Source organism: Massilia putida (assembly GCF_001941825.1).
Classification (GTDB): Bacteria; Pseudomonadota; Gammaproteobacteria; order Burkholderiales; family Burkholderiaceae_D; genus Telluria; species Telluria putida.
Genome location: NZ_CP019038.1, coordinates 1,951,815 through 2,009,485 on the forward strand (window position 1 = coordinate 1,951,815; position 57,671 = coordinate 2,009,485).

Below are 57,671 nucleotides of genomic sequence, written 5' to 3' on the forward strand. Positions count from 1 at the left end.
ACCTGCTGGAACCAAGGGGCAAGCAGATGCGTCAGCTGGCCGTTGCCGCAGCCGACGTCGACCGCGAGCCTGTCGTCCGGTGCCGCGGATGCGAGGAACGCGGCCAGCTCGCGCGGATACTCGGGCCGGAAGCGGGCATAGGCCCGCCCCCCCTGGTCGAACCAGTTGCGCGCCGGGTGCGAGTCAGTCGCCATGCGGATTCTCCTGTCGTTCCTGTCGTAATGCGGCTTGCGCCGCCGTGATCCGGGCCGAAAATCCCTCCCGCTCGAGGGCGGCGGCCGCGGCTTCCAGCACGCGTCGGAACGGGTAGCCGATGTCGGCCTCGAGCCTGTCGATCGCGGCGAAGGTGGCCGCCCAATGCCGTTCCAGCTTGCCCACCAGCGCGCGTCCGGCGGCGGTGAGTTCGATCGCGCTCTTGCGGCCGTCGCCGAGGGCGTGGCGCGCGATCAGCCCGTCGCTCTCCAGCAACGCGACGGTCTGGCTGATCGCGCCCTGGGTCAGACGGGTACGCTCGGTAATGTCGGTCACCGTCAGCGCGCCGGCGTGCAGGGCGCGCAACACCGGGGTGTAGCGCGGCCGGTAGCTCAGGCTCATGGCGCGGTAATGGTCTTCCGCGCCCTGTTCGACGAGTTCGTTGACATAGCGAAGCAATTCGCCGAGCCCTGGATTCTGCCTGGTGTTCATGCACCGCATGATACATTAGCGCTAATGCATATTCAAGCCGCACAATCGCGCGTCGGATGCGAAATGCGCTCAGTATAATGAAGCCTCACAGCAACTTTCACCCGCCAGCATGTCTGCACAACCCAGCGTCCTCGTCGTCGAAGATGACGTCCACATCGCCCACGTCCTGAGCTTCATGCTCGAACGCCAGGGCTATCGCGTGATCCACATGGCCGACGGCCGGGCCGCCGTACAGCACGTCCTGTCGCAGCCGGCGCCGGACCTGGTGCTGCTGGACGTGATGCTGCCCTTCGTCGACGGGTTCGAGATCGTCGGCCTGATCCGCGCGCAGGCCGGTTGGGAAGGCGTCCCCGTGCTGATGCTGACCGCCAAGAACACGGAGCGCGACACCGTGCGCGCCCTGGACGCCGGCGCCAACGATTTCATCATCAAGCCGTTCCAGCCGCAGGAATTGCTGGCGCGCCTGCGCCGCTTCCTCGCAGTTTCCTGACCTCGCGGCATGGCCCTGCCCACGGGTGCCCTTCCCGCCCACGCGCTGGCCGCCGCCTTCAGGGCGCCGGACGACCCGATCCTGGCCGCCGCGTACTGGACGGGCATCGGCGCCCTTCTCCTGACCCTGCTCCTCGCCGCGCAAATCATCCGCCTGCGCATGGCCCTGCGCCGGCACGAACGGCGCGAGGCGCGCGCGCTGGCCCGCTGGCGTCCCGTGCTGAACGCCGCGATCGTCGGCGAGACGCCGGACTTCCTGCCGCGCCTGCCCAAGTCCGAACGCCTGCACTTCATCAAGCTGTGGGTGCACCTGCAGGCGTCGCTGCGCGGCGAAGCGGGCCTCGCGCTGAACGCCGTCGCGCGCCGCCTCGGTGTCGACCACGACGCCCGCGCCATGCTCGCACGCGGCGCGCGCACGGAACGCCTGCTGGCCACGCTGCTGCTGGGCCACCTGGGCGACCGCGCCTCCTGGGACACGTTGCGCACGCTGGCCGGCAGCCCCGACGTGACCCTGTCGCTCTCCGCCTTGTGGGCACTCGTGCGCATCGATCCGCACGCGGCCGCCGGCTACCTCACGCCGCTGTTCGTCGAGCGCGACGACTGGGCCATGTCGCACGTGGCCGGCATCCTCAAGGAAGCGAGCGCGCCCGTCGCCGGCGTGCTGGCGGACCTGCTGCCGTCGCTCGCGCCGGAGCGCCTGCCGCGCGCCATGCGTATCGCCGAAGCCCTGCGCATCGACCTGCCGCCCGCGCTGCTGGAACAGGCGCTGGCCAGTGCCGACATCGGCCTCGTGACGGGCGCGCTGCGCGTCGTCGCCACGCCCGGCCTGCGCGACCGGGTGCGCGGCCTGCTCGCGCACGGCGACTGGCAGGTGCGCGTGCTGGCCGCCAAGGCGCTGGGCCGCATCGGCGACGCGTCCGACGTCGACCGCCTGGCTGGTCTGCTGGGCGACCGCGAGTGGTGGGTGCGCTACCGCGCCGCGCAGGCCCTCGTCGACCTGCCCTGGCTGGGACGCGCCGACCTCGACGCTCTCCACGCGTCGCTCTCCGACCGCTTCGCCGCCGACATCCTCGCGCAGGTGATCGCCGAAACCCGCTCCACGGAAGCCCCATGAACGCGCACCACCATGTCGTCGGATTCATCACATGGTTCGTCCTGTGCTACTTCGTCCTGCTCAACGGCGGCTACCTCGTGCTGAACATGCTGTCGCTGCGCACCCTGCACCGCAAGGGCCAGGAAGCGATGCTGGACGACCTGCCGCGCGTCTACTCGGGCCTGGAGCCGCCCGTCAGCATCCTCGTACCCGCATATAACGAGGAAGCGACGATCGCGGCGTCGGTGCGCTCCATGCTGCAGCTGACGTATTCCGAGTACGAGGTGCTGGTCGTGAACGACGGCTCGAAGGACGGCACGCTGGACGTGCTGAAACGCGAATTCGGCCTGCTGCCGTTCCCGGAAGCCTACCGCCGCCAGATCAAGACGAAGGACATCCGCCAGCTCTACCGCTCCACGCGCTTTCCGAACCTGCGCGTGATCGACAAGGAGAACGGCGGCAAGGCCGACTCGCTGAACGCGGGCATCAACGCGTCGCGCTACCCGCTCGTGTGCGGCGTGGACGCCGACTCGATCCTGCAGCGCGACAGCCTGGAGAAGGTCACGGAACCGTTCCTGCGCGATCCGACCGTCGTCGCGACGGGCGGTACGATCCGCGTCGCCAACGGCTGCGAGGTGACGGGCGGCTTCCTGACCAAGGTGGGCCTGCCGCGCAATATCTGGGCCCTGTTCCAGGTGGTGGAGTATCTGCGCGCCTTCCTGTTCGGACGCCTCGGCTGGTCGTCCGTGAACGGCATGCTGATCGTCTCCGGCGCGTTCGGCGTGTTCCGCAAGGACACCGTGATTCAAACCGGCGGCTACCGCCCCGACACCATCGGCGAGGACATGGAACTGATCGTCCGCATGCACCGCCTGCTGCGTGCGAAACGCCAGCCGTACAAGGTGGAATTCGTGCCCGACCCGGTGTGCTGGACGGAGGCGCCGGAAGACTACAAGACCCTCAAGAACCAGCGCATCCGCTGGCAGCGCGGCCTGGCCGAGAGCCTCTCCGCCAACTGGGGCCTGATGTTTTCGCGGAACGGCGGCGTGCCGGGCTGGCTCGCGTTTCCCTTCATGCTGCTGTTCGAATGGCTCGGTCCCGTCGTCGAACTGGGCGGCTACGTGTTCATGGTCTGGGCTTCCCTGGCGGGCGAGATCTCGTGGCAGGCCTTCAGCACGTTCATGTTCGTCGCGATCGGCCTCGGCATCCTGCTGTCCGCGTCCGGCCTGCTGCTGGAAGAGATGTCCTTCCACATCTACCCGCGCGGCAAGCAGTTGCTCGCGCTGGGCGCCGTCGTGCTGCTGGAAAACGTCGGCTACCGCCAGCTGAACACGGTCTGGCGCCTGATCGGCCTGTGGCGCTGGGCCACCCGGAAAGAATCGACCTGGGGTACGATGAAGCGCAAAGGCGACTGGCAGGCCGGTTCGCCCGGAGACTCCTGACCCATGCGCACACTCCTGCTCCCCCTGCTCGCGATGACGCTCCCCGCTCATGCCGCCTGGCTGCACCAATGCCCCGCCGGCGCGGACGCAGCGCCGCGCTACGTCGCCAACGACCAGGCCCGCATGCCCGGCTGTACGAGCGTGCCGCTGCCGGCCGGCGCGCAGGTCGACGCGGTGTATCCGCTCGCGCCCGGCGAGACGCCTGACGACGTGATCCTCCTGCACGGCAACGTGGCGGACGGCCGCTTCGCCGCCAGCGAGCACGAACTGCCGTCGTCGAAGCCGGGGCCGGAACGTCCGGCCCCGATGCCCCTGCACGCGAACCTGCTCGCGCGGATGCGCGCACGCACGTTCGGCGTCGAGGAACGCGTGCAGGCGACGTTGACGGACGACCGCCTGCGCGTGACGTGCCGCCCCGGCCGGCACGCGGCGGGCGTCATCCTCACGGGTCCGTGGTTCATGACGCGGGCGAACGTGGTGCTGGCCGCGGCCTATGCGGCGCAAGGCGGACCGTTCACGTGGCAGGTGGCCGACGCGGCGCGCCAGGCGCGCGACGACGCGTTCGACCTGGGAGCGCTCGTCCCCGGCGCCAAGGACGCGCGGCTCGCGCTGCCGCCCCGGCTGGACCGCGGCAACTGGCGCCAGTTCGTGCTGCTGTGCCCCGCGACGCAGGCCGCCATCGACGTCGCCTCGCTCGCGCTCGAACCGGCAGCAACGCCGACGGCCGCGCCGCGCGCCACGTGGGTCTGGCGTCCGGGCGACTGGATCGACGGCGGCCCCGTTCTGCTCGACTGGGCGGCCAGCCTGGGCATCCGCGAACTGTTCGTCACCGTGCCGCTGAAGGACGGCACCGCCGTGCGCGCCCCCGACCAGCTGGCCGCCTTCGTGCGCCAGGCGGGCGACAAGGGCATCGCCGTGCTCAGCGTCGACGGCGATCCGCACATGGTCCTGGCCGGCGAGGTGCCGGCCGCCGTCAAGCGTGTGCAGGCCTATGCCGCCTACAACGCGTCGCAGCCTCCGGCAGCCCGCCTGCGTGGCGTGCAGTTCGACGTCGAACCGTATCTGTTGCCGGACCATGTGCTGCCTGTGGACCGGCGCGACGCGGCCTACGTCGACATGGCGCGCGCCTTGAAGGCGGCCGCCGGCGATGGCCTGCGCGTGGAATTCGTCGTCCCGTTCTGGTGGGGCCGGAACCCGGCGCTGCTGGATGCGCTGGCGCCGCACGCGGACGCCCTCGCCGTGATGGATTACCGCACCGACCGCGACCAGATCGTCGACTTCGCCGTGCCGTTCCTCGACTGGGCCGCGGTCCACGGCCGCCAGGTGCGCATCTCCCTCGAAGCGGGCAGCATCGAGCCCGACGTCCAGCGCCGCTACGTGAAGGCGGCCGGCGCGCCCGGCGACCTGCAGGTCGTCGACGTCGACGGCCGGCAGGTGCTGGTCCTGCTGCGCCATCCGCTCGCGGCAAAGGATGCCCGGCTGTACCGCCTGCAGTCCACGCGCGCCATCGACGGCAGCGCGACCACCTTCCACAACGACAAGGCCGCCCTGCTGCGCCTGCTGCCCGGCCTGGAAGCGGATTTCGGCGCGTGGGAAGCGTTTCGCGGCATCGCCATCCACGAGCTGCGCTGACGCCGCCCTCCTTGTTAGTGAAATCGTTTTCATATATTCTTGGAAACCGCGATCACGCACGCATCGGAGAGCCGCTTGACCAACCCATCCCGCCGCACGGCATTCAAGACCCTGCTAGCCGGCGCCGGCGCCGCCGCGCTTCCCGCCCTGCCCGCGCAAGCCGCCACGGCGAAAACGTCCATCGCCCCGCGCTGGGGCCGCGGCATCGAAGGCCAGCGCAAGGCCGACCGCGGCGACGGCACGTACGTCAACCCGATCGTCGCCGGCGACCATCCGGACCCGACCATCCTCAAGGACGGCAAGGACTATTACATGACCTTCTCGTCCTTCTTTTCCTATCCCGGCATCGTGATCTGGCATTCGACCGATCTCGTGAACTGGGCGCCGGTCGGTCCCGCTTTGACAAAACCGCTGGGCACGATCTGGGCGCTCGACCTGTGCAAGCATGACGGCCGCTACTTCATCTACATCCCTGCCGCGCCGGACGGCAACAACTGGTCGATCTACGCCATCTGGGCCGACCATATTGAGGGGCCGTGGAGCGACCCGGTCGACCTCAAGATCGCCGGCTGCATCGATCCCGGCCACGTCGTCGGCGAGGACGGCAAGCGCTATCTGTTCGTGAACGGCATCCGGCGCGTGCGCCTCGCCGACGACGGCCTCGCGGCGACCGGGCCCGTCGAACCGGCGTATCAACCGTGGCGCTATCCGGCAGACTGGGTCGTCGAGAACTTCGCGCCGGAAGGCCCCAAGCTGCTGCGCCACGGCGCGTACTTCTACCTGATCACGGCGGTGGGCGGCACGGCCGGTCCGGTGACGGGCCATATGGTGATCGCGGCCCGTTCGACATCCATTAACGGCCCGTGGGAACACTGCCCGCACAACCCGCTCGTGCGCACGACCGGTACGTCGGAGCCGTGGTGGTCGCGCGGCCACGCATCGCTCGTCGAAGGTCCGGCCGGCGACTGGTGGATGGTCTACCACGGCTACGAGAACGGCTTCCGCACGCTCGGCCGCCAGACGCTGCTCGAGCCGATGGAATGGACGGCCGACGGCTGGTTCCGCGCCAAGGGCGGCGACCTGTCGCAACCCTTGCCGAAGCCGCGCGGCGGCAAGGCGGGACCAAGCGGCTTCGCCCTGTCCGACGATTTCACCAAGGACCGCTTCGGCGTCCAGTGGGCCTTCCACGACCCGGCGCCGGACGACATGAAGCGCATCGCGTTCGCCAACGGCGGCCTGGAAATCAAGGGCAAAGGCACGTCGCCCGCCGACGGCGCCCCGCTGACGTGCGGCGTCGGCGACCGCTCGTACGAGGCCGAGATCACCCTCGATCTGGTCGGCCCAGCCGAAGGCGGCCTGCTGCTTTTTTACAACCAGAAAGCGTTCGTGGGCCTGGGCTTCACGCCCGCGTTCGTGAAGACCTGGCAGTACGCGGAAGAGCAACCGTGGGCGCGCCACCCGCAAGCCATCTCCAGCGTGCGCGTGCGCCTGACGAATGTGGAGAACGTCGTCACGTTTCACTACTCGTTCGACGGCGGCAGGACGTGGACGCTGCACGGCACGCGCATGGAAGTGTCGGGGATACACCACAACGTGTTCGGCGCCTTCCTGAGCCTGAAGCTCGGCGTGTATGCGGCGGGCGGCGGTACCGTGCGGCTGCGCGATTTCCGCTACCGCGCGCTGGCGCAGGCATGACGGCTCGAACGCGCGCCACGGCGGTGCGGGACCTGCTAGCATGCGCCAAGATCGTAACCAAAAGTCTACATGCACGAGAACCCGCCATGCATTGAAGCCGCTGACGGCGTCCCGGACGACGCCCAACGGCGCTTCGACGAGCTGCTCGCCCACCTGCCGGCCGGGGTCGTGATGCACGACGCCACCGGGCGGATCGTGGCGGCCAATTGCCAGGCGCTGGCAATGCTCGGACGCAGCGCCCCCCAGGTCCTGAATGCGCGGGCCGACGACGCGCTCTGGCACTTCGTGCGGGCGGACGGCACCCGCATGCCGGCCTCCGAGTATCCCGTGAACGCCGTGCTGCGCACGGGAACCAGGGTCTCCGACCTCGTCGTCGGCGTGGTCCACCCTGCCGAAGACAGCGTGCGCTGGGCGATCTGCAATGCCTATCCGGAGCGCGACGAGCATGGCGCGCTGCATCGCGTGGTCGTCTGCTTCACGGACTGCACGGCCCTCAAGGCCGCCGAACAGTCGCTGCATAAATCCGAGGAACGCATGCGCCTCGCGCTGCAGGGGTCGACCGATGCGCCGTGGGACTGGGACCTCGTCACCGGTGAAATCTATTATTCCGCGCGCTATTGGGAAATGCTCGGCTATGTCGCGGACCACATGGATGCCGATCCGCAGGCCTGGATCCGCATGATGCACCCGGAGGACCGCGCGCGCGTCGTCGCCTTCATCGACGAGCTGCTGCCGGGCCCTCGCCAGGCCTACAGCGTCGAATTCCGGCTGCGCCACCACGACGGCCATTACGTCCCGGTCCTGAGCCGCGGTTTCATCCTGCGCGACGGCACCGGCAAGGCGGTACGGCTGTCCGGCACGAATACCGACCTCACGGAGCGCAAGCAATCCGAGCACCGCATCCACGAGCTGGCATATTTCGACCAGTTGACGGGCCTGCCGAACCGGCGCTTCCTGATCGACGAACTGGGGCAGATCCTCGCGCGCAACGGCCGCGCGGGCCGCCACGGCGCCCTGCTGTTCCTCGACCTCGACAACTTCAAGCTGCTGAACGACACGATGGGCCACGACGTGGGCGACCTGCTGCTGCGCGAAGTGGCGCGGCGGCTGCGCCGGGTGCTGCGCGAAGGCGACCACCTGGCGCGCCTGGGCGGCGACGAATTCGTGATCGTGCTGGAAAACCTGGGCCTCACGGCGGCCGAGGCGACGGCCGAAGTCCACGCCGTGGGCCGCAAGATCCTCGAGGTGCTGGGCGAACCGGTCGAGCTGGCCGGCCGGCAGTGCGCCAGCAGCCCGAGCATCGGCGCCACGCTGTTCGACGGCCACCCCACCGACATCGACACCCTGCTGCGCCAGGCCGACCTCGCGATGTACCGCGCCAAGGAAGAAGGCCGCAACACGCTGCGCTTCTTCGATCCCGGCATGCAGGCGGCGGTGGACCGCCAGGCCGCGCTGTCGGCCGCGCTGCGCGCGGGCATCGCGCGGCGCCAGTTCGTGCTGTATTGCCAGCCGCAGTTCGGGCACGACGGCAGTCTCGTGGGCGCGGAAGCGCTCGTGCGCTGGCAGCGCAGCGCGGACGACCTGGTCGCGCCCGGAGAATTCATCGGCGTGGCCGAATCCGGCGGCCTGATCGCGGCGCTCGGCCTGGACGTGCTGGAGCAAGGCTGCCACGCGCTCGCGCGCTGGGCGCGCGAACCCAGCCTCGCCATGCTCAAGCTGGCCGTGAACGTCAGCGTGCACCAGCTGCGCGATCCGGAATTCCCGCGCGCCGTCGCCACCCTGCTGGCCGCGACGGGCGCGCCGGCCGACCGCCTCACGCTGGAGCTGACGGAGAGCGTCTTCGCGCGCAACCCGGCCGATCTCGTCGAGCGCATGCAGCAGCTGCGCGCGCTCGGCATCCACTTCGCGCTGGACGATTTCGGCACGGGATATTCGTCGCTGGCCTATCTGGCCCGCTTTCCGCTCGCGGCGCTCAAGATCGACCGCTCGTTCGTGCAGGACGTCGACCGCGACCCGAACGCGTCGTCGATCGTGGAAGCCATCATCGCGCTGGCGCGCAAGCTGCACCTGGCGACGATCGCCGAGGGCGTGGAACTGGTTGGGCAGCAGGCCTTCCTGACAGCGCACGGCTGCGACGTCATGCAGGGCTACCTGCTGGGACGGCCGGTGGCGCTGGACGAATTCGAACGGCACTACGGCCGCCCGGACGCGACGGCGTTGTCAGGTCAGGCCCTGGGGCGTTCGGAATAAATCGCGTCGATGAAAATCCGTCGTTCCCGCCATGCAGACGAACCGAAGTCTGTCCTTTCGAAACTCACAGTATCGTTGGCATATCGAATTCCGTGGTTCAGCATGGATTCCCGCTTTCGCGGGAATGACGTTGCCGTTCGGGCGCATCGACGTAAATAAGGGATGAAAATCGAGGGATGAAAATCGCCTGTCAAGCCGCCGGCGGCAGCGACTATCAAGCCGCCAGCGGCAGCTCGACGTAGAACGTGGTGCCGATGCCCTCGGCACTGTCGAACCAGATATTCCCGCCCAGCTCCTCGACGATCGTCTTGCAGATCGACAGACCGAGGCCGGTGCCGCCCTGGCGGCGCGAATCGGCGCCGTCGGCCTGGGCGAAGCGCTGGAACACGCGCTCGCGGAACGCTTCCGGAATGCCCGCGCCCTCGTCGGCCACGGCCAGCCGCGCGGCATCGCCGCGCGCCTCGACCTGCGCGCGCACCTTCGACCCCGGCCCGGAAAACTTGATCGCGTTCGACAGCAGATTGGTCAGCACCTGGGCCAGGCGGTCGCGGTCGACGTCCACGCGGGCCGCTTCCGCGCCGGGCGCGGCCACGCACGACAGCTCGATGCCGCAGCGGCTCGCGAAGCTTTGCATCGCCGCCACGGCATCTTCCGCCAGCGGCAGCAGCGGCTGCACCTCGCGTTCGAATGCCATGCCGCCGGCGTCCATCTTCTGGATGTCGAGCACGTCGCCGATCAGGCGCACGAGCCGTCCCGAGCTGGCGTTGGCCACGTCGACGAGGCCTTGCGCGTCGGGCGGCAGCGCGCCGGCCATGCCGTCGGCCAGCAGCGCCAGCGACGCGGAAATCGCCGTCAGCGGCGTGCGCAGTTCGTGCGACACGGTCGCCACGAATTCATCCTTCATGCGCTCGACTTCCTTGCGCGCCGAGATGTCGTGCACGAAGGCGGAAAAGAACAGGCCGTCGCCGGTGCCGGCCAGGCCCAAGGTCATCTCGACGGGAATCTCGACGCCGTCGCGCGTCACCAGGATGCGTTCGACGCGCCGGCCCAGGATCTCCAGCTCGCCCGTCTCGCGGAAGTGGGTCAGCAGATCGCGCGAGCGGGCGCGGAAGCGTTCCGGCATCACGAGGTCCGACACGATGCAGCCCAACGCTTCGTCGCGCGACCAGCCGAGCATCTTCTCGGCCGCCGAGTTCCAGTCGCAGATGCGGCCGCGCATGTCGATGCCGACGAAGGCATCCTGCGCCGTCTCGATGATGGTGGCGATGCGCTGCTCGTTGGCGCGCACGCTGGCCAGCGCCTGTTCCAGCTCGCGCGTGCGGCGGGCGACGCGTTCTTCGAGATTCGCGTTCAGGTCTTCCAGCGCGCGCCGACGGCGCACGAGGTTCGCCACGAGCGCGTTGAGGGTCGTCGCCAGCGCGCGCACCTCGGCATAGCCGCCCCGCTTGACTTCGATCCGGGCCGTCTCCCCCGCGCGGATCCGCTGCGCGGCATCGGCCAGGTCGCCCAGCGGCCGCGTGATGCGGCGCGCCAGCGCCACGCCGGCCAGCGAGAACAGCACGGCCAGCAGCACGCCGCTGGCCAGGCCGTATTCGCGCAGGCGGCGCACGGGCGCGAACGCGTCGTCGGCGTTCTGGCGCACGAGGACGGTCCAGCCCAGGCCCGGGTACTCGCCGTAGCCGTGGCCAAGCTGGTAGCCGACGAGGTAGGCGCGGCCGTCCGGCCACGTCTCGACGACGTAGCCGCCATGGCGCTGCGCGTGTGCGGCCTTCAGGCTCGGCAGGGTCAGGCGCTTGCCGACCACGTCCGCCGGCCCGAGCAGGACGTTGCCGTCCGTGTCGACGATCAGGGCCTCGACCTGGCGCCGCGCGGCGATGCCGGCCATCACGGACCGCTCGACGTCGCGCGCCCATTGCCAGGACAGGTGCGCGCCCAGCACGCCGCGCGTGACGCCCTGCTCGTCGACGTACGGGAAGGCGACGTCGACGAAGCGCCAGGGTTCCGTCTGCCTGGGCAGGTAGCGCGCCAGCAGCATGGCCTCGTGCACGTCGCCCGCATGGATGCCGCGCAGGGCGTTGCGGAACCAGGGGCGCTTCGACACGTCCGCCCCTTCCAGCAAGCCCTGGGCCGAGACCTGCACCGTGCCGTCCAGGCCCGCCAGGCCGATCCAGCTGTAGTAGCCGAGGGTGTTCTGGATGCCGTCCAAGGTCGCGCGGCGGCGCGCATGCGGCTGGCCCTCGGCCAGCACGGGACGCCGGGCCAGCAGGCTCACTTCGCGGTAACGTTCGAACATGCCGCGCTCCAGCTTGTCCGACGTCTGCATCGCCAGCTCGGCCAGGCCGTGGCCGATGTTCGTCTGGACCTGTTCCGACGACTTGCGTTCGATGACGGACGTGAGGACCAGCGTGAGGACGATCGACAGCGCGATGAACGCCAGCGCCAGCCAGGCGCCGAGGGCGCGCGGCATCAGGCGGCGCAACAATTTCAGGGGATTCAACATGGCAAACGGACAAGGACACGGCGCCGTATGACGCTGGTGTCCAGCCTAGCACAGCCGGGATTCTGCGCGGGAATACTGTTGCTTCACGTGAACACCCGCGTCACCTTTCGTGCAGGCTGTTGTATTTCTGGCCAGCAGCACCCATATCGGATGGAACAGCGCCGAGTGCTAAATTCACGGCCATGTCCGATTTCCGGTAAACTCGCCTGTTACTTGATCAGTTTTCACGCTATCGCACCAGGAAAAGCCATGCAAGACAATGCCCCCGCGCCTTCCAACCTCGTCGACTACGTCACGTCGTGCACCCTGCCGACGCCGTGGGCGCAGTTCACCCTGCATGCGTTCATCGAGCATGCGACCGGCAAGGAGCATCTGGCGATGACGCTGGGCGACCTGTCGACGGGCGACGCCCCGTTGGCGCGCATCCACTCGGAATGCCTGACGGGCGACGTGATGTTCTCGCAGCGCTGCGACTGCGGCGCCCAGCTGGAATCGGCCCTGCGCCGCATCGCCGACGAAGGCCGCGGCATCCTGCTGTACCTGCGCCAGGAAGGCCGCGGCATCGGCCTCGTGAATAAAATCCGCGCCTACCGCCTGCAGGAAGCGGGCGCCGACACGGTCGAGGCCAACCTGCAGCTGGGCTTCCACGCCGATGCGCGCAACTATGAACTGGTGCTGCCGATGCTGGAACAGTTCGGCATCGAGGCCGTGCGCCTGATGACGAACAACCCGCGCAAGATCGACGCCCTGGGCAAATTGGGCATCAAGGTCGCCGAGCGCGTGCCGCTGCTCGTCAACCGCAACGCCTACAACGACAACTACCTCAACACCAAGCAGGCCAAGCTGGGGCACATGATGACCCCGGCCACCGAAGCCGCGCTCGACAGCGAAGCATAATCCCACCCCCAAGCGGCGGTTCTGGCAAGATGGTAACAACCGTCTTGCCAGTATGAGGATGCCATGCGCTTCCCGCCCGCCACCCTTGCCGTCATCATCCTCGGCGCCGCCGCGTCGATCGCCGTTGCCGCCGCAGGCAGGGGAAATGCGTCCGGCACGGCGGGCCAGCGGGCCAAACCGCCGCAGCCGCCCCTCGTGATCCCGCCGGCCACGCCGCCCGCCACGACGCCGCCCGCCCCCGGCCCCGGCGAGACGGACGAGACGACCGCCCTCCCCCCGCCCTCCAGCGCCGCGCAAAACCTGTACTCCGCCGCGAAGGCCGACCTGCTGCAGATCCGCATGCTGCTGAGAAATGGCCGCAGCCAGTCCAGCGTGGGTTCCGGCTTCCTCGTCGGGACCGGCAACCTCGTGCTGACCAATTACCACGTCGTGTCGCAGATGGCGCTCGATCCCGAGGTCTATGTCGGCGAATACGTCGACACGGACGGCAAGAGCGGGCCCGTCGAACTGCTCGCCGTCGACGTGCTGCACGACCTGGCCGTCGTGCGCGTGAACCGCAACGGCACGGGCTTTTTTCAGGTGCCCGATAAACCCGTGAAACTCGTGCAGGGCCAGTACCTGTATTCGCTCGGCAACCCGCTCGACCTCGGCTTCGCCATCTCGGAGGGTTCGTACAACGGCGTCGTCACGCGCAGCTTTTACGAGCAACTGATTTTTACGGGCCCCATCAACTCGGGGATGAGCGGCGGCCCCAGCGTGACGGCGGCCGGCGTCGTCGCGGGCGTGAACGTGTCCAAGCGCCTCGACGGCGAACTGGTCAGCTTCCTCGTGCCCGTCAGATACGCGCAGGAATTGCTCGCCAAGGCGGCCGCGCAGCCGCATCCGCCCAACAACTTCAATCCGCTGATCGGCCAGCAGCTGCTCGCGCACCAGCGCGCGCTGATCGACCGCCTGCTGGCCGAACCGCTGTCGATGCGGACGATGGGACCGTACCAGGTGCCCGTGCGCGAATCGCAGCAGCTGCGCTGCTGGGGGCGCTCGAACTTCCGCGCGGAGGCCGAGTACACGCTTGACGCCGTCAGCTGCGCGATGGAGGCAGCGGTCTATGTGTCGGACACGCAGCAGACCGGCCACGTGTCGATGACGCACCAGGTCCTGCGCACGAGCTCCCTCCATCCGCTGCAGTTCGCCGTGCTGGCCACGAGCCGCTTCAGCGTCGACCGCATCGGCAGCGGCCGCGACACGCGCCTCACGCGCCCCGCCTGCGCCGAGATGTTCGTGCACACGGCGAGCCTGCCCGTGCGCGCCGTGACGTGCGTGCGCGCCTACCGCAAGTTCGCCGGCCTGTACAACTTCACGCTGCTGGCCGCCAGCACGGACGATCCGCACGCCAGCCTGCAGAGCCGCCTGGACCTGGCGGGCGTCTCGTACGACAACGGACTGCGCGCCACCCGCGCGTTCCTCGCGGCGCTCGGGCGCAGCCACGTGAAATGAACGGGCCCTGGTTCGTCGAACTGCTGGCCCGCAACGGCGACGTGCTGCAGCGCCAGTGCGTCGACACGCTCCCCATCCGCATCGGACGCGGCTACGACAACGACGTGATCCTCGACGACGACTACGCGGCCGCCGCGCATGCCGTCGTCGAACCCGATGCGACCGGGCAACTGCTGCTGCGCGATCTCGGCACCCGCAACGGCATCGTCGTGGCCGGCCGCCGGCAACAGCATGCCGTCCTGTCGGGCGACACCGTCGTGCGCATCGGCCACACGCCGCTGCGCGTGCGGGCGGCCGATTTCCCCGTCGCGCCGGAACTCGTCGACCGCACGTTCCACCGCTGGGAAGGCGTGCCGCCGGGCGCGGTGGGCCTGCTGCTTGCAGGCGCCGTCGCGCTGCTGGCGCGCTGGCTCGGCGACGCGGAATATTTCCAATGGGCGCGCTACGCCGAGGCCCTTGCCTGCGGGCTCGCGGCGGCCCTGCTGTGGGGCGGCGCGTGGGCGTTCGCGAACCGGCTGTTCGGCCGCCACGCGCGCCTGGGCCGCCACCTGTTCGTGTTCGGCTGCGGCGCGCTGGCCGTCGCCAGCTATGCCCTGCTGGGCAGCACGCTCGCGTATGCGTTCTCGGCCGAGGGCTTTACCCACTACGCGTCGCCGGTGGCGGCGCTGCTGCTGGCCGGCGTGGTCTATTTTCACTTGACCACGATCCGGCCGCAGAACCGGGTGCGCTACCGCTGGGTGTGCGCCGGCCTCGCCGTGCTCTGCTCCAGCCTGATCCTGGCCGGCAACGTGCAGCGCACGGGGCGCTTGTCGGACGAGTTGTACATGTCCGTGCTGCTGCCGCCCGCCGTGAGGCTGAGTCCCGACCACGGCGTGGACGAGTTCATGCGCGACGTGGAGGCGATGAAGGGCCCGCTCGACCGCAGCCGGGGGCGCAAGCCGGGCGACGACGAGATCAACAAGTGATTGTAGCGAAAGTGAATGTGGCAAAAGTGAATGTGGCAATATTGTCGAAATCAGCCTTCCCCGTTCGTCGTACAAGACACGCTGATCAACCAGGAGACCACATGTCCAAACTGAAAGTCCGGAGCTTTTCCATTTCCCTCGACGGCTACGGCGCCGGCCCGAACCAGAGCCTGCAGAATCCGATGGGCGAAGGCGGCGGCGGATTGCACCAATGGTTCCGCGGCACGCGCACGTTCCAGCGCATGCTGGGCGACGAAACGAAGGGGACCGACGGCCCGGACGAGGACTTCGCCGCGCGCGGCTTCGAGAATATCGGCGCCTGGATCCTGGGCCGCAATATGTTCGGCCCGGTGCGCGGTGCGTGGCCCGACGACGAGTGGAAAGGCTGGTGGGGCGACGAACCGCCCTACCACGTCCCCGTGTTCGTGCTGACGCACCACGCCCGGGCCCCGCTCGCGATGAAGGGCGGCACGACGTTTTACTTCGTCACCGACGGCATCGAGGCGGCGCTCGAGCGCGCGCGCGAGGCGGCGGCCGGCAAGGACGTGCGCCTGGGCGGCGGCGTGTCGACCGTCCGCCAGTACCTGCAGGCCGGACTCGTCGACGAGATGCACCTGGCCATCTCGCCTGTGCTGCTGGGCTCAGGCGAGGCGCTGTTCGCCGGGATCGACCTGCCCGAACTCGGCTTCACCTGCACCGAGCACGTGCCAACCAAGGCGGCCACGCACGTGGTGCTGAGCCGGGGCTGACGCCTGCGGGCACGTCGAAAAACCTGCTGCGCGTTGCACTGTGGGCCGGGCCGTGCAGGCTGCGATGCGCCGCGACGGCGGACCGGCCGTACCGCTCGTACTGCTGCGCTTCTCGAACGGCATTGCGGCCGCTCGCGACGGTGTCTCGAGGCGCCCTACGTCAGCGGCATCGTCAGCCTGGCGATCTCGACCGATCCATCCTCGTCGAAGATGGGACAGCGTTCGCCGATCTCGACGGCCTCGTTGAAATCCGCCGCCTCGACGATGGAATAGCCGCACAGCGAGCTGGCGGATTCCTTCGGCCCCAGCAGCCGGCGCGGCACCTCGACGGCGCTGTGCGTGAGGCTGCCGCGGTCGATGACGCGCGAGCCCATGCCGTCGAACCAGGCGGCCCAGCGCGACCGGTCGTGGCGGGTGGCCGCATCGGGGCCGGGCGTGCCGTGGTACACGAACAGGAAACGTTCCATTTGCTTCCTCCTGTGATGGGTTGGTCCGGCTCGACGTTAGCAGAAGCGCGGCGCCGGTGCCGCACCCGTGCCTTTTGACAACCGCACAAGGATGGCCGATCATCCCCGCATGAGCTTCCTGCGCCGCAACGCCGTCTTCGTCTCCGCCTGGATCCTGTTCTGGATCCTGATGATGCTCGTCGCCGTGCAGGATTTCATGCGCAACGACCACAGCCATGCGATCTGGAAGCCGGTCCTGTGGGAAGGCTCGTCGGCGCTGGTCATCAGCGTGCTCGCCCTCGTGCAGTTGCGCTGGTCGCACGCGGACGACGGCCTGCTCGGCACGCCGCCGCGCTGGTTCGCGCGCCAGGCGCGCTGGCTGCTCATGTACTGGATCGCCTTCGTCCCCCTCGCCTTCGGCTTCCGCCATGCCGTGTATGCGCTGGTCGGCGAGACGTATCGCCACGATCCCGTGCCGCAGCTGTTCCTGTACGAATCGATGAAGATCACGATCTTCTTCGGCCTGTTCATGGCGATCCGCTTCGGCGTCCAGTCGTACCGCGCCCTGCTCGACGCGCGGCTGCGCGCGGAGCGCTCGAACACCCTGCTGCGCCAGGCCCAACTGCAGCGCCTGGGCCAGCAGATGCAGCCGCACTTCCTGTTCAACGCGCTGAACACGGTGTCGGCGCTGATCTGGACCGATCCGGCCCGCGCCGACGCCACGCTGGCGCAGCTCGCGGACGTCTTGCGCGAAACGCTGGCCCTGGGCGACCGCCACGCCGCGCCCCTCGCGACCGAACTGCGCCTCGCGCGCGGCTACGCGGACGTGATGGCCGAGCGTTTCGCCGACCGCGTCGCCATCGCCTGGCAGGTGGACGACACGCTGCTCGACCGCGACGTGCCCGTGATGAGCCTGCAGCCGCTGCTGGAAAACGTGTTCAAGCACACGGTCGAACGCCGGCGCGCGCCCACCCGCATCGACGTGTACGCCCGCCGCGACGGCAACGCGCTCGTGCTGGGCGTCGAGGACGATGCGGGCAGGCTGGCGGCGTCGGAGCGCCCCGGCGGCATCGGTTTGACGAACCTGCGTGCGCGCATCCAGGCGCTGTACGGCGACGCGGGCCGGCTGGACATCACGGCGCGGCCGCAGGGCGGCGTGCGCGCGGAACTGCGGCTGCCATGCTGAGCTTGCCATGCGTCTGCTGATCGTCGACGACGAGCGCCCCGCGCGCGCCAAGCTGCGCCACCTGCTCGCGCGGCAGGACGGCATCGCGGCCGTCGAGGAAGCGGCCGACGGCATCGAAGCGTTGGAACGCATCGCCAGCTTCCGGCCGGACGCGCTGCTGCTCGACATCGAGATGCCCGAGCTGTCCGGCATCGAACTGGCCGCGTCGCTGCCGGAACCGGCGCCGCTGGTCGTCTTCGTCACCGCCTATGAACGCTATGCGTGCCAGGCATTCGATGCCGACGCCATCGACTACCTGCTGAAACCCTACGATGGCGAACGCCTGGGTCGCGCGCTGGCTCGATTGCGGAAAAAGCTGGCGGCACGCCCCGACGGCCACGCCGCCGCCCTGCCGCCCGCGCCGCTGGAGCAATTGCTGGTGAGCGAACGCGGCGTCACGCGCGTCGTGCGCGTCGCGGACATCCAGTGGATCGAGACGGCCGACAACTATGTCGTGCTGCACACGGCCGAAGGCAACCCGCTGCTGCGCCAGACGCTCGCCGGCCTCGTCGGCCGGCTCGGTCCCGGCTTCGTGCGCTGCCACCGGCGCGCGGCCGTGGCGGTGCGCTGGATCGAAAAAATCGTCGCCCTGGACAAGGGCGACGGCGAGTTGCTGCTGCGCGGCGGCGCACGGGTGCCGTGCAGCCGCCAGTACCGCGCCGACGTGATGGCGCGCTTGTAGATCGGGGTGGGCACCCTGTGCCCACGCGTGACGTATGCGCTGTGTTGGCGTTACGCGTGGGCTGCGGCTCAGGTTTCCAGCGCGGCCAGCAGTTTCGATCCGACCGGCGCGCCCCAGCCCGTGCACGCATCCCAGCCGGCCTTGGCCGGATAGCCGCCGTTGTCGCCGCTCGTGATGTCGCGCATGGCGCCGCTGCCCGCCAGCGGACCGTACAGCAGCGGATTGAGCCAGCCGACGGGCTGCGGCAGCTTCTGGTTCAACAGCGCCACGAGACCCGCCCACAGCGGCGACACGGCGCTCGTGCCGCCGATGGTGTACGTCATGAAGTCGACGCGCACCCGGTAGCCCGTCGCGGGCGACGCATTGCCGGCCACGTCGGGCACGCCCCGTCCGACCCGTCCGCCCGGATTGACCGACTTCGGCACGCCCGCATTCGCCTGCCAGGCCGGCAGGTCGAACACGTCGCTGACGCCGCCGCCCGTGGCGCTGCTGGTCGGGTCGTCGTTCCACACGGTCTCGCTCGTGATCGTGTTGCCGCTGACGGTCATGCGCGTGCCGCCGCAGCCCAGCACGTACGGGCTGGATGCGGGGAAGTCGGCATGCGCGCGACCGTCCGGCGTGCCGTTTTGCGGATTCTGGTCGCCGCTGCCGGCATCGCCCGCCGCGCAGCACACCGTCACGCCCAGCGCGGCCGCCGCTTCGAACGCCTGGTTCATCGCCGCCAGGCCCTGTTCCGTCCACTCCGATTCCGGCGCGCCCCAGCTGATCGAAATCACGGACGGCTTGTGCACGTCGTCGTGGACGGCGGCGGCGATCGCATCGACGAAGCCCTGCTCGCTGTTCGGCGCGAAGTACACGGCGATGCGGGCCTTGGGCGCGACGGCGCCGGCGACCTCGATGTCGAGCATCACCTCGGCATCCGCGCTCCACGGCAGCGACGGGCTGTTCTTGCCGCCGTCGACGGAGACGGCCGTGACGCTGGGGGGCGCCAGGTTCAGGCTCTTGAAATAGGCCTTGAGGTCGCGGCTGCGATAGCCGCCGCCCAGCTCGATGATGGCGATGCACTGGCCGCTGCCGTCCAGGCCGGCCGGGAAATCGTACAGCGTCGCCATGTCGACGCCGGTGAAGCCGGACGTGGCCTGCGCATCGGATGGGGCCGCGCCCGCCAAGGTGGGAGAACTGAACGACCCCAGCAGCGCCGCCTCGGCGGATTCTTTGGAGAATTTGAAATGCGGCCGCGCGATGGGCACGTCCTCGATGCCGAACACGCCTTCGACGATGCCGTCCAGTTCCGGCGGCAGGTGCACGGGCGCCGTGCGGCGGCGCGAGATGCCGGCCGCGTGCTCGACGTGCTCGATGGCCGTGCCGAACGCGGCAGCCACCTGGCCGGCCGTGCCGGACAGGACGATGCTCCTCGCCGCTGGCCGGCGCTCGACGACGACAAGCCCCGCCTGCTGCGCGAACGCGGCGACCGCGTCGAAGTCGGCATCGCTGGCGCCGTGCTGCGCGGCGAACTCGGCGCGCGTGAGGTAGTTGCGGTGGCCGGGCTTGGTGTCCAGCGGATGCGCCGCGATCGGCGCGCGCCGGCGCACGAGGACGGTGATCTCGAAGCGTTCGTTGGCCGGTGCCGGTCCGAGGGACTGCATATCGGCGATGGTTGCGGGCACGCTGCCCTGAAGTTTGACCATGATTCACCTCGTTGAGAGACGGCCCGGCGGGTCCGGGCACCATCTGCCAGTGTGCGCGCGGGGTGAATCTGTTTATTGATTAGCGATAATTTTTGGCTGCGCGGGCGCGGCGACATCACGCATCGCATGGCATTCGTATTAAAATGATGACGCGACTGTGAGCGCTAACATTTCATACGAGGAGACATGATGATCGACAAGAATCGGCGTGGTCTGGTCCTTGCCGCCGGCGGTGCGCTGGCGGCGGGTGCGATGGGCGACATGGCATGGGCGGCCCCGCCCGATCGCAAGCTGGGTTATGCGATCGTTGGCCTCGGTTCGTACGGCTTGGGCATCATCATTCCGCAATTTGCGAACTGCAGGAACAGCCGCCTCGTCGCCCTCGTCAGCGGCGACCCGGCCAAGGCGAAGCGCGTGGCGCAGGAATACGGCGTCCCGGAAAAAAACATCTACAACTATCAGAACTACGACGACATCCGCAACAACCCGGACATCGACGTCGTCTACGTCTGCCTGCCCGTCTCGATGCATGCCGAGTACACGATCCGCGCGGCCAAGGCCGGCAAGCATGTGCTGTGCGAAAAGCCGATGGCCGTGTCGTCGGCCGAGTGCGAATCCATGATCGCGGCCTGCCGCCAAGCCGGCAAGAAGCTGATGATCGGCTACCGCTGCCACTTCGAGCCGTACAACCTGGAAGCGGTCCGCCGCGCGCGCGCGGGCGAGATCGGCAAGCTGCGCTATTTCCGCTCCGAGCACGGCTTCACGTTCCGCGACCCGAACGCCTGGCGTCTGAAAAAGGCGCTGGCGGGCGGCGGCTCGATGATGGACATCGGCATCTACGCCCTCAACGCGGCGCGCTACATGACGGGCGAGGAACCGATCGCCGTCTATGCGCAGGAAACGACGGACCGCAAGGACCCGCGCTTCCGCGAAGTGGAAGACATGATCGGCTTCCAGCTGGAATTCCCGTCGGGCGTCATCGGCTCGTGCATGTCGATGTACAGCGCCAACCAGAACCATATCCTGCTGATGGGCGACAAAGGGCGCATCGACATGGAACCGGCGACCGCGTACCACGGCAACCGGATGTGGGTGGGCAACGGCCGCGAGAACGAGATCACCCCGCCGCCGGGCCCGGGCGCGACGCAATGGGCCGGCCAGCTGGACCACATGTCGCAATGCGTGCTGCAGAACCGCGAGCCGATCGTCGCGGGCGAGGAAGGCTTGCGCGACCTGCGCATCATCGAAGCCATCTACCGCTCGGCGCGCGAGCAGAAGCGCGTGGTCCTGAAGACCTGAGGCCGGTCAGTACGGCGATCCGGTGACGTCCAGCCGGATCCGCCAGATCGCCCCGGCGCCCGTCAGGAACAGCGTCTTGCCGTCGGCGCCGCCGAACGCGGCGTTCGTGACATTGGCGTCCGTGCGGATCGTCGCCAGCGCTTTCCCTTGCGGCGAGAACACGCGCACCCGCTTGGCCGGGTGCTCGGTCACGTAGATGTTGCCGTGGCAATCGACGGCCATGCCGTCCGGGGTATCGAGGCCCTTCACGATATCCCGCCCCGGCCCCGGCACGCCGTTCACGATGGGGTAGGCGCGCAGCAAGCCGTCGCCCGCGTTCACGTACAACACGTCGCCGGCCGGCGACAGCGATACGCCGTTCGGGTTCGGACGGCTGCCGTCGACGAGCGTCACCTTGCCGTCCGTGCCGACGCGGTACACGCCCGTGACGCTCTGGCCGCCGGGCGCCGCCGCCTTCTGGAAATCCGGGTCGGTGAAATAGATCGTGCCGTCCTTGGCGATGGCGATGTCGTTCGGCGAGTTGAACACCTGGCCTTTGTAGTCGGCCGCGAGCGTCGTGCGCTTGCCGTCCGCGAGCGCGTAGCGCGACAAGGCCTTGTACTTGTGCGTGGCCGCGACGATGTCGCCGTGCGCGTCGACCGCGAGGCCGTTGCTGCCGCTGTCTTCCACGACCGTGCTCACGGTCCCGTCGAGCCCCAGCTTGCGGATGCGCGACGGGAAGCCGGGCGCGAAGCTGAAATCGGAAAAGTACAGGGCATCCTTGATCCACACGGGGCCCTCGTACAGGCCCGGCTCGCTGCGCGACGGCTGGACGGCCGCGACGCGCTCGGCGCGCAGTTCGCCGGACGGCGCCGTGCCGCACGCGGGCGCGGCGTGGGCGGCGGCGGCATACGACAGTGCCAGCAGGAGGCCAGGGAGGGCGAGGACGGTGCGCGCGTGCATGGAATGCCTTTCGTTCGATGGTCGGAGAAATTCATTGTAGCGCGTCTCCGCCACGATCAGTCGTCGCCGGCCGTGTTCAGGGCGATCCGGCGATCGTCCTTGTGGCGGCACAGATCGATCTGGATGACGCGGCCGTACGGCACCAGCCCGTGTCATGCCGCCCTCCGCATCGATGGCGCCGGAGAACCCGACGTCGTCGACCGCAGGCCACTCGTATGCGCCGTAGAGCCATGTTCCGCAGACGGCTCAGCCGTATTATTACAAATTTGTATGATCGATATCTGAAATGCGAATTGGATTTATTTCTTCCGCTCCTGCATACTTTGATCCGTCTCCTCTATCTTCCTCCAAGAAAATAGATTCAGCCCGCCGCGAGCGGGCTTTTTTTTAAATTGACATCTGACACACACACGACTTCGATTCGCCGCGGTCCATTCTTGGAGACAGCATGCGCAGCCTCGTCCTTGTCGTGCTCGCCGGGTTGACGGTATCCGCAGCCGCCATCGCTCCCACATCGGTGCCTGCCGACTGTCCAAGTGGTAGATCCGAGGTTTCCGCTTCATGTGAGCACGCCTCCATACGTCTTGGAGTGTTGCGGTTGCCGGTTGACTCCAAGACCCAAGGCGGACAATGTGAAGACCCGCTATTCCTTGTGCCGCAATGCATTGACCAGCACTGAAAACGCCGGTGAAATGTGGCGCCGGCTGGGATAGTAGAGGTAGTAAGGCTCGAACGTTTTCCGCCATCCGCCCAGAACTTCAACCAATTCTCCGGATGCCAGCGCCTCCCGGCAGTACTCCTGCGGCAGGTAGGCGAGACCGAGCCCGGCCAGTGCAGCGTCGTACAAACAGGCGATGCTGTTACTCACCAACGGGCCATGCACCTTCACGCGCTGCTCCTTTCCTGCCTTCGCGAATAGCCAGGCGAAGTGCTCGCCGTGCGTGGGCAGGCGCAAATTGATGCAGGAATGCTCGGTCAAATCGTGAGGATGTTTTGGTGTCGGCATTCGCTCGAAATAGCTGGACGCACCGACTACCGCCATCGGATGTGGTTGATCCGCACCGCGACCATGTCTTTTGCAACCAGGCCGCCACGACGAACGCCGGCATCGAAACGGCTGCTGACGATATCAACGAGGCCGTAGTCGACAGTGAGATCGACCTGGATTTCGGGATAGTTGGGCAGGAAGCGTGCGATTGCCGGTTGCAGCACACTGTGTACCGCATATTCGTCGCCCGTAAGCCGGACCGTCCCTGCCGGTTTTTCCCGCAATGCAGTAATTTGCTCCAGGCCGGACTCGATCTGACCTAAGGATGGGCCGATCAATGCCAGCAGCCGTTCTCCGGCTGACGTCAGCGAGACGCTACGCGTGGTGCGCGCAAAAAGCCTCAGCCCCAAGCGCTCCTCCAGCCCGCGAATGACTTGGCTCAATGCCGATTGCGAGATTCCCAAGCGGGCGGCGGCACGGGTAAAGCTCGCCTCCTCGGCCACTGCGAGAAAGGCAACCAAGTCTTGCAGGCGACGACCGTCCATTTATAAGCTCGGCTAATAATAGTTTGCGCATTTTAGCGGATTATCTAAATAGTTGGCGATGCCTATACTGTTCTTACGCCCTGACTGGCGAGCACGCAATACCGAAGCGATCAAAGACAGTCGCTAGTGCGAATGGCCGGATTTATTAACTGACGCCATCCGCCCCAGGCCATCCATTGTTAAAAGCGGCTTTGCCAGCCTCAGGTTGACGAAGCCATCGACGGGGAGTATTCCAATGAGCCAAATTGAATCCATCAGCTTTAAAAACCGTACTTGGGACGTGGCCGGCACCCTGCGCCTGCCCGAAGGCTTTGATCCCAACAGAAAGTACGCTGCCATCGTATGCGGCCATCCCATCAGCAGTTGCAAGGAGCAAACCTCCGGGGCGATCTATGGCGAGGCGCTGACCAGGGCCGGCTTTATCACGCTGGCTTTCGACGCCTCTACTCAGGGCGCCAGCGGCGGCGAGCCCCGCTTCCTCGAGGACCCGGCTACGCGCACCGAAGACTTCCGGTGTGCCGTGGACTACCTGCTTACCTTGCCTTACGTCGATGAGGAAAGGATCGGCGTACTGGGGGTATGCGGTGGCGGTGGATACGCGGTAAGCGCTGCCACGACTGACCGACGTTTTAAAGCTGTAGGTACCGTTGTTGCCGCCAACTACGGCCGCCTGATGCGTGAAGGGGACATGTCGCCCGACGTCGTGGATAAAACGCTCGAAGCCATCGCGCAGCAGCGTACCGCCGAAGCGCGTGGTGCCGAACCGGCGATCGTCGGCTACATTCCAAATTCCATTGAAGAGCGCGAGAAGGCGGGCATTGACGACATCGACATCGTCGAGGCTGTGGAGTACTACCGCACACCACGTGGCCAGCAAGCCGGCTCGCCCAATAAGCTGCGCTTCACCAGCACCGGTGCAGCCATGAACTGGGATGCGTTCGCCTTTACCGAGCAACTGCTGACCCAACCGTTGCACATCGTCATCGGCGACGTGCCGGGCGGATTTGGCTCGTACCGCGATGGTTACGATCTGTACAGGCGTGCCCGCACGACGACGAAAACCTTGCAGGTGGTGAAGGGCGCGACCCATTACGACCTGTACGACCAGCCGGAAGCGACTTCCAAGGCGCTGGAGCAGCTCATACCTTTCTTCAACAAGCATCTGGATACCTAAGGCGGCAGTAGTCACCAATGCTCGCCGGACGATCTGACCGAACGGGCATCCGTCCAATCGTTACCTCACCAACCAATCATAGAAACCGACATGAGCAAAATCTGGTTCATCACCGGCGCATCGTCCGGCTTCGACAAGGCGCTTGCAGAAGCCGTTCTGGCCAAAGGCGACAGCGCCGTTCTCACTGCCCGTCGCCTGGAGCCGCTCCAATCCATCTCGGCACCTCACGGTGAACGTGCGCTGGCTCTGAAAATGGACGTGACCGACGCTTCCTCGCGCGCCGAGGCGCTGAGCGCGGCGACCGCAAAATTCGGCCGCATCGACGTGCTGGCCAACATCGCGGGCGCAGGCTCCTACGGTGCGCTCGAAGCATTCAGCTCTGAGCAGATCCGTGCACAGATGGAACTGAACTTCTTCGCTGCCGCCGAGCTGTCACGCGCAGTGCTGCCGCAGATGCGCACACGAAAATCCGGCCACATTCTCAACCTGACCAGCATCGCAGGCCTAGTGGCCTTCCCCGGCAGCGGCCTGTATAACGCATCCAAGTTCGCTCTGGAAGGCTTTACTGAAGCCCTGCATCACGAAGTCAAGCCTTTCGGCATTCGCGTCACGCTGATTGAGCCAGGCGCCTTCCGCACGGGCTTTGCGAGCAGTGCTGCCATGAGGGCGGAGCGCGAGATTGACGACTATGCAGCCTTGACTGACGGCATGGACGAGTATTACAGCACCCAGAACGGGCAGCAAATAGGAGATCCGGCCAAGGCCGTACAAGTGATTATCGACATGGTGGAACGTGATAACCCGCCTGTGCGTCTGATGTTGGGCGAGGATGCCTACCAATTGTGGGAAGGTGCCGTCGCTTCGCGCAATCGCGACCTGAGCCTGTGGCGTGCGCAAGGCGAAGATACCGCTTTCCCAGACGGGATTAAAAATCCGGTTCAAGCCCTCTGATCTGCAAGCTGCCCTGCAGTCTGTTGCCAATCACAACCCGCCCATGATGGAGCAAACCATTGGCTTCGTTTGATTCGGGCTGCCTGGCGGTTCAATACCGAGAGATCCTTATGGTCGGAACGGAAGTAGTCACTAGACTCGCTCCAGTCCGTTCCGGCCGAAAGCAGATCTTCCCGCTCGCTGATCGAGATCGTTCGAGAAACCGTATTAGACTGAACACTGCTTCACGTTGATCGTGTGCGTCGGCAGTCGGTCCGGTCGCCTCGCCCCGTCCCGCCGCCGCGCTATCACTTCCTCGAAAAAATGGCTGATACGGTTTCGCGGTGTCGCGAGCCGGTACCTCATCACTTATTCGGGCTGGCAACGCGGCTGGATGCGCGATGCCTGCCGCCCCTGCCATCTACTGTACGTTGCACTCCAGCCCGGCTAGTCCACCACAGTCGAACTGCCTGACTCGCGCGAACACAGCTTCTTTGTCCGTCAAGCCTCGATCCCGGCATTGCGCAGCCCCGCCCTCACCTCGCGCAAGTGTTCTTCTGCCGTCGCGCGCCCACGTTTCGAGTCCTGCAGCGCCATGTGCCAATGCCCGACGACGGCACGCAACTGGCCGGCATCTGCCGCGCGTTCGATGCGATCGACGACTTCGGCGGCCAGCAGGCCGAGATGCGCTTGCGCCGTACTCACCATGTAGCGCTTGATCCGGTCCAGGTCATCGCTCGAACCCGCAGGCATGGTTTCCGATGCAGCGGGCGCCGGCACGGCCTGGCCGCACGGCGCGATGAGGTCCAGTGCCAGCAATTGCTCCACGATACAGGCCACCTGTCCGGCCGGCATCAGCGGCGCCAGCGCGCCGCACGATTTATGGCCGTCGAGCATGATCAGCACGCCGCGCTGGCGCCCGCTCAGGCCCATGCCGCGCAACGCGACTTCGCTGCGCCCTTTGGCGGTCTTGATGTACACGGCATCGCGTACCGCGTCGCTACGGCTGGCTGGTTCGAAGAACATGACTCGGCCTTGGGATCTGGATAAAAAGATTCTATGTGGCAATTATTACGATCTCGTTTCAAGCCACGGATGGCACCGGATTCCGGTTCGCCCCATCCCACACCCGCCTTGCCACATTCCGCTCGCCTCCGCGCCGGCCGCCGCCTAGTCTGGCGTTATTCCATTTCATCGACAACGACCGCCGAGCCGCCATGACGACTATCCGCCTGCCCGAACCTGTCCCGTCCGCCCCGCTGCCGCGCTATCACTTCCTCGACTGGGTGCGCATCATCGCCTTCTTCCTGCTGATCCTGTACCACGTCGGCATGTATTACGTGACATGGGACTGGCACGTGAAGAGTCCCCACGCGAGCGAGACCCTCGAACCTTATATGATGTTGTCGTCGCCTTGGCGCCTGTCGCTGCTGTTCCTCGTGTCCGGCGTCGCGTCCAGCTGCATGCTGGCGAAGCTGCGGCCCCTCGTATTCCTGCGCAAGCGCAGCTGGCGCCTGTTGATACCGCTGTTGTTCGGCATGCTCGTCATCGTGCCGCCGCAGTCGTATTGCGAAGTCATCGAGAAGCTCGGCTATGCCGGCAGCTACGCCGACTTCATGCGCTTGTACGTGCGCGGCTACCACGGCTTCTGCAAGGACGGCTGCCTGATCCTGCCGACGTGGAACCACCTGTGGTTCGTCGCCTATCTGTGGGCTTACACGGTCGTGCTCGCGCTGCTCATGCTGGCGCTGGGGCCGCGTGTCGACCGCCTTGCCGCCCGCCTCGGCCGCGTGCTGACGGGATGGAAGATCATCGTGCTGCCGGCCGCCGTGCTGGCGCTGGCGCGCTTGCTGATGCTGGACCGGTTTCCCACCACCCATGCGCTCATCGACGACTGGTACAACCATGCGCACTACCTGGCCCTCTTCCTGCTCGGTGCGCTGATGGCGCGCGTGCCGGGCGTCTGGCCCCGCGTCGCGGCGCTGCGCTGGACCGGTCTCGCACTGGCCTTCACCGGCTGGGCCGCCATCATCATCTGGTATGCGCTGTCCCACGATGCCGTCGCGGGCACGCGCTGGGAACTGCTGGTTTATCCGATGCGCGCCATGTACGTGCTGATGGCGTGGAGCGCGATCGTGGCGGCATGCGGATTCGCGCAGCGCCACCTCGACCGCGACGGCCCCGCCCGGCGTTACCTGACGGAGGCCGTGTTCCCTGTCTACATCCTGCACCAGACGCTGATCGTCGTGCTGGCGCATGCAATGAAACCGCTGCACCGCGCGCCCGGCCTGGAAGCCATGCTGCTCGTCGTGCTCGTGACGGTGGCGAGCTTTACCGGCTTCGAGATCGTGCGCCGGGTGCCGCTGCTGCGACCCCTGTTCGGCCTGGGGCCGCGTGGCCCCGTTGCGTCCAAGGCCGAAGCGGCGGTCACGTCGGGGGCGCCGGCCTGACCGCCGGGGCGCCGGCCGCCTGGATGCAGGGTGCCGTGTTCAATGCGTGGTGGCCGAACGCTGTTGACCGCCCTGCTGCTGGCCGGCCGGCGGCTGGGCGCCCGCCGGCATGTGTTGCCCGGACGTGCCTTGCGGCTGGGCGGCGCCATTGCCCGGCCGGATGAACGGATCGCTGAACTGGCGCACGGTTTCCTGCTGGGCGCGCAGGCCGCGCTCGGTCTGCTCGGTGGCGTCGCGGGCCACCTCGTCGGCCAGGGCACGGGCGGTACGGGTCGTATTCTGCACATGCTGTTCCGTCACGCGGGACAGATCGACCTGCGCATCGGCCGCCAGGCGCGCGATGTGCTGCTGGTAGGCGCGCAGCTTTTCCGTCGCCGGCTGCGTGCGCGCCGTGGCGGCGCTCAACAGCTCGGACTGGCGATCCGCACTCAGCACGTGTTTGCTGGCCAGCGTCGTTTCTTCCAGCATCGTCTGGACCAGTTGGATGTTCAGGTCGCACATCTGCTGGAACGAGTTGAACAGCGACTTCGACATGTCGTTCAGGAACGCGGTCTGGGCATCGATATGGGTTTTCACCGCCGGGGCGATCGTCTGTGGAAATGGATACATGGTTTGCCTCGCAAAGTTTTGGGTTGAACGGGCCGCCGCATCCGCCGCGGCACGAACCCTAAAGACTACGGTCGCGAGACAGAGGACCTTTGATCTGGGCTAATCGTGCTGGGCTTGTCGGCCTGAAGTCGCTCGTTGGCGCGTTACTTGCATGAGTTCAAGTTCCTGAACTCGCAAGGGAGCCGCCATGTTTCTACCCAACGATGTGATCCGGTACGCCGTCCCGGTGCGCACGATCCGCGTCCTGTGGATCGCGCCCGACCGTACGCTGGCCTATACCTTCGAACTCGGCTTGCCGCACAGCCAGCCGCGCGCGATCGCGCTGCAGGCCCTGGCCGAGGACGTCCTTTCCCGGCGCGCCCGGCTGCTGACCGACGACCCGTATGCCGCGCCCGCGCCGCCCCCTTACCTGCCGCAGAAACACCGCGACCTGCAAGCGAGGGCCTGGGACATCGTCGCGGGCCTGCAGGCGCATGTCCCCGCGCTGTACCAGCCGCGCGAGCGGGCCGCGCTGGTGGCGGCCTGCGCGGCCGCGCACGGCATGTCGCGGCCCAGCGTGCTGCGCTATCTGCGCCGCTTCTGGGAACGGGGCCAGACCGTCGATGCGCTGCTTCCCGACTACGGCAACTCGGGCGCGCGGGGCAAGACGCGCGGCGCCAGGGCCGGCATCAAGCGCGGCCGGCCCCGCAAGTCGGGCGACCATCCGGGGCTGAACACGGATGCCGAGATGCGCGCGACCTTCCGCGCGGCCGTCGCGCGCTATACCGTCACGCACCCGGCGTTCTCGCGCCGTGCCGCGTACCGGCAAATGCTGCAGGATTATTACCGCGACCGCCCGCCTGCCGACCTGCCCAGCTTCGGCCAGTTCAGCTATTGGTTCGACAAGGACCGCATCCACGCCGTTGCGGTGCAGCACAGGATGCTGCCCTAGCCAATCCAGTGCACCCCGGCCCAGCATAGTGCAGTGCGACAAAACGGGCCGGATTCCCCATCTTCCCCATCGATGCCGCATAGGTACGGGCCGCCGCGGTGCGTCCTGATCGGCCCCAAAAACAAAGTTTGATCCGCCAAAAATAAAGTGCGCGCCGCGTCCGGCACGGCCGGCGCTGCCCCGTCCTGCGGCCGGATGCCGGAACAAACTTTATTTGGGCCGCGAGGCTGACGCCGGGCTTACGTTCGCCCTCCATCGAAACGAACTTTATTTTCCACGTAGGTTTGTTCTATTTACCGCATCTCGCTGGCACGGCTATTGCTGAAACTTAAGTGAACGAAGAAGGTTCCTGCAATAACCACGGGAGGTGCGGATGAAACGTTTGACACGGTCGCTGACGCGGCGCGAATTCCTCCACCGGGCGGCGAGCATCGGCGGTTCGGCCCTGTTGCTGAATACGATGAACGCCTGGGGCATGGGCATCGCGTCGCGCGTGAACGCGCCGCCGGCATTGTCCGGCAGCGGCAAGGGCAAGAAAGTCGTCATCCTCGGCGCGGGCCTGGCCGGCATGACGGCGGCGTACGAACTGGGCAAGCTGGGGTACCGGGTCGACGTGCTGGAAGCGCGTCCGTTCGCGGGCGGCCGCTGCCAGACGGCGCGCAAGGGTTTCACGTTGCAGGAACTGGGCGGCGAGGCACAGACGTGCCGCTTCGACGACGGCCTGTACATCAACCACGGTCCGTGGCGCATCCCGCTCGACCACCAGTCGACCTTGTACTACACGAAGCAGTTCGACATCCCGCTCGAGGTGATGGTCAACGACAACGACCACGCGTGGGTCTACATGGAGGACGCCGGCCCGTTCTCGAAGCAGCGCCTGCGCCAGGAACAGATCAAGGCCGACATGCGCGGCCACGTGGCGGAACTGCTGGCCAAGTCCGTGCAGGCGAACCGGCTCGACACCGCGCTCACGGCCGACGACCAGCGCCTGCTGCTCGACTATCTGGCGCACGAGGGCGCGCTGTCGACGCAAGACCTCGTGTACAGGGGCCGCAACGGCGCCGGCTTCGCCGAGCAGCCCGGCGCGGGCCTCAGGCCCGGCAAGCTGGCCGACCCGCTCGGCTTTCACGACCTGCTGGCATCGAAGGTCGGCAAGATCTACAGCGCCGTGCAGGAGTTTCCGATGCACGCGACGATGTTCCAGCCGGTCGGCGGCATGGACCGCATGGCGCAGGGTTTCGTGAAGCGCGTGGGCCGCCACATCCGCTACGGCGCCGACGTGCAGACCATCCGCCAGTCAGCCGACCAGGTCACGGTCACCGTCAAGGACGTCAAGAGCGGCAAGGTGTCACAGGTGACGGCCGATTACTGCCTGTGCACGATCCCGCTGTCCGTGCTGCGCACCATCGACGCGGATTTCTCGGACGGTTTCAAGGGCGCCCTGAAGGCCGTGTCGTATGCGCCGGTCGGCAAGATCGGCCTGCAGATGAAGCGCCGTTTCTGGGAAGAGGACGACCAGATCTACGGCGGCCACGTGCTCACCGACCTCAAGGCCATCAACACGATCTCGCTGCCGTCGTCCGGCTGGCAGTCGAAGAAGGGTGTGCTGCTGGGCTACTACCACTATGCGTTGGACGCCATCGAGGTCAGCGCCTTGTCTCCCGCGGAGCGCGCGGAATTCGCCGTGAGCGCCGGCGACAAGATCTTCCCGCCTTACCGCGCCTCGTTCGAGAACGCGTTCTCCGTCGCGTGGCACCGCGTCCGGTACAACCTGGGCGGCTGGGCCGAATGGGACGAGGCGGGCCGCCAGAAGGCCTATCCGACCCTGCTGGCGGGCGAAGGCCGTGTGCTGCTGGCGGGCGAGCACCTCAGCTATCTGACGGGCTGGCAGGCCGGCGCCATCGAATCGGCCTGGCAGCAGATCGAACAACTCCACCGGAAGGCCAGCGCATGACGTTCAAACCCCTGCTTCTCGCCGCGCTCGCGGCCTGCGTCGCCCATGCCCACGCCGACGGCATGGACGGCAAGAGCCTGTTCGCGAAGAACTGCGCCGCGTGCCACCAGCCCAGCGGCAAAGGCATTCCCGGCGCCTTTCCCGCCCTCGCGGGCAACGCCTTCGTGCAGGGCGCCCCCGCCGACGTGGCCACCGTGCTGCTCAAGGGCCGCGGCGGCATGCCCGACTTTTCGGCCAGCCTGGACGACGGCGAGATCGCCCAGGTGCTGAGCTATGTCCGCTCCAGCTGGGGCAACGGCGCCGCGCCCGTCACCGAGCAGGACGTGGGCAGCACGCGCGCCGCCCTCGGCGTGGCGCCCGCGTCGCACAGCCGCTTCGGCAACAAACACTGATTCACCCACTCGAGAGGATCCATGAAAACAAACCGATATGCCGCCGCCCTCGCGCTGGCCTGCGCCCTGCCCCTGACCGCGCCGGCCGCCACGCCCACGCACGTGGCCACGATCGTGCGCCACAAGATCCCCGATTCCGATTTCCCGATCGCGCTGGCCGTCACGCTGCCGCCGGGGACCACGCTGCACTTCATCAGCGGCCAGGTGCCGCCCGTGGTCGACAAGGCGGCCGACGCGAATTCGCCGGCCGCGTTCGGCGACACGAAGACGCAGACCGTCGGCGTGCTCGCGAAGATCAAGGAGATCCTGCAAGGCATGGGTTTGACGATGGGCGACGTCGTCAAGATGCAGGTCTTCCTCGTCGGCGACCCGGGCAGGAACGGACGCGCCGACATCGCCGGGTTCATGGAGGGCTACACGCAGTTCTTCGGCGGCGCGCAGCCGAACCTGCCGGCGCGCGCCGTGGTGCAGGTGGCCGGCCTGTCGAATCCGGGCTGGTTCGTCGAAATCGAAGTCGTGGCCGCAAAAAAATAACCGGGTCAACAACCCGCGGAGACATCCACCATCAACATTGTCCAGACAAGGGGTTCACATGCATAAGGCCATCCTCCATGCCGGCGTCGCCGCCGGCGTCCTGACCTGCGGTCTCGGTCCCGTCCACGCCGCGGAAGACGACATGCCGGCGGCGCCGGCCGCCGCGGCTGCCGCCGAAGCGGGCCCGCTCAACACGGGCGTCGTGATCGTCACGGGCACGCGCGCCACGGGCCTGAAGGTCGAGAACAGCGCCTCGCCGATCCAGGTGCTCGACACGACGTCGCTGCAGCGCACGGGCCAGCCGGACCTGATCCAGGCGCTGGCGCAAAACCTGCCGTCGCTGACCGCGCAGGCCTTCGGCGGCGACATGGCGAACATGACGCTGTCGGCGCGGCTGCGCGGCCTGTCACCGAACAACACGCTCGTCCTCGTCAACGGCAAGCGCCGCCACGGCACGTCGAACCTGGCCGTGCTGGGCGGACCGTACCAGGGCGGCGCGGCCGCGGACCTGAACTACATCCCCGTCGCCGCCATCGACCACATCGAAGTGCTGCAGGACGGCGCGGCCGCGCAGTACGGCACCGATGCCATCGCGGGCGTCGTCAACATCATCCTCAAGTCGAACTACCGGGGCCTCACGGGCAACGTCAACGGCGGCGGCTACGGCGACGGCGGCGGGCGTACCGGGGACGCCAGCGCCAACCTCGGTCTCGCGCCGTTCGCGGACGCGTACCTGAGCCTGACGGCGGAGACGAAATACCACGGCTTCTCGGACCGCGGCGGCATCGATCCGCGCGTCATCGATCCGACCAACCTGGCCAAGATGCCGGCGCTGAAGGACGCGCCGGGCTATCCGAACCTGAACCACATCTCGGGCGACGCGCAATACCGCCAGCACATCTTCGCGGCCAACTTCGGCGCCAACCTGGCGGGCGACCTCACGCTGTACGGCTTCGCGACGTACGGCCACAAGAAGGCGGCCGCGTTCGAGAACTACCGCATGCCGAGCCGCCTGCCGAAGATCTATCCGCTCGGCTTCTCGCCGCAGGAGACGTTCAAGGAAAACGATGGCGCTTTCACGGCCGGCATCAAGGGCAAGCTGGCGGGGTCGTGGAACTGGGACCTGTCCAGCACCTACGGCCGCGACGAGGCCAAGCTGGGCGTCGCGCACTCGGGCAACGTGTCGCTGTTCAACGATACCGGCGCGACGCCGCTCGATTTCTACGCCGGTAAATTCGTCGCGAGCCAGTGGACCAACAACCTCGACCTGAACCACGAGTTCGACGTGGGCTGGTCCACGCCGCTGAACTTCGCCGCGGGCCTGGAGCACCGCCGCGACGAGTACGAGATCGGCGCGGGCGATCCGGGCTCGCGCTACAAGGAAGGCGCGCAATCGTTCCCCGGCTTTTCGCTGACGGACGCGGGCAGCCACAGCCGCACGAACAAGGCCGCGTACGTGGACGTGTCGGGCCAGCCGGTGGCGGGATGGACCGTCGACCTCGCGGGCCGCTACGAGCACTTCAGCGACTTCGGCAACGCCAAGGTCGGCAAGCTGACGAGCCGCTACGACTTCTCGCCCGTCGTCGGCGTGCGCGCCACGTATTCGAACGGCTTCCGCGCGCCCACCCTGGCCGAGGAATACTATTCGGCCACCAACGTGTCGCCGCGCAGCGCGTTCGTGCAGCTGGCGCCGAACTCGCCCGGTGCGAGGCTGGTGGGCGTGAACGGCCTGCGGCCGGAAGCGTCGACGAACATCAGCGCCGGCATCGTCATCAATCCGTCCGCGAACGCCGCCATCACGCTGGACGCCTACCAGATCACGATCCGCGACCGCATCGTCGGTTCCGGTTCGCTGTACGGTTCCGGCGGCGCCGTGAACTCGCCGGCCGTGACGGCGGCGATCATCGCCAACGGCAACGCGCTCGATCCGACCGTCGTCCAGACCGGCATCAACATTTTTTCGAACGCCGTCAACACGCGCTCGCGCGGCCTGGAATTCGTCGCCACCTTGAACAGCAGCTACGGCGCCTACGGCAAGGTCGACTGGTCGCTGGCGGCGAACTGGAACAAGGTCGAGGTCATCAAGATCAACCAGGCGCCCGCGCAGCTGCAGCCGCAGACGCTGCTGGACGCCACGGCGATCTCGGACCTGGAGACGGCCTCCCCGCGCGTGCGCGTGAACCTGGGCGCGCTGTGGAAGTCGGGCCCGTGGACGGTCAATGCGCGCGAGGCGTTCTACGGCAGGTCGTCGGAACTGCAATCGTCGGACGGCGCCACCTACTACAAGACGGAAGTGAAGCCGACGGCGATCACGGACCTGGAAGTGAGCTACCAGTTCACGAAGGCGTGGATGTTGTCGGTGGGGGCGAACAATCTGTTCAACCAGTATCCGGACCACGTCAACGCGAACCTGCTCGCCGAGCAGCGGTCTAACCTGGATAACGGGGCCGTCACCGTGTACCCGACGTTCTCGCCGTTCGGCATCAACGGCGGGTATTACTACGCGCGGCTGGGCTTCAAGTTCTGACTGTTCTGACGCGCACTGTAACAAGGGGGAGCCGGTCTCGTGCTACGACGATGGACATATGTCGATGCGCCAACATACTCCCTGGAACAATGCCGCGTTCTCAGTTCCGGCAAGCGTGGCAATCTGGGCCACGTGCGCGTTCGCGCAGGTGGCCCAGGCGCAGACAACCGGCCCGGGCGGCATCACTACCGTCGAGATCACCGGCTCCCGCCTCAAGCGGACGGATACCGCCACCCCATCGCCGGTGGATATCGTCACGCGCGCCGACATCGCGCGATCGGGCAAGACCACCCAGTCCGACGTCGTGCGCTCCCTCACGGTGGACAATAACGGGTCGATCGGCCTGGGCAACGTCAGCGGCTTCGCCATGGGATCGAGCGGTGTGTCGCTGCGCGGGCTGGCCGTCAATGCCACGCTCGTCCTCGTCAACGGCCGCCGGATGGTGCACTTCGGCCTGGCCGACGACGTGCAGCGCACGTTCGTCAACCTGAGCGCGATTCCCCTCGATCTCGTCGACCGCATCGAAGTGCTGAAGGAGGGTGCGTCGGCGATCTACGGTTCCGATGCGATCGCCGGCGTCGTCAACATCATCCTGCGCAGCCAGTATCAAGGCGCGTCCGCCGACCTCGGCTATGGCTGGACGGAAGGCGGCGGCGGCGCGACGCCGCACGCCAGCCTCACGGGCGGCATCGGCAACCTCGACACCGATGGCTACAACTTGTTCGCCAACCTCGAGGTCTCGCACCAGCAAGGCATTCCGAGCGCCGACCGGGCCGGCCGCAAATGGATCGGCAACGGCGACCTGCGTCCTTACGGCTACGACTTCACGGCCGGCGGCATCGGCCCGAACATCGGCGGCTGGTTCGACAATGCGGGCGGAACGTCCAACCCGAACCGCTACGGCGCGGTCAGCCCCGCGGCGGGCCCCGTCGCGTGGCGCCAGCTGCCGGGCTGTACGTCGGCCATCCGCCTGCCGGCCGGTCTCGGCGGCTGTCCCTACGATCGCGTCCGCGACTACGGCGCCGTCCTGCCCGAGGAAAGGAAAGTGAACCTGTACGTGCGCGGCACGATGCGGCTGTCGCGCACGTTCGAGCCGTATTTCGAGCTCGGCAGGTTCGGCTCCGACACCAGGTCGACGTGGGTCTTCGGCCCGACGGGTGCCAACGAATTGTGGATCGATCCCGCCACCAATGCGGTGAAGGACAATACCCGGCTGCCGCTGCCGGCGGCCCACCCGGACAACCCGCTGGGCGCCGACGGATTGCTCAGTTACCTGACCGCCGACGCGGGGCCGCGCAGCTTCGAGCACGACAGCGCCGTGTGGCGCGCGCTGGCCGGGGCCAGGGGCGAATGGGCCGGCTGGCGCTACGACACGGGCCTGCTGTACGGCCACACGACGACCACGCGGATCCTGCGCGGCTTCATCCGCGACAGCGTGTTGAAGGCGGGGCTGGCCGGCACGGGGCCGTTCGGCTACTACCGCCTCGGCGCCAATGCCGGCCTCAACCCGCCGGCGTTCTACCAGGCCTTGTCGCCCGAGATCTCGACCGACAACGTAGCGACGCTGACGATGCTCGATTTCAAGGCCTCGCGCGACCTGATGCCGCTGGCGGGCGGCCCGCTGGCACTGTCCGTCGGCGCGGAATACCGGCGCGAAAGCCTGCACGCGCCGGCCCCGCCCTATACCGATATCGGCGATATCGTCGGCTGGCCCTACTATGTCTACAGCGGCAAGCAAAGAGTGCTCTCGGCCTTCGCCGAGACCCACGCGCCGGTGTCCGAAACGCTGGAACTCGACGGCGCGGTGCGGGTCGACAAGGTGTGGAATTCGGAAACGTCGGTCACGCCCAAGCTGGGCGTCAAGTGGAAGCTGTCGAACCAGCTGGCGCTGCGCGGCACCTATACCGAAGGTTTCCGCGCTCCCAACGAGGTCGAGCAAGGGGCCGGCAATACCAACGCCGCGGCGCTCGACCTGCTCGGCCACGGCTTCCTGAGCGTCGTCCGGACGATCGGCAATCCCGATCTCAAGCCCGAGAAATCGAGGACGCTGACCCTCGGCGCCATCTACGAGCCGCGGCGCGCGACGAGCCTGGGGGTCACGTACTGGTGGCTCGAACGCAGCGACGAGATCAACGGCGCCGATCCGTACGCGATCCTGGCCGACAGCGCGGCGTTCAAGGGCGCGTCCGTCGTGCGCGACGCCCAGGGCAACGTGCTCGAAGTGAGCGCCCCGTTCCAGAACAACTCGCGCTCGCGCCTGCAGGGCGTCGACGTCGACGTCAACCACCGCCGCCGGCTCGGCCGCTTCGGTACGCTGAGCGCCAGGCTGGCATGGACGTACCTCGATTACTACAAGAAGCAGTTTGCCGGCGGACCGACGGTCGACTATGCGGGCACGCACGGACCGATGGTCGTCAGCGGCAACACGGGCACGCCGAAACAGCGGGTGAATGCCGAACTGAGCTGGGAACGGGGGCCGGACCGCCTGTCCACGTCCTTGGCGTATATCGGCAGCTATCTCAACAAGGACAACCAGACCGCCCCCTGCTTCAACCGATTCGCCGACGGTGCGCCGGCGCCCGCCGGCTGCCGGGTCGCGTCGTTCACCACCGTGGGCCTGCACGGCAGCCATCGGGTCGACAAGCACACGGAGATCTACGTTTCCATCAGCAACGTGTTCGACCGCATCGCGCCGCTCGACCCGAGCGCCTACATCAACCTGAACTTCAATCCCTCGTTCCACCTGAGCGGTGCGATCGGCAGGACGTTCGACGTCGGCGTCAGGCACGACTTCTGAACAGCGGAGTCCCTATGCAACCAGCCCGCGCCAAGCCCCCGACCGGAAACGGATGGGTCGTCGCGGCGGCGCTGGCGGCCCTCTGCGCCTTGCCGGCACGGGGTGCCGACGACCCGGCGCGCTATACCGAAGCGTTCCAGCGCTTCGGCGTCAGCGACGGCCTGGCGAACAACGTGGCTTTCGATGTCGCGCAGGACAGGTACGGCTTCATGTGGGTGACGACCCGCAACGGCATCTCGAAATTCGACGGGTCCGACTTCACCGTCTATCGCCCGGTGCCGCCCGGTGTCGAACGCCACGTCGCCCAGTTCTACCAGACGATCTCGCAGTCCAGGGACGGCAACCTGTGGTTCTGTTCGTGGGGGAACGGGCTGCTGAAACTCGACCTCGCCACCGAACGGTTCACGTTCTTCCGGCACGACGACCGCAAGCCGGATACGATCGCCGGCAACAACGTCTGGTTCGCGTTCGAGGACCGGGACGGCATGATGTGGGTGTCGAGCGAAGGCGGCTTGTCCCGCCTCGATCCGAGGACGGGCAAGGCGACCGTCTACCGGCACGACCCGTCGCGGCCCGACAGCCTGGCGAACAGCCAGATCACGACCCAGGTGGTGCAGGACAAGGACGGCATGCTGTGGGTCGGCACCTATGGCGGCGGACTCGACCGCCTGGATCCGGCCACCGGCAAGTTCAGCCACTACCGCCACGACGACCGCAACCCCAACTCGCTGGCCAACGATTCCGTCGAGGGACTGTTCCTGGACGCCGACGGCACGCTGTGGATCGCCACCGACGGCGGTCTCGACCATTTCGATCCGCGCGCGGGCACCTTCACGGTGTACCGGCACGATCCTAACGACCCGGGCAGCCTGGCCAACAACGCGGTGCTGAAGGTGATGCGCGACAGCCGCGGCCAACTGTGGACGTCGCACTGGGGCGGCGGCATTCACCGGATGATTCCTCGCACCGGCAAATTCATCCACTACCGCTACGATCCGGGCGATCCGTTGAGCGTGGCGTCGAACATGACGGAATACATGACGGAGTCGCGCGATCACGCGCTCTGGATCGCCACGTTCAACGGCCTGGTCCGCTTCGACGACGCCTCCGGGCGCTTCCACTCCATGTTCCAGCAAACGGGATTGAGCGCCACGTCGGGCCGCATGCTGGTGTCGGGCATGGTGAGCGACCGCCACGGGCGCCTGTGGAGCGTCAGCGAGGATGCGGGCGCCGTGCGCTACGACCCGGCGACCCGCACCTCGCGGCACTACCTGCCGGAGCCCGGCAACCCGCACAGCCTGTCGGAAGTCGCGATCACGGCCATCGCCACCGACGCCGACGGCACGGTCTGGCTGACGACCCGGGCCGGCCTGGACCGCTATGACGAGCGCACCGACAGTTTCGAACGGTTCACGCTGAGCCGGTACGCCCCCCAGGGCGCCACGTCGGACAGCACCATCAGCGACCTGGCGGTCGACCGCAACGGCATGCTCTGGATGTCGGTGTACGGCGTCGGGCTGCAGCGCTTCGACCCAAAGCGCAAGGTGCTGACGATCTATGCCCACGACCCGGCCAATCCGTCCAGCCTCGCGAATAACCTGACGAACGCCGTACTGGCCGCCCGCGACGGCTCGATCTGGGTGGCGGCCGATGCGGGCTTGAGCCGGCTCGATCCCGCCAGCGGCAAGTTCACCAATTTTACGGAACGGGACGGCCTCAGCACCCAGATCGCCAACGACCTGGCCGAACTGCCCGACGGCACCATCGTCGTCGCGACCGACGTCGGCGTCAACCGCTACGATGCGCGCAGCGGCCGGTTCACCGCGTACACCACGCAACAAGGCATGCCGAGCAATTACGTGATGTCGCTCGAGGCCGATAACGCGGGCAATATCTGGGCGGGTACCGACAAGGGCCTCGCGCGCATCACGCCGTCGTCCGGCAAGATCCGGGTCTACGATGCGCGCGACGGCCTGCCCAGCAATCAGTTCTGGAACCATTCGGCCTATCGCGCCGCGGACGGGACCATGTATTTCGGCACCACCGACGGCCTGACCAGCTTCCATCCCGATTTCTTCAAGGACAATCCGGATGCGCCGCCCGTGTACATCACCGAATTGTCGGTGTTCAAGCACAAGCTCGAGGCCGGCGACCGCTCGCCGCTCGCCACCAGCGTCCACCTGGCCAAGGCCGTCACGCTCGATTACCGCCAGTCGAGCCTGGGATTCCGGTTTGCCGCCCTGAATTACCGCTGGCCCGCCAAGAACCGGTATGCCTACCAGCTCGAAGGCTTCGACCGGGGCTGGACCTATGTCGACAGCGCGCATCGGGAGGCCGCCTACACCAACCTGTCGCCCGGCAATTACGTCTTCCGGGTCAAGGCGTCCAATAACGACGGCGTCTGGAACGAGACCGGCGCGGCGCTCGCCGTCACGATCACCCCGCCCTGGTGGCAGACCTGGACGTTCCGCGTGCTGATGGCAGCCCTGGCGCTGACGCTGACCTACGCGCTCTACCGCGCGCGCGTGCGCCAGTTGCAGGCACAGGCGCGCAAGCTGCAACGCATCGTCGACGAGCGGACGCACGACCTGCAGATCGCCAAGGAGAAAGCGGAAGTCGCCAACCAGGTCAAGAGCACCTTCCTGGCCAATATGAGCCACGAACTGCGCACGCCGCTGAACGCGATCCTGGGCTACGCGCAGATCCTGCGGCGCGATCCGCACCAGTTGAGCAGGCGCCAGGCCGCCGGCCTGACGACCATCCAGGAAAGTGGCCAGCACCTGCTCAACCTCATCAACGACATCCTGGACCTGGCGCGGATCGAGGCCGGCAAGCTGAGCTTGTATCCGGCCGAGTGCAATCTTGCCGCGTTCCTCGGTCTGGTGACGAAAATGATCGGCGTGAAGGCCGACGAGAAAAACCTGTCGTTCAGGTGCCAGGCGGCGCCGGACTTGCCGTCCGCCGTGATCGTGGACGAGAAGCGCTTGCGGCAAGTCCTGCTCAACCTGTTGTGCAATGCCGTCAAGTTCACCGATCACGGCGAGGTCAGCCTCCGTGTGCTGAAGGCCGCGTCGTCCGCCGGCATGGTGCGCCTGCGTTTCGAAGTGGCCGACAGCGGCATCGGCATGACCGACGAACAGATGGCGACCATCTTCGAGCGCTTCGAACAGGCCGGCGACGTGGTTCGGCGCGAGGGCGGGTCAGGGCTGGGCCTGGCCATCAGCCAGCAACTGATTCGCATGATGGGAGGAAACATCGAGGTGACGAGCCAATTGGGCCAGGGCAGCCTGTTCTGGTTCGAACTGGACCTGCCGCTCGCCGCGGCGCCACAGGCCGCCGTGCCTGCCCCGCAGATCACGGGGTACCAAGGTCCGCGCAAGAGGCTGCTGGTCGTGGACGACCTGCCGCAGAACCGGCTCGTGCTGATCGATGCCCTGCAGCCGCTGGGGTTCGAAGTGTTCGATGCCGAGAACGGCCAGGAGTGCCTGGATCTGCTCGACCGCGTCGATCCCGATCTCATCGTGATGGACGTGATGATGCCCGTGATGGACGGGCGGGAAGCGACGCGCAGGATCCGGCAACGTCCGCAGCGCGCCGGGATTCCCGTCATCATGACCAGCGCCAGCGCCACCGGCGAGGACGAAGCGCAATGCCTCGCGGCGGGCGCCGACGCCTTCCTGCCCAAGCCGATCGACAACGACCGGCTGCTGAAGATCATCGGCGAACTGTTGTCCCTGACGTGGCTCACCACGACGGAACGGATAGCACAAGCGCAGCCCGCCGGGAGCGAGGCCGGGCAGGCCGCCGACATGATCGTTCCCCCGCGCGACGAGATCGAGACGCTGTACCAGCTTGCACGGGTCGGCAATATGCAAAGCCTGCGCGCGCGCGCCGATTACCTGGCCGACCTCGACCCGCGCTATGCCGCCTTTGCCCGAGCGTTGCGCATGCTGGCGGAAAACTATCAATCGAAAGCCATTCTCGCCCTGGTGACGCGGTATCGCACGGAACATGAAGCGGCACGGAGCGGAGATCCGCAGCCATGAGACGGCGTGCCGCGGCGCCGCCCTAGTCCGACACGCTCCGACCCATCGCCGCGTTCGCCGTGCCGCTGCCGTCCGGCGCCCGGTTCCTTTCATCCAGGAGCCGGGTGAAGGCGTCCGCCGGCACGGCCTGGCTGTAATAAAAACCCTGGGCGGCCAGGCAGCCGTGTGCCGTCAGGAAGGAGACGTGCTCGGCACTGTCGACCCCTTCCGCGATGAGGTTCAGGTGCAGGCTGTGCGCCATCGCGATGATGGCCGCGACGATCGCGACATCGTGCGTTTCCTCGTTGATGCCGATGACGAACGAGCGGTCGATCTTGAGCGCGTGGATGGGAAAGTTCTGCAGATAGGCGAGGCTGGAATAGCCGGTACCGAAGTCGTCGATGGACAATTGCACGCCCAAATTGCTCAGCTGGTGCAGGACCGCGATATTCTCGTCGCTGGGCTGCATCGTCACGCTTTCGGTGATTTCGAGTTCCAGCGCGTCGGCGGGTATGCCCGTTTCCTCGATTACCTGCGCGACGAAGTCCGTCAGATTGGCCTGGGCGAACTGGCGGGCCGAGAGGTTGACGGCGATCCGCATGTCCGGATGGCCGCCGTCGCGCCAGCGCCTGAGCTGCATGCAGGCCTGGCGCAATACCCACTCGCCGATCGGCACGATGATCCCCGTTTCTTCCGCGATGGCGATGAATTCCACGCAGGAGCGCGGCGCCCTGCCCGGCGGCGTCCAGCGCAGCAACGCTTCCGCCGAAAAGATCCGTCCGCTTTCCATGTCCACCTGGGGTTGGTAATACACGGAAAACTCGTCCTGGGCGAGCGCCTGGCGCAGCTGGTTGGTCGCCGCCATCCGCCTCTTCGCCGCTTCGTGCAGGGCCGCCGTGAAAAACTGGTAGTTCCCGCGGCCTTTTTCCTTGGCTTTATACATGGCCGCGTTGGCCGCGCGCAGCAGCGCGGACGCGTCGCTGCCATCCGACGGGAAGAGGCTGACGCCGATACTGGCGCTGACGTGCAATTCCTGGCCGTCGACGGCAAACGGGCGGCCCAGGGATTCCAGGACTTTGCTGGCCACCAGCGCGGCATCGTGACTGGTCGGCAAGGCGGGCAGGCACACGCCGAACCCGTTGCCGCCCAGGCAGCCGAGGCTGTCGCCCTCGCGCGTGCATTGCTGGAGACGGTTGGCGACGGCCTGCAGCAGGCGGTCGCCGGTCTGGTTGCCGAGGGAATCGTTGATGGTCTTGAAATGGTCCAGATCGATGTGCAGCTGCGCGACCATTTCGTCCTGGTGGCGGCGCGCCTGCGCGATGGCCTGGTTGATCCGGTCTTCCAGCAACACGCGATTGGGCAGCCCGGTCAGCGCGTCGTGGTGCGCCATGTAGTCGATCCGGCGTTGCGCCTGGTCGTACTCGGCGATCTTCTGTTCGAGACTGGCATTGGTACGGACCAGTTCGGCGGTACGCTCGGCCACCCGCGCTTCGAGCGCATCGTTCGCGGTCTTCAGGTCGGCCTCCGCGCGCCGGCGCATGGCGATTTCCTGCTGCAATTGCGCGTTCTGCTCGGCCAGGCGGCGCTGCGCGCTGCGCAAGGCAAGGTGCGTCGTGATGCGCGCCCACACTTCGTCGAGCTGGAATGGTTTCGTGACGTAATCGACACCGCCCGCCGCGAAGCCCGTCAGCTTGTCATGGGTCTCGGACAGCGAGGTCATGAAAATCACCGGAATCTCGCGCGTCCCGGCGGAAGCCTTCAGGCGCCGGCAGGTCTCGAAGCCGTCCATGCCGGGCATCATCACGTCGAGCAGGATCAGATCAGGCTGCACGAATTCGGCGCGCGCCAACCCTTCCTCGCCTTCCTGCGCGACTGCCACCCGCACCCGGCGACCTTCGAGATACTCCACCAGGATGCGCACATTGGCGGGCGTATCGTCGATGATCAGAACGGTAGGGGTGTCCACATCCGGCGGCACGACAGAGATCGTCATTATCGAACTCGTCCACTGACATCACATCGCAGGGACACACGTTTCAAGAGGATTCTACCAAATCCCGGCCTCGCGACAACCGTGACGTCAGGGCAGCGCCGCCGCAATCCTTGCAGAACTTCGCCGTGGCCTCGTGGCCGGCGCTGGCGCAGTCGGGCAGCGCCGGTCCGGTCGCGCCGGCGCGGCGCGGTGGCGCATGGTCATCTCGGCCGTCACGATCCCCGTCGGCACGGCGAGGATGCCCCAGCCGAGCAGCATCATGAACGACGCGATGGCCTTGCCGAGGTTCGTGTGCGGCGTGATGTCGCCGTAGCCCACGGTCGTCATCGTCACGGTCGCCCAGTACATCGCGACGGGGATGCTCGTGTAGCCGTTCTCCGGTCCCTCGACGACGTACATGATCGTGCCGAGGATCAGGATCGCCGCAGGATCGCGATGACGAGGGCGACGTCGAAGCGGCGGCCGGCCGGCGTGTCCGCTTCGAAGATGACGTCGTACATGCGCCGCCGCCACCCGCCCGGCGGCTTGCCGTACGCGACGGGCGATTGCGGGACGTACGGCGGCGCGGCGTCTTCCGGCGTCATGATGGCGTGGTGGGCGGCCCTTTCAGCTCGATCGTATTGCCTTCCGGGTCCTGCAGGTAGATCGACGGGCCTTCGCCCTCGGCGCCGAAGCGCGGCGCGGCCGGTCCGGCTTCGATCCCGTGCGCGGCCAGGTGGGCGCGGATCGCGGCCTCGTCGAACGGCTCGACGCGGAAGCAGAAGTGGTCGACGTTGCGCCCTTTCCTGCCCGGCGCCGCGCCGCCCGCGCTACCGAGCTTGCCGTCGACCGGGATCAGGTCGACCATCGAACTGCCCGCGCGCAGCTGCACGAGGCCGATCTCGTCCTGGCGCCGCACTTCGCGGCAGCCCAGCACGTCGCCATAGAATTGCAGCATGCGGGGAAGATCGACGACGCGCAGCACGATGTGGTCGATCTCGCGGATCGCGATGGCGCTGTGCATGGCGTCAGTCCGCATGGCGCTCCACCCACGTCGCGAAGCATTCCATGAACTGCTGCAGGAACGTCTTGAGGCCCTCGTCCGTCAGCTTGTCGCCGTCGAATTTGCCGGCGACGCCGCCGATATACGCTTCGGGCGACTGCATGCACGGCATGTTGAGGAACACGAGGCATTGGCGCACGGCGTGGTTGGCGCCGAAGCCGCCCAGCGCGCCCGGCGAATTGGACACGACGGCGCACGGCTTGCCCGTCCATGCGGCCTGGCCGTACGGACGCGAGCCGACGTCGATGGCGTTCTTCAGCGCGCCCGGCAGCGAACGGTTGTATTCCGGCGTGCAGAACAGGACGCCGTCGGCTTCGCGGATGCGGTTGCGGAATTCGGTCCAGGTGGCCGGCGGCGTCTCGGTCTCGTCATCCTGGTTGTACAGCGGCAGCTGGCCGATGTCGACGATCTCCAGTTCCAGCGTGGGCGGCGCCACCAGCATCAGGCTCTTGGCCAGCTTGCGGGTGAACGAGTCCTTGCGCAGACTGCCGACGAGCACTGCAATCTTCCTTGTTGCCATGACGGTCCTTTCGTTCTGATGGGTCGTACGGAGTCCAAAGTGTAACGACTTTCCGCGCAGGCCGCTCAGATGCGCCGGCGCCGGTACTCGTCGAGGAAGGTGCGCACCTCGCGCGGCGTGAGCACCCGCACGGGATCCCCATGCCACGCATACAGGAACGGCGGCCCGCCCGCGCGGTCCGTCAGCTTGGCGCGGATGAGGAAGCGCGTGCCGGCCGGATAGCGTTCCGGGTCGGACAGCGCCCGCGCGCACTGCACGCGCATCGACGTCGCATAGGCCTGCCCCGCCATCGGCTTGATGCGCAGCCGGCCCGTGCGCGCGTCAGGCACCGACTCGACGGCCACGTCGCGGTAGGCCCACGGATCGCGCGCCATTTATGCTTTCGCCGCTGCCGCCGCGGCCATGTGCGGCACGGGTTCGCGGATCGGCAGGTTGACCAGGCTGGCTGCCAATGCCAGCGCGATGTCGGCGTACCACATCCATGTGTAGTCGCCGAAGTGCACGAACGCGAGGCCGCCCAGCCAGGCGCCGAAGAAGCCGCCGATCTGGTGCGACAGCAAGGTCAGGCCGAACAGCGTGGCGAGATAGCGCGTGCCGAACAGCTTGCCGACGAGGCCCGCCGTCGGCGGCACCGTCGCGAGCCACGTGAAGCCGAGGGCCGCGGCGAACACGTAGAACGTCCACGCCGACTTGGGCGCCAGCAGGTATGCCGCGATGATGACGGCGCGGCTGCCGTACATCAGCGCCAGCAGCCACTTCATGCGGTAGCGCTGCGCCAGGCTGCCTGCCGTCAACGAACCCGCGATGTTGAACAGGCCGATGAGACCCAGCGCCGTCGCCGACACGCCCGCCGGCAGGCCGCACAGCGCGACTTCGCCCGGCAGGTGCGTGACCAGGAAGGCGATGTGGAAGCCGCACGTGAAGAAGCCGGCGTGCAGGCACAGGTAGCTGCGGTCGCGCAGCGCCTCGCGCACCTGGCGGCCCAGCGTAACGTCGGCAGACGGCGCGCCGTGGCCGGCGGCGGCCTGCGCCGGCGGCTTGCCGCGCAGCGGCCACGCGAGCGGGATGGTGAGCAAGGTGGTCGCGGCCAGCGCCAGCATGGCCGTGATCCAGCCCGCCGTCGCGATCAGCACCTGCACGAGCGGCGCGAACACGAACTGGCCGAACGAGCCGCCCGCGTTGATGAAGCCGGACGCGAACGCGCGCCGTTCGGCCGGCAGGCGCTGCGCGGTGGCGCCGATGAGGATCGAGAAGCTACCGGCGCCGGCGCCGCTCGCGGACAGCAGGCCCAGCGTCACGAGCAGGCCCCATTGCGAGGAGACGAACGGCGTGGCCGCGAGACCGCCGGCCAGCAGCACGGCGCCCAGCACGATCACGCGCGCCGAACCGTATTTGTCGGCAACGGCGCCGAAGATGGGTTGCGACGCGCCCCACATGAACTGGCCGACGGCCATCGCGAAGCTGATCGAAGCGACGCCGAGGCCGGTCGCCGTGTTCAGCGGCGACAGGAACAGGCCCGTCGTCAGGCGCGCGGCCATCGTGATCATCAGGATGGCGCTGGCGGCCAGCATCAGACCCCACGCGGCGCGCGGCGTGGTTGCGATCATGTCGTCTCCATTTTATTGCGGTGGCGACATGATGCCATCATTCCATCGGACGCGTCGGGTGGCCGCCCCGCGCCCACGCGACGCGTTCTACGCAGCGGCGCGGATCAGCAGCACGGTCGCCTGCGCCGCCATGCCTTCCTCGCGGCCGAGGAAGCCGAGCTTCTCGTTGGTCTTGGCCTTGATGTTCACCTGCTGCGGCGACATGCCGACGTCCTCGGCGATGCGCGACACCATCTGCGGGATGTGCGGCGCCATCTTCGGCTGCTGGGCGATGATCGTCGCGTCGATGTTGCCGATGGTGTAGCCGGTGCCCAGCACGCGGTTGGCGGCCTCGCGCAGCAGCACGCGCGAGTCGGCGCCGGCGAACATCGGGTCGGTGTCCGGGAAATGCTTGCCGATGTCGCCCAGGCCGGCGGCGCCCAGCATGGCGTCGATGATGGCGTGCAGCAGCACGTCGGCGTCCGAGTGGCCGAGCAGGCCCAGGCGGTGCGGGATGGCGACGCCGCCGACGATCAGTTTGCGCCCTTCGACGAGGGCGTGGCAGTCATAGCCGGTACCGATGCGGAACGGGGGGGTCGGGTTGTACGATGCGAGAGCCATGATGTTCTTTACACGCCTTACACGAGTTCAGGTTGGGACACTGCCAGGTACATCTCGGCGATCCGGATATCGTCCGGCAGCGTCACTTTGAGATTGCGGGGATGCCCTTCCACCAATTTAGGGCTCAAACCGAGGGATTCAACCGCACTGGCATCATCGGTAATCGAATTCGGGTCGACGACGGCCGCCAGCGCGTCGCGCAGCAGCTCGTAACGGAACATTTGCGGGGTCTGGGCCAGCCACAGGCCGTTGCGGGGCACCGTCCCGCACGCTTCGCCGTCGATGCCGCGCTTGACGGTGTCGACGATGGGCAGCGCCAGCAGGCCGCCGGCCGGGTGGTCGCCGGTGCCCGTGATCAGTTTTTCGATCAGCTCCGCCGTCAGGCCGGGCCGTGCGGCGTCATGCACGAGCACCCAGTCCGAGCCGGACAGCGTGTTCGCCAGCACGGCAAGACCGTTGCGCACGGATTCCATGCGGCTGGCGCCGCCGCAGCGCAGGATCGTCACGCCGTGGTTGGGCGCGACGGTGTCGATGTACGGGTCGTCCGGGCTCACGACGACGAAGGTATGCGCGATGAGCTCGCTGGACAGGAATGCGTCGAGCGTATACCTCAGCATCGGCTTGCCGCCGATCTTGAGGTACTGCTTCGGGCTCGCCGCCCCCATGCGGGCGCCAACGCCGGCGGCGGGAATCAGGGCGAAGTAACGTGGTGCTTGAGTCATGTAAATTTTAAGCTATGATCGGGAACGTCTTGTCGATCCAATAAGAGACTGTACCTCACCTTGGCAAACTTTGCTCAGACGCGCGTATTCCCGCGGACTGTCGATCATGGCTTGCAGCCTTTCCACGCGGCCCATCTCGGCTTTAATGTAGGGCATCCAGTTGCGGTCGATTTCACGCTGGAGCAGCATCCGCGACTCGCCGGCGCGCGCATACAATGGTTTGCCGGCGAAACGTCCGGCCAGCCTGTCGCGCACCCGCACTTCCACTTTCGGCAGATAGTCCAGGTAAGACTTGAGATGGCGCATTTCGTGCGCAAGTATCTCGTCGTACGCGCATGAGTCCGGCGCGAACTCGCGGCTGACGTACACGACGATCGGCTGGTAGTACAAGGTCACGGCGATGCGCGGCATCACGCATTCCAGGGCGCCGTCGGGCGATGCCAGCAAGGTGCCGTCGATCTGGATCGCCACGCGCGACTCCGTGCGCGTCAGGCCCAGCACGAAGCCGTTGCGCACGCCGGGCCGCTTCATGCGCGTCAGGTCGCGGTAGGACAAGGTGTTGTCGACGCGCCAGCCGCTCTCGCGCGTGGAAAAGGTCGCGCCGGCGTCGCGGGCCGCGTCCTCGCACCCGGCTTCGAACGCGGTCCGCGCGGACACGAGGCCGCTGCAGGCCAGCACGGCCAGGCCGAGCGCGGCGATGCGCACGCGGCGCACGTCAGTCCGGCTTCCAGGTGCCGGCGGCGAGCTTCTCCAGCCAGAACGTGCCGATCACGGTCTTCACGTCCGTGATCCCGCCCTGTCTCACCATCTCCAGCATCTCCGGAATCGTCGCGGTGAAGGTCTCGAGGAATTCGCCGTCGTCCAGCTTCGCCGGGCCTTCCTTGAGCCCGCGCGCGAGGAACAGGTCGAGATGCTCGTCGGAATACGCGATGGCGTTGTGGATCGTGCAGACGAAGTGCCAGTCGGTGGCCGTGTAGCCCGTCTCCTCTTCGAGCTCGCGCTTGGCGCAGGCGATCGATGCCTCGCCCGGGTCGATCTTCCCGGCCGGGAATTCGATGAACACCTGCTGGTTCGGATAGCGGAACTGGCGTTCGAGCAGCACGCGGCCGTCGTCGAACAGCGCGAGGATCACGACGGCGCCGGGATGGCGGATGAATTCGCGCTGCGTGACCTTACCGTCGGGCAGCCTGACGCGGTCGCGCGAGACTTTGAGGAAGTGGCCGTCGTAGGCGAGCTCGCCGTCGATTTTCGTTTCTTTGAGGTGGTCGTCCATGGGCGGTCTTTGAGTCGTGATGGGCTCGCCGCACCGGCGGTGCGGCGAGCCCGCAGTATAAGACAAACGACCCGGACAGGTGCCCGCACACGCGTCACTGGCCGATGCGCAGCACCGTGTTCTCGCTCATCACGTAGACATTGTCGTCCGCGCCCACCGCCAGCGCATCGATGCCGCCGAGGCTGCCCGGCGCGCCCAGCCGCACGCCGTACGCGTTCGGCGTGCCGGCGATCACGCTGTCGACGCCGGAAGGCAGAATCTTGTGCACCGAATACCAGTTCGGCGTTTCGTGCCAGGCCACGTACAGGTTGCCGGCCCGGTCGCGCGCGATGGCAAGGGGCACCGCGCCCGGCGTGGCGGTCACGGTGCGCACGACCGCCGCCTTGCCGTCCGTGCCCAGCCGGATCACCGTGCCGTCGGGCTTGACGCTCCACAGGTTGCCGTCCGCGTCGGGGGTGCCTAGGCTCCTGGCCGTGTCCGGCAGCGTGGTGACGGTCCCGCCGGGCGCGAGCTTGAGCACGGGGTACGGTCCGGGCGAGGTGGCGGCCGTACGGTAATCGATCCAGACCAGGTTGCCGGATGCGTCCACAGCAACGTCGTGCTCGCCATACCCGACGGATCCTGCGGGGACACCGGCTACCGGCGCCAGGCTGCCGTCCGCATTCACGCGGTTGAGGGACTTCACCGCATCGGACAGATAAGCGTTGCCGCCGAACGCGAGTCCGCCGAGATAGAGGCGCGCGTCCTTGGTGCCGGGCGCCTGCAGCGGCAGCGTGCCCACGTTGCCGTCCGGCGTGATCTTGCGGATGCGGTCATTCTCGCCCACGTAGACATTGCCCAGGGCGTCGGCCGCCAGCGCATAGTTCGACCGGGAGGCAAACGGAAGCGAGGTCTGGCGGTAGTCGATCGTATTGAGCACGAATTGCGCACTGCCCGCAGGGCCGTCCACGTTGACGAGGGTCGAGCCGGCGCGTCCGGCGACGGTCTTGACGTCGCCGTCCGGCGTGACCCGGCGGATCGTCCGGGCCGTGCTGTCCGCCACGACCAGGTTGCCGGCGGCATCGACCACCAGGTTGCCCAGGTCGTCGCCGCGCGTTTGCCACGTGATATAGAAGGGATCGACGCTTCCGCAGAAGCTGGCGGTGGCGCCTTTGCCGTCGCGGCCGCCGCGGCCGAACGGCTGGCCGGCGAGGTCCGTCATCGTCCCGTCCGGCGCCACCTTGCGGATCCGGCACCCGTAATAGGTGTCGGTGACGTACACGTTGCCGGCCTTGTCGGCGGCGATGCCGAGTGCACCCGACGTCATGGCGCCGGCGCCGGCGCCGGTGCCGGTGCCGGTGCCGTCGGTGACCGTGCGCGTGCTGACGACGCCTGCGGGCGTGATCACGCGCAGCCACATCGCGTCGATCGCCTGGATGTTGCCGCCGGCATCGATCGTCAACCCGGTGATGTTGTGGAAGCTGGCCGCGGCGCCGGTGCCGTCCTTGTGATAACCGACCGCGTCCAGTCCGGCGCCGCCCGCGACGGTGGTCACGCCGCCGTCCGGTGCAATTTTGCGCAAGTAGTTGTTATCGCCGACGTACACGTTACCCCCGGCATCGGCCACCAGGGCCCCGACCCCATCGAACCGCGCAGCGATGCCGGCGCCGTCCACGTGTCCGCGCTCGCTGGCGGAGCCGGCGAACAGCGTACGCTTGCCGCCCGGCGCCGTCCGGTAGACCGCGCTCCAGGTGGCTTCGTAGAGGTTGCCGGCCTTGTCGAACGCCATGCCGCGCGTGCGCAGCGGCTCGGTGTTGATCGTCTTGATGTCGCCGGTGGCGACGTTCACGATGCGCAGGACGGTGTCGCCATACGGTGGACTCCCGTCCCAGGAGAGCGCACTGGCGTCGTCCGCCACGTACAGCACGCCGTCGGGGCTCAGGGCGCTACGGACCGGCAGCACGAAGCGGCCATCGACGCCGTCCAGGTTGCCCGGGCCGCCCGGCGTGCCGGCGACAAAGGCCAGCCCCCGCGCCGCCGCCGGCAGCACGGTCAGCACGGCCGCGCCGCTCGTCACGCTGCCGCCGCCGTTTTTCACGACGACCGTGAACTTGGCGCCCGTGTCGGCGCTCTGGACGTTATCGAGGGTGTAGCTGGCCGATGTCGCGCCGGCGATGTCCTTGCCGTCGCGCTGCCACTGGTAGGTCAGGTCGGTGCCGCTCGCGGTCACGGCGAAGGTGGCGGATCCGCCGGCGCTCACGGATTGCGCGGCCGGCTGGGCCGTGATCGCGGGGGCCTGGACGGACGGTGCCGTCACGGGTGGCGTAACAGCCTGGTTTCCACCGCCTCCGCCGCAGGCGGACAGCAGGATGGCGATGGCAACGGCGACGGCGCCGGACTTCCTGATTTGTGCAGACATGGGGATCTCCTTGCGAGCGACAACGATAGCAAGGAAAGGGGTGCGGAATGTTCAACCTTTTCCACACCGGCGACGCGCGCGGCGGTTCAGCCGCGGCGTTTGCGAAGGTAACGCAGGACGAAGCCCGGAAAGGCCAGCACGAGGAACAGGCAGGCGGTGATCGCGTAGAACTCCCAGGTCTGGGGGAACGCGGTACCGATGCGGGATTCGAGGCCGTGGGCCAGCAGGCCGACCACGAAGTACAGGAGGATGAGTTCGAACAGGCGCACGACGAAGTATTTCGCGTGCGCCTTGTTCAATGCCGGCTTCACGGGAATGAAGCCGAGCACGCTCTCGTTGAGGAACGGCAGGTTGGCGAACGCGAGTGCGACCGCGATCACCAACCAGCTGGCCAGGGAGATGTCCACCGGGCCTTACGACTTCAGCGTCAGGGTCATCGCGGACAGGCAGGCCGCCAGCAGCGGGCCCGGCAGCACGCCCAGCAGCACGACCAGGATGCCGTTCAGCGACAGCACGACGCGCATGTCCAGCGGGGTCGAGATCGGCGACGCGTCGGCCACCTCGTCGAACCACATGACTTTCACGACGCGCAGGTAGTAGAACGCACCCACCAGCGATGCCATCACGGCGATGATCGCGAGCCACAGCTGGCCCGAACCGACGACGGCGTCCAGCACGGCCCACTTGGCCATGAAGCCCATCATCGGCGGCACGCCGGCCAGCGAGAACATCAGCACGGTCATGACGATCGCGTACCACGGGCTGCGCTTGGCCAGGCCCTTGAAGTCGGCCAGTTCTTCCGCTTCGTGGCCCGAGCGGGCCAGCAGCATGATGACGCCGAAGCTGCCCAGCGTCGTCAGAACGTAGGTGATCGTGTAGTACATCGACGCGCTGTAGGCGGTGGCGATGTTCGCGGCGTTGGCGGCATCGCGGGTGCCGACGACGCCGGCCATCATGCCCAGCAGGACGAAGCCCAGCTGTGCGATGGTCGAGTACGCCAGCATGCGCTTCAGGTTGGCTTGCGCGATCGCGGTCAGGTTACCGATCACGAGCGACAGCACGGCCAGCGCCAGCAGCATCTGCTGCCAGTCGATCGCCAGCGGCAGCAGGCCTTCGACGAGGATGCGGATCATCATCGCGAACGACGCCAGCTTCGGCGCGGCGCCCAGCAGCAGCGTGACGGCCGTCGGCGAACCCTGGTACACGTCCGGGACCCACATGTGGAACGGCACGGCGCCCAGTTTGAAGGCCATGCCGGCCACGACGAACACGAGGCCGAACACGAGGATCGTGTGGTTGGCGGCGTTGGCCGACACCAGCTTGGCGATCGTCGTGATGTCCAGCGAACCGGTGGCGCCGTAGATCATCGAGATACCGTAGAGCATGAAGCCCGACGCGAGCGAACCGAGGATGAAGTACTTCATCGAGGCTTCGGTCGAGATCGCGTGGTCGCGGCGCATCGCCACCAGCGCGTACAGCGACAGCGACATCAGTTCCAGGCCCAGGTAGATCGGCAGCATGTTGTTACCAGAGATCATGATCATCTGGCCCAGCATCGTGAACAGCGCGAGCACGTAGAACTCGCCGCCCATATTGCCGGACATCATGCCGCGCTCGCCGGCGTACTGGCGCGAGTACACGAGGGTCACGCCCACGGCCAGGTAGGTGAACAGCTTGAGCAGGTTCGCCATCGGGTCCGACACGAACATGTTGTAGAACGTGTAGGACGTCGTGCCGGCCTTGAAGTCGGCGTAGGTGATCGCCGCGCAGCCCACCAGCGTGAGCAGCGACAGGACGTAGGTCAGCGTACGCTTGCCCTCTTTCTGAAACATGTCGATCAGAAGGATGGCGCAGGACGCGATGACCAGGAAGATTTCTGCAGAGACCGGCCCCAGGTTGTTGGCGGCCAGCACAGCGTTGGTGTTAATCATCGGATTCATATCGTTGTTGATGCCCTATCGACTCAGTGCGCGGCAACCGCGGCGACCGCCTGCGGCAGCTTGCTGACCGAGACGTGCTGCAGCAGGTCCGTGACCGACACTTGCAGCGAGTCGGTGAACGGCGCCGGATACAGGCCCATGTAAATCGTCAGGATCGCGAGCACGCCCAGCATGAAGAACTCGCGGCCGTTCAGGTCGACCAGTTCGGCCACGTGCTTGTTGCCGATCTTGCCGAACACGACGCGCTTGACCATCCACAGCGAGTACGCCGCGCCCAGGATCAGGGCGGTGGCGGCCAGGAAGCCCGTCCAGAAGTTGAACTTGACGGCGCCCAGGATGACCATGAATTCGCCCACGAAGCCCGACGTGGCCGGCAGGCCGCAGTTGGCCATCGCGAACAGCACGGAGAACGCGGCGAACTTCGGCATCACGTTGACGACGCCGCCGTAGTCGGCGATCTGGCGCGAGTGCAGGCGGTCGTACAGCACGCCGATGCACAGGAACATGGCGCCGGAGACGAAGCCGTGCGAGATCATCTGCACGATGCCGCCCTGCACGCCGATCTCGTTGAAGATGAAGAAGCCGAGCGTGACGAAGCCCATGTGCGCGATCGACGAGTACGCGACCAGTTTCTTCATGTCGGCCTGCACCATCGCGACGAGGCCGATGTAGATCACGGCGATCAGGGACAGCACGATGATCAGCGGGGCCAGGTAGTGCGAGGCGTCAGGCGCGATCGGCAGCGAGAATCGCAGGAAACCGTAACCGCCCAGCTTCAGCATGATCGCGGCCAGCACGACGGAACCGCCGGTCGGCGCTTCCACGTGGGCATCCGGCAGCCAGGTGTGCACCGGCCACATCGGCACCTTGACGGCGAAGGCCATCAGGAAGGCGACGAAGATCAGGACCTGCTCCTTCATCGTCAGCGGCAGGTTGTGCCATGCCAGGATGTCGAAGCTGCCGTTCGATTTGTTGTACAGGTAGATGATCGCGATCAGCGTCAGCAGCGAGCCCATGAACGTGTACAGGAAGAACTTGAACGACGCGTACACGCGGTTCGGGCCGCCGAACACGCCGATGATGATGAACATCGGGATCAAGGTGGCTTCGAAGAAGAAGTAGAACAGCAGGCCGTCCAGCGCGACGAACACGCCGATCATCAGGCCCGACAGCAGCAGGAACGAACCCATGTACTGGGCGACACGTTCCTGGATCACTTCCCAGGCGGAGATCACGACGATGATCGTGATGAACGCGGTCAGCGGCACGAACCAGAGGCTCAGGCCGTCGATACCCAGGTAGTACTGGATGTTGAAACGTTCGATCCAGGCGGCCTTCTCCACGAACTGGGGGCCGTGGGCCGTGTTGCTGAACTGCGTGAACAGCGGGATCGTCGGCAGGAAGCTGATGATCGAACCGGCCAGCGCGAGCAGCCGGGTGAAGCCCGCGCGGCTGTCGCGACCGACTGCCAGCACGATGATGCCGCAGAGGATCGGCAACCAGACCGACAGGCTCAGGTAAGGAGGAAAGGTAGAAATCGTAGACTGCATCTTGTTTTTCTCTCTTTTAAGCGTGCCAGAACGGGAAGAAGTACAGCAGCGTACCCAGCACGCCCAGGATCATCACGAACGCATAGTGGTAGATGTAACCAGTCTGGAACGTACGGACGATGGTCGAGAACCAGCCGACGACCTTCGCGGAGCCGTTGACGACGAGGCCGTCGATCAGCGCGCGGTCGCCCACTTGCCACAAGCCCTTGCCCAGGAGGCGTGCGCCGCCGGCAAAGACGATCTCGTTGAACTTGTCCATGTAGTACTTGTTGTCCAGCAGCGTGTGGATCGGACGGAGCGCCTTGTAGAAGGCCGCCGGCACGCGCGGATTGATCATGTAGCAGTAGAACGCGGCAACGACGCCGGCCAGCGCGAGCCAGAACGGCAGCGACGTGAACGCGTGCACGCCCATCGCCGCGGCGCCGTGGAACTCGTGCGCCAGTTCTTCCATCGCCGGGTGGCGTTCGGCGTTGATGGTGATGACGTTCTTGAAGAAGTCGCCGTACAGCATCGGCCCGATCGCGAAGAAGCCGATGATGACGGACGGGATCGCCAGCAGGATCAGCGGCAAGGTCACGACCAGCGGCGACTCGTGCGGCTTCTGGCCCGGGGCCAGGCCGTGGTGGCCGTGCGCGTCTTCTTCTTCGTGGTGCGCGTCCGAATCGTGCTCGGCATGGGCGTCGTGGCCGTGGGCGGCGACGGCCTGGTCGTGCGCGTCATGGGCATGGGCGTGATCGTCATGGGCATGCGCCTTGCCGAAACGCTCTTCACCGTGGAACACGAGGAAGTACATGCGGAACGAGTAGAACGCCGTGATGAACACGCCGGCCACGACCGCGAAGTAGGCGAAGCCCGAACCCCACAGGTGCGAGGCGCCGACGGCTTCGATGATCGAATCCTTCGAGTAGAAACCGGCGAAGAACGGCGTGCCGATCAGTGCCAGCGAACCCAGCAGCGACGTGATCCAGGTGATCGGCATGTACTTGCGCAGGCCGCCCATGTTGCGCATGTCCTGGTCGTGGTGCATGCCGATGATGACGGAACCGGCACCGAGGAACAGCAGCGCCTTGAAGAACGCGTGGGTCATCAGGTGGAACACGGCGACGTTGTACGCCGACACGCCCAGCGCGACCGTCATATAGCCCAGCTGCGACAGCGTGGAGTACGCGACAACGCGCTTGATGTCGTTCTGGATGATGCCCAGGAAGCCCATGAACAGCGCGGTGATCGAGCCGATGACGACGATGAACGAGAGCGCGGTGTCGGACAGCTCGAACAGCGGCGACATGCGGGTCACCATGAAGATGCCGGCGGTAACCATCGTCGCGGCGTGGATCAGTGCCGAGATCGGGGTCGGGCCTTCCATCGAGTCCGGCAGCCAGACGTGCAGCGGGAACTGCGCCGACTTACCCATCGCGCCGATGAACAGGCAGATGCAGGCAGCCGTCAGCAGCGGCCAGGTGGTGCCCGGCACGAACATGGCCGACAGCGCGCCCGCCTTGGCGAACGTCTCGTCGTAGTTCATCGTGCCGGTGGCCGCCAGCAGCAGGCCGATGCCGAGGATGAAGCCGAAGTCGCCCACGCGGTTCACGAGGAACGCCTTCATGTTCGCGAAGATCGCGGTCGGACGCGTGTACCAGAAGCCGATCAGCAGGTACGAGACCAGGCCCACCGCTTCCCAGCCGAAGAACAGCTGCAGGAAGTTGTTGGACATGACCAGCATCAGCATCGAGAACGTGAACAGCGAGATGTACGAGAAGAAGCGGTTGTAGCCGTCGTCTTCCGCCATGTAGCCGATCGTGTAGATGTGGACCATCAGCGACACGGACGTGACGACGCACATCATCATCGCGGACAGTGCGTCGATCTTGAAGCCGACCGACATCTTCATGGTGCCGATGGTCATCCAGGTATAGACGTCGCCGTTATAGGTGGCGCCGTCGATGACCTGGTTCAGCGTCATGATCGAGATGATCATCGCCACCAGGACGCCCAGGA

At 67.0% G+C, this 57,671-nt stretch carries 49 protein-coding genes (2 of these 49 cut by a window edge); 23 read left to right on the forward strand and 26 right to left on the reverse strand.

Annotated elements, in window-relative coordinates:
* A protein-coding gene (locus BVG12_RS10915) for a class I SAM-dependent methyltransferase (RefSeq protein ID WP_075792406.1) crosses the window boundary here: on the reverse strand, positions 1–194 show its beginning. The gene continues 565 nt to the left of window position 1, outside the view; only the first 194 of its 759 coding nucleotides appear in the window; it begins with the start codon at positions 192–194; its stop codon lies beyond the left edge, outside the window.
* Positions 184–684: a MarR family winged helix-turn-helix transcriptional regulator gene (locus BVG12_RS10920; protein ID WP_075792407.1), complete on the reverse strand. Its 501-nt coding sequence runs from the start codon at positions 682–684 to the stop codon at positions 184–186. The genes BVG12_RS10915 and BVG12_RS10920 overlap by 11 nt, the downstream gene beginning before the upstream one ends.
* Before the next feature lie 109 nt (positions 685–793).
* On the opposite strand from BVG12_RS10920, the gene BVG12_RS10925 reads away from it, so the two are divergent.
* The 6 genes from BVG12_RS10925 to BVG12_RS10950 all read left to right on the forward strand — a co-directional run bounded on the left by BVG12_RS10925 (position 794) and on the right by BVG12_RS10950 (position 9,285).
* On the forward strand, positions 794–1,174 hold the full coding sequence (locus BVG12_RS10925) for a response regulator transcription factor (protein WP_075792408.1): 381 nt from the start codon (positions 794–796) through the stop codon (positions 1,172–1,174).
* A 9-nt stretch (positions 1,175–1,183) separates the two neighbouring features.
* The gene (locus tag BVG12_RS10930) at positions 1,184–2,287 is read left to right on the forward strand and encodes a HEAT repeat domain-containing protein (protein ID WP_083684902.1); all 1,104 of its coding nucleotides are present in this window, start codon (positions 1,184–1,186) and stop codon (positions 2,285–2,287) included.
* Positions 2,284–3,708 (forward strand): glycosyltransferase family 2 protein, encoded by a 1,425-nt coding sequence (locus BVG12_RS10935; protein WP_075792409.1) that lies wholly within the window; start codon positions 2,284–2,286, stop codon positions 3,706–3,708. The genes BVG12_RS10930 and BVG12_RS10935 overlap by 4 nt, the downstream gene beginning before the upstream one ends.
* 3 nt (positions 3,709–3,711) lie before the next feature.
* Positions 3,712–5,340 (forward strand): hypothetical protein, encoded by a 1,629-nt coding sequence (locus tag BVG12_RS10940; RefSeq protein WP_075792410.1) that lies wholly within the window; start codon positions 3,712–3,714, stop codon positions 5,338–5,340.
* Positions 5,341–5,415: 75 nt separating this feature from the next.
* Positions 5,416–7,035, forward strand: a complete 1,620-nt coding sequence (locus BVG12_RS10945; protein ID WP_075792411.1) for a family 43 glycosylhydrolase — start codon at positions 5,416–5,418, stop codon at positions 7,033–7,035.
* A gap of 69 nt (positions 7,036–7,104) precedes the next feature.
* Positions 7,105–9,285 carry a putative bifunctional diguanylate cyclase/phosphodiesterase gene (locus tag BVG12_RS10950; RefSeq protein WP_075792412.1) on the forward strand — a complete coding sequence of 727 codons (2,181 nt, stop codon included), beginning with the start codon at positions 7,105–7,107 and terminating at the stop codon, positions 9,283–9,285.
* A 214-nt stretch (positions 9,286–9,499) separates the two neighbouring features.
* Here the strand turns inward: BVG12_RS10950 and BVG12_RS10955 are convergent, their stop codons facing one another.
* On the reverse strand, positions 9,500–11,785 hold the full coding sequence (locus BVG12_RS10955) for a sensor histidine kinase (protein ID WP_075792413.1): 2,286 nt from the start codon (positions 11,783–11,785) through the stop codon (positions 9,500–9,502).
* A gap of 249 nt (positions 11,786–12,034) precedes the next feature.
* Between BVG12_RS10955 and ribA the strand changes: the two genes are divergently transcribed.
* The 4 genes from ribA to BVG12_RS10975 all read left to right on the forward strand — a co-directional run bounded on the left by ribA (position 12,035) and on the right by BVG12_RS10975 (position 15,890).
* Positions 12,035–12,682, forward strand: coding sequence for a GTP cyclohydrolase II (gene ribA / locus BVG12_RS10960; RefSeq protein ID WP_075792414.1), 648 nt, complete (start codon positions 12,035–12,037; stop codon positions 12,680–12,682).
* A gap of 63 nt (positions 12,683–12,745) precedes the next feature.
* Positions 12,746–14,176 carry a S1 family peptidase gene (locus tag BVG12_RS10965; RefSeq protein ID WP_075792415.1) on the forward strand — a complete coding sequence of 477 codons (1,431 nt, stop codon included), beginning with the start codon at positions 12,746–12,748 and terminating at the stop codon, positions 14,174–14,176.
* A complete protein-coding gene (locus tag BVG12_RS10970) occupies positions 14,173–15,141 on the forward strand; it encodes an FHA domain-containing protein (RefSeq protein ID WP_075792416.1) in 969 nt (322 codons plus the stop codon). Before BVG12_RS10965 ends, BVG12_RS10970 begins: the two co-directional genes overlap by 4 nt.
* A gap of 101 nt (positions 15,142–15,242) precedes the next feature.
* Positions 15,243–15,890: a dihydrofolate reductase family protein gene (locus BVG12_RS10975; protein ID WP_075792417.1), complete on the forward strand. Its 648-nt coding sequence runs from the start codon at positions 15,243–15,245 to the stop codon at positions 15,888–15,890.
* 155 nt (positions 15,891–16,045) lie between these two features.
* Here BVG12_RS10975 and BVG12_RS10980 read toward each other — a convergent pair whose 3' ends face one another.
* Positions 16,046–16,357, reverse strand: a complete 312-nt coding sequence (locus tag BVG12_RS10980) for a YciI family protein (protein WP_075792418.1) — start codon at positions 16,355–16,357, stop codon at positions 16,046–16,048.
* Positions 16,358–16,448: 91 nt separating this feature from the next.
* On the opposite strand from BVG12_RS10980, the gene BVG12_RS10985 reads away from it, so the two are divergent.
* Together BVG12_RS10985 and BVG12_RS10990 are read left to right on the forward strand one after the other, a co-directional pair.
* Positions 16,449–17,522: a sensor histidine kinase gene (locus BVG12_RS10985; protein WP_229503858.1), complete on the forward strand. Its 1,074-nt coding sequence runs from the start codon at positions 16,449–16,451 to the stop codon at positions 17,520–17,522.
* Positions 17,523–17,529: 7 nt separating this feature from the next.
* Entirely contained in the window at positions 17,530–18,243 is a 714-nt protein-coding gene (locus BVG12_RS10990; protein WP_075792420.1) for a LytR/AlgR family response regulator transcription factor, read from the forward strand.
* 68 nt (positions 18,244–18,311) lie between these two features.
* On the opposite strand, the gene BVG12_RS10995 is transcribed toward BVG12_RS10990, so the two are convergent.
* Positions 18,312–19,931: a S53 family peptidase gene (locus BVG12_RS10995; RefSeq protein WP_075792421.1), complete on the reverse strand. Its 1,620-nt coding sequence runs from the start codon at positions 19,929–19,931 to the stop codon at positions 18,312–18,314.
* 189 nt (positions 19,932–20,120) lie between these two features.
* Between BVG12_RS10995 and BVG12_RS11000 the strand changes: the two genes are divergently transcribed.
* A complete protein-coding gene (locus tag BVG12_RS11000) occupies positions 20,121–21,230 on the forward strand; it encodes a Gfo/Idh/MocA family protein (protein ID WP_075796304.1) in 1,110 nt (369 codons plus the stop codon).
* Between the two features lie 6 nt (positions 21,231–21,236).
* Here the strand turns inward: BVG12_RS11000 and BVG12_RS11005 are convergent, their stop codons facing one another.
* The 3 genes from BVG12_RS11005 to BVG12_RS35635 all read right to left on the reverse strand — a co-directional run bounded on the left by BVG12_RS11005 (position 21,237) and on the right by BVG12_RS35635 (position 23,705).
* Positions 21,237–22,172 carry an SMP-30/gluconolactonase/LRE family protein gene (locus tag BVG12_RS11005; protein ID WP_075792422.1) on the reverse strand — a complete coding sequence of 312 codons (936 nt, stop codon included), beginning with the start codon at positions 22,170–22,172 and terminating at the stop codon, positions 21,237–21,239.
* A gap of 643 nt (positions 22,173–22,815) precedes the next feature.
* Complete coding sequence (locus BVG12_RS35630; protein ID WP_179966260.1) at positions 22,816–23,178, reverse strand: LysR substrate-binding domain-containing protein; 363 nt, start codon at positions 23,176–23,178, stop codon at positions 22,816–22,818.
* 26 nt (positions 23,179–23,204) lie between these two features.
* Positions 23,205–23,705, reverse strand: a complete 501-nt coding sequence (locus BVG12_RS35635; RefSeq protein WP_179966261.1) for a LysR family transcriptional regulator — start codon at positions 23,703–23,705, stop codon at positions 23,205–23,207.
* Positions 23,706–23,940: 235 nt separating this feature from the next.
* Between BVG12_RS35635 and BVG12_RS11015 the strand changes: the two genes are divergently transcribed.
* Both BVG12_RS11015 and BVG12_RS11020 read left to right on the forward strand, forming a co-directional pair.
* Positions 23,941–24,879 carry an alpha/beta hydrolase gene (locus tag BVG12_RS11015; protein ID WP_075792423.1) on the forward strand — a complete coding sequence of 313 codons (939 nt, stop codon included), beginning with the start codon at positions 23,941–23,943 and terminating at the stop codon, positions 24,877–24,879.
* A 90-nt stretch (positions 24,880–24,969) separates the two neighbouring features.
* Positions 24,970–25,830 carry an oxidoreductase gene (locus BVG12_RS11020; protein ID WP_075792424.1) on the forward strand — a complete coding sequence of 287 codons (861 nt, stop codon included), beginning with the start codon at positions 24,970–24,972 and terminating at the stop codon, positions 25,828–25,830.
* A 480-nt stretch (positions 25,831–26,310) separates the two neighbouring features.
* On the opposite strand, the gene BVG12_RS11025 is transcribed toward BVG12_RS11020, so the two are convergent.
* Complete coding sequence (locus tag BVG12_RS11025; RefSeq protein WP_075792425.1) at positions 26,311–26,835, reverse strand: hypothetical protein; 525 nt, start codon at positions 26,833–26,835, stop codon at positions 26,311–26,313.
* Between the two features lie 191 nt (positions 26,836–27,026).
* On the opposite strand from BVG12_RS11025, the gene BVG12_RS11030 reads away from it, so the two are divergent.
* Complete coding sequence (locus BVG12_RS11030) at positions 27,027–28,259, forward strand: acyltransferase family protein (protein WP_075792426.1); 1,233 nt, start codon at positions 27,027–27,029, stop codon at positions 28,257–28,259.
* A 39-nt stretch (positions 28,260–28,298) separates the two neighbouring features.
* Here the strand turns inward: BVG12_RS11030 and BVG12_RS11035 are convergent, their stop codons facing one another.
* A complete protein-coding gene (locus BVG12_RS11035) occupies positions 28,299–28,868 on the reverse strand; it encodes a phasin family protein (protein WP_083684904.1) in 570 nt (189 codons plus the stop codon).
* A 187-nt stretch (positions 28,869–29,055) separates the two neighbouring features.
* Here BVG12_RS11035 and BVG12_RS11040 point away from each other — a divergent pair, with 187 nt between their 5' ends.
* The 7 genes from BVG12_RS11040 to BVG12_RS11070 all read left to right on the forward strand — a co-directional run bounded on the left by BVG12_RS11040 (position 29,056) and on the right by BVG12_RS11070 (position 42,049).
* Positions 29,056–29,799, forward strand: coding sequence for a hypothetical protein (locus BVG12_RS11040; protein WP_075792427.1), 744 nt, complete (start codon positions 29,056–29,058; stop codon positions 29,797–29,799).
* Positions 29,800–30,172: 373 nt separating this feature from the next.
* Positions 30,173–31,753 carry a flavin monoamine oxidase family protein gene (locus BVG12_RS11045; protein WP_075792428.1) on the forward strand — a complete coding sequence of 527 codons (1,581 nt, stop codon included), beginning with the start codon at positions 30,173–30,175 and terminating at the stop codon, positions 31,751–31,753.
* Positions 31,750–32,145, forward strand: a complete 396-nt coding sequence (locus BVG12_RS11050; protein ID WP_075792429.1) for a c-type cytochrome — start codon at positions 31,750–31,752, stop codon at positions 32,143–32,145. The genes BVG12_RS11045 and BVG12_RS11050 overlap by 4 nt, the downstream gene beginning before the upstream one ends.
* Before the next feature lie 21 nt (positions 32,146–32,166).
* Complete coding sequence (locus BVG12_RS11055) at positions 32,167–32,679, forward strand: RidA family protein (RefSeq protein WP_075792430.1); 513 nt, start codon at positions 32,167–32,169, stop codon at positions 32,677–32,679.
* 58 nt (positions 32,680–32,737) lie between these two features.
* On the forward strand, positions 32,738–35,206 hold the full coding sequence (locus tag BVG12_RS11060; protein WP_075792431.1) for a TonB-dependent receptor plug domain-containing protein: 2,469 nt from the start codon (positions 32,738–32,740) through the stop codon (positions 35,204–35,206).
* A gap of 64 nt (positions 35,207–35,270) precedes the next feature.
* Positions 35,271–38,003: a TonB-dependent receptor gene (locus BVG12_RS11065; RefSeq protein WP_169926806.1), complete on the forward strand. Its 2,733-nt coding sequence runs from the start codon at positions 35,271–35,273 to the stop codon at positions 38,001–38,003.
* 14 nt (positions 38,004–38,017) lie between these two features.
* A complete protein-coding gene (locus tag BVG12_RS11070) occupies positions 38,018–42,049 on the forward strand; it encodes a hybrid sensor histidine kinase/response regulator (RefSeq protein ID WP_075792432.1) in 4,032 nt (1,343 codons plus the stop codon).
* Positions 42,050–42,071: 22 nt separating this feature from the next.
* Here BVG12_RS11070 and BVG12_RS11075 read toward each other — a convergent pair whose 3' ends face one another.
* The 16 genes from BVG12_RS11075 to nuoL all read right to left on the reverse strand — a co-directional run.
* Positions 42,072–44,021 carry a putative bifunctional diguanylate cyclase/phosphodiesterase gene (locus BVG12_RS11075; protein ID WP_075792433.1) on the reverse strand — a complete coding sequence of 650 codons (1,950 nt, stop codon included), beginning with the start codon at positions 44,019–44,021 and terminating at the stop codon, positions 42,072–42,074.
* A gap of 87 nt (positions 44,022–44,108) precedes the next feature.
* Positions 44,109–44,420, reverse strand: a complete 312-nt coding sequence (locus BVG12_RS35640) for a potassium channel family protein (RefSeq protein WP_075792434.1) — start codon at positions 44,418–44,420, stop codon at positions 44,109–44,111.
* Between the two features lie 14 nt (positions 44,421–44,434).
* Positions 44,435–44,605: a hypothetical protein gene (locus BVG12_RS35645; RefSeq protein ID WP_307189111.1), complete on the reverse strand. Its 171-nt coding sequence runs from the start codon at positions 44,603–44,605 to the stop codon at positions 44,435–44,437.
* Entirely contained in the window at positions 44,602–45,039 is a 438-nt protein-coding gene (locus tag BVG12_RS11085; protein ID WP_083684910.1) for a VOC family protein, read from the reverse strand. The genes BVG12_RS35645 and BVG12_RS11085 overlap by 4 nt, the downstream gene beginning before the upstream one ends.
* The gene (locus BVG12_RS11090) at positions 45,029–45,583 is read right to left on the reverse strand and encodes an NADPH-dependent FMN reductase (protein ID WP_075792435.1); all 555 of its coding nucleotides are present in this window, start codon (positions 45,581–45,583) and stop codon (positions 45,029–45,031) included. Before BVG12_RS11090 ends, BVG12_RS11085 begins: the two co-directional genes overlap by 11 nt.
* 65 nt (positions 45,584–45,648) lie before the next feature.
* Positions 45,649–45,957: a hypothetical protein gene (locus tag BVG12_RS11095; protein WP_075792436.1), complete on the reverse strand. Its 309-nt coding sequence runs from the start codon at positions 45,955–45,957 to the stop codon at positions 45,649–45,651.
* Positions 45,958–47,190, reverse strand: coding sequence for an MFS transporter (locus tag BVG12_RS11100; RefSeq protein ID WP_075792437.1), 1,233 nt, complete (start codon positions 47,188–47,190; stop codon positions 45,958–45,960).
* 87 nt (positions 47,191–47,277) lie between these two features.
* A complete protein-coding gene (ispF, locus tag BVG12_RS11105) occupies positions 47,278–47,790 on the reverse strand; it encodes a 2-C-methyl-D-erythritol 2,4-cyclodiphosphate synthase (RefSeq protein WP_075792438.1) in 513 nt (170 codons plus the stop codon).
* A gap of 17 nt (positions 47,791–47,807) precedes the next feature.
* Positions 47,808–48,512: a 2-C-methyl-D-erythritol 4-phosphate cytidylyltransferase gene (gene ispD, locus BVG12_RS11110; protein ID WP_075792439.1), complete on the reverse strand. Its 705-nt coding sequence runs from the start codon at positions 48,510–48,512 to the stop codon at positions 47,808–47,810.
* Positions 48,513–48,524: 12 nt separating this feature from the next.
* Positions 48,525–49,226: a hypothetical protein gene (locus BVG12_RS11115; RefSeq protein WP_075792440.1), complete on the reverse strand. Its 702-nt coding sequence runs from the start codon at positions 49,224–49,226 to the stop codon at positions 48,525–48,527.
* A 1-nt stretch (position 49,227) separates the two neighbouring features.
* A complete protein-coding gene (locus tag BVG12_RS11120; RefSeq protein WP_075792441.1) occupies positions 49,228–49,785 on the reverse strand; it encodes an NUDIX domain-containing protein in 558 nt (185 codons plus the stop codon).
* Positions 49,786–49,879: 94 nt separating this feature from the next.
* Positions 49,880–52,183, reverse strand: a complete 2,304-nt coding sequence (locus BVG12_RS34825) for a hypothetical protein (protein ID WP_075792442.1) — start codon at positions 52,181–52,183, stop codon at positions 49,880–49,882.
* Positions 52,184–52,269: 86 nt separating this feature from the next.
* Positions 52,270–52,590: a DUF2818 family protein gene (locus BVG12_RS11130; RefSeq protein ID WP_075792443.1), complete on the reverse strand. Its 321-nt coding sequence runs from the start codon at positions 52,588–52,590 to the stop codon at positions 52,270–52,272.
* 6 nt (positions 52,591–52,596) lie between these two features.
* A complete protein-coding gene (gene nuoN / locus BVG12_RS11135; protein WP_075792444.1) occupies positions 52,597–54,123 on the reverse strand; it encodes an NADH-quinone oxidoreductase subunit NuoN in 1,527 nt (508 codons plus the stop codon).
* A gap of 23 nt (positions 54,124–54,146) precedes the next feature.
* Positions 54,147–55,673, reverse strand: coding sequence for an NADH-quinone oxidoreductase subunit M (locus BVG12_RS11140; RefSeq protein ID WP_075792445.1), 1,527 nt, complete (start codon positions 55,671–55,673; stop codon positions 54,147–54,149).
* 16 nt (positions 55,674–55,689) lie between these two features.
* Positions 55,690–57,671 carry the 3' portion of an NADH-quinone oxidoreductase subunit L gene (gene nuoL / locus BVG12_RS11145; RefSeq protein ID WP_075792446.1) on the reverse strand. 139 nt of this gene lie beyond the right edge of the window, so the window shows 1,982 of its 2,121 coding nt (coding positions 140–2,121); its start codon lies beyond the right edge, outside the window — the gene reads right to left on this strand; it ends in the stop codon at positions 55,690–55,692.

Coding starts and splice junctions, on each gene's coding strand:
- BVG12_RS10920 (WP_075792407.1), bottom strand. CDS start 684: ATGAACACCAGGCAGAATCCAGGGCTCGGCGAATTGCTTCGCTATGTC.
- BVG12_RS10925 (WP_075792408.1), top strand. CDS start 794: ATGTCTGCACAACCCAGCGTCCTCGTCGTCGAAGATGACGTCCACATC.
- BVG12_RS10930 (WP_083684902.1), top strand. CDS start 1,184: ATGGCCCTGCCCACGGGTGCCCTTCCCGCCCACGCGCTGGCCGCCGCC.
- BVG12_RS10935 (WP_075792409.1), top strand. CDS start 2,284: ATGAACGCGCACCACCATGTCGTCGGATTCATCACATGGTTCGTCCTG.
- BVG12_RS10940 (WP_075792410.1), top strand. CDS start 3,712: ATGCGCACACTCCTGCTCCCCCTGCTCGCGATGACGCTCCCCGCTCAT.
- BVG12_RS10950 (WP_075792412.1), top strand. CDS start 7,105: ATGCACGAGAACCCGCCATGCATTGAAGCCGCTGACGGCGTCCCGGAC.
- BVG12_RS10955 (WP_075792413.1), bottom strand. CDS start 11,785: ATGTTGAATCCCCTGAAATTGTTGCGCCGCCTGATGCCGCGCGCCCTC.
- ribA (WP_075792414.1), top strand. CDS start 12,035: ATGCAAGACAATGCCCCCGCGCCTTCCAACCTCGTCGACTACGTCACG.
- BVG12_RS10965 (WP_075792415.1), top strand. CDS start 12,746: ATGCGCTTCCCGCCCGCCACCCTTGCCGTCATCATCCTCGGCGCCGCC.
- BVG12_RS10970 (WP_075792416.1), top strand. CDS start 14,173: ATGAACGGGCCCTGGTTCGTCGAACTGCTGGCCCGCAACGGCGACGTG.
- BVG12_RS10975 (WP_075792417.1), top strand. CDS start 15,243: ATGTCCAAACTGAAAGTCCGGAGCTTTTCCATTTCCCTCGACGGCTAC.
- BVG12_RS10980 (WP_075792418.1), bottom strand. CDS start 16,357: ATGGAACGTTTCCTGTTCGTGTACCACGGCACGCCCGGCCCCGATGCG.
- BVG12_RS10985 (WP_229503858.1), top strand. CDS start 16,449: ATGGCCGATCATCCCCGCATGAGCTTCCTGCGCCGCAACGCCGTCTTC.
- BVG12_RS10990 (WP_075792420.1), top strand. CDS start 17,530: ATGCGTCTGCTGATCGTCGACGACGAGCGCCCCGCGCGCGCCAAGCTG.
- BVG12_RS10995 (WP_075792421.1), bottom strand. CDS start 19,931: ATGGTCAAACTTCAGGGCAGCGTGCCCGCAACCATCGCCGATATGCAG.
- BVG12_RS11000 (WP_075796304.1), top strand. CDS start 20,121: ATGATCGACAAGAATCGGCGTGGTCTGGTCCTTGCCGCCGGCGGTGCG.
- BVG12_RS11005 (WP_075792422.1), bottom strand. CDS start 22,172: ATGCACGCGCGCACCGTCCTCGCCCTCCCTGGCCTCCTGCTGGCACTG.
- BVG12_RS35630 (WP_179966260.1), bottom strand. CDS start 23,178: ATGCCGACACCAAAACATCCTCACGATTTGACCGAGCATTCCTGCATC.
- BVG12_RS35635 (WP_179966261.1), bottom strand. CDS start 23,705: ATGGACGGTCGTCGCCTGCAAGACTTGGTTGCCTTTCTCGCAGTGGCC.
- BVG12_RS11015 (WP_075792423.1), top strand. CDS start 23,941: ATGAGCCAAATTGAATCCATCAGCTTTAAAAACCGTACTTGGGACGTG.
- BVG12_RS11020 (WP_075792424.1), top strand. CDS start 24,970: ATGAGCAAAATCTGGTTCATCACCGGCGCATCGTCCGGCTTCGACAAG.
- BVG12_RS11025 (WP_075792425.1), bottom strand. CDS start 26,835: ATGTTCTTCGAACCAGCCAGCCGTAGCGACGCGGTACGCGATGCCGTG.
- BVG12_RS11030 (WP_075792426.1), top strand. CDS start 27,027: ATGACGACTATCCGCCTGCCCGAACCTGTCCCGTCCGCCCCGCTGCCG.
- BVG12_RS11035 (WP_083684904.1), bottom strand. CDS start 28,868: ATGTATCCATTTCCACAGACGATCGCCCCGGCGGTGAAAACCCATATC.
- BVG12_RS11040 (WP_075792427.1), top strand. CDS start 29,056: ATGTTTCTACCCAACGATGTGATCCGGTACGCCGTCCCGGTGCGCACG.
- BVG12_RS11045 (WP_075792428.1), top strand. CDS start 30,173: ATGAAACGTTTGACACGGTCGCTGACGCGGCGCGAATTCCTCCACCGG.
- BVG12_RS11050 (WP_075792429.1), top strand. CDS start 31,750: ATGACGTTCAAACCCCTGCTTCTCGCCGCGCTCGCGGCCTGCGTCGCC.
- BVG12_RS11055 (WP_075792430.1), top strand. CDS start 32,167: ATGAAAACAAACCGATATGCCGCCGCCCTCGCGCTGGCCTGCGCCCTG.
- BVG12_RS11060 (WP_075792431.1), top strand. CDS start 32,738: ATGCATAAGGCCATCCTCCATGCCGGCGTCGCCGCCGGCGTCCTGACC.
- BVG12_RS11065 (WP_169926806.1), top strand. CDS start 35,271: ATGCGCCAACATACTCCCTGGAACAATGCCGCGTTCTCAGTTCCGGCA.
- BVG12_RS11070 (WP_075792432.1), top strand. CDS start 38,018: ATGCAACCAGCCCGCGCCAAGCCCCCGACCGGAAACGGATGGGTCGTC.
- BVG12_RS11075 (WP_075792433.1), bottom strand. CDS start 44,021: ATGACGATCTCTGTCGTGCCGCCGGATGTGGACACCCCTACCGTTCTG.
- BVG12_RS35640 (WP_075792434.1), bottom strand. CDS start 44,420: ATGTACGTCGTCGAGGGACCGGAGAACGGCTACACGAGCATCCCCGTC.
- BVG12_RS35645 (WP_307189111.1), bottom strand. CDS start 44,605: ATGACGCCGGAAGACGCCGCGCCGCCGTACGTCCCGCAATCGCCCGTC.
- BVG12_RS11085 (WP_083684910.1), bottom strand. CDS start 45,039: ATGCGGACTGACGCCATGCACAGCGCCATCGCGATCCGCGAGATCGAC.
- BVG12_RS11090 (WP_075792435.1), bottom strand. CDS start 45,583: ATGGCAACAAGGAAGATTGCAGTGCTCGTCGGCAGTCTGCGCAAGGAC.
- BVG12_RS11095 (WP_075792436.1), bottom strand. CDS start 45,957: ATGGCGCGCGATCCGTGGGCCTACCGCGACGTGGCCGTCGAGTCGGTG.
- BVG12_RS11100 (WP_075792437.1), bottom strand. CDS start 47,190: ATGATCGCAACCACGCCGCGCGCCGCGTGGGGTCTGATGCTGGCCGCC.
- ispF (WP_075792438.1), bottom strand. CDS start 47,790: ATGGCTCTCGCATCGTACAACCCGACCCCCCCGTTCCGCATCGGTACC.
- ispD (WP_075792439.1), bottom strand. CDS start 48,512: ATGACTCAAGCACCACGTTACTTCGCCCTGATTCCCGCCGCCGGCGTT.
- BVG12_RS11120 (WP_075792441.1), bottom strand. CDS start 49,785: ATGGACGACCACCTCAAAGAAACGAAAATCGACGGCGAGCTCGCCTAC.
- BVG12_RS34825 (WP_075792442.1), bottom strand. CDS start 52,183: ATGTCTGCACAAATCAGGAAGTCCGGCGCCGTCGCCGTTGCCATCGCC.
- nuoN (WP_075792444.1), bottom strand. CDS start 54,123: ATGAATCCGATGATTAACACCAACGCTGTGCTGGCCGCCAACAACCTG.
- BVG12_RS11140 (WP_075792445.1), bottom strand. CDS start 55,673: ATGCAGTCTACGATTTCTACCTTTCCTCCTTACCTGAGCCTGTCGGTC.